Source organism: Micavibrio sp. TMED2 (assembly GCA_002168225.1).
GTDB lineage: Bacteria > Pseudomonadota > Alphaproteobacteria > TMED2 > TMED2 > TMED2.
Window position 1 is genome coordinate 1 of the sequence record NHBH01000008.1, and the last position, 57,671, is coordinate 57,671.

Below are 57,671 nucleotides of genomic sequence, written 5' to 3' on the forward strand. Positions count from 1 at the left end.
TCTGGTTTCTCCAGCAACCCGGGCAGCCTTATAATCCGCCCAAAACACCGGTAAATCAAGGCCCGAATCATGACATCTTAATGATCGGTAAAGTATCTGCACCAATAATCAGGACAGGTTAACACTACGCTATTATGCAGCATCCCGTATTTACAAAGGCTTAACGGTTATCAAATGGTAAACCATATTGGCGCTCAACATTTTTTGGCTTACTTAACAGAATGTGTACAACAAATTAAAAGTAACCGAATGTTCCGATATTCATAACCAGACAAGACCGAATGATGATGCATATGCGATGTAACACCGCCTTCAAACAGGACGAGCAAAACAAGGCGCTCAAACTGTGAGGGTCAGCCCACCAATGCCATTGGCAAACCTCGCCCCGTCAACGAATTGATCAGTGAATGCAGGCAATGCGGGATCGATATGCTGGAAAAGCATATCAACACAACTTTTAATATTCGCTAGATGCTGCGACTGGTATAATCGGATGCAAAGGAATTGCTGATGAGCGCAGGAAACAAAGAGAAAGATACTGGTCGCTTTGTTCTCAAAACCAGCGGTGGCTGGGTTGTTAAAGGCCCGGTCGAGCTGACAGATGGCTACCAACCGATTATCAAGGTTGCAGAACAGATGCGTGAACAGCGCATGAGCTTTCGCAAGCGACCAGATAATTCCTGATTTGGTCAAGCCTCAGGGGAGACCAGCCGACACTCCGACCGTAGTAATTTTCAGTGTCTGCATGTGCCCCTCCATCTTATATAATGATCATTATGTAACCTGTGCGGGCGCAGGTTCATCTCTGTGAATAGGCACTTGTATAAGACAATTAAGCATAAGACAGGGAGAGCCGGAGACTACTCGGCTAATATCGCTATTATCTGCTGCCATTTGGTTGCCAGCTCGCCATTGTTAAACCAGATGAGCGAGGCCCCAGTCAGGAACACCATGAGACAGATAAAAGTGAACGGAATGATTGACCACCATGCGTTGATCTTCATGTCTTCAGCCTTGACCAGTACTGCTTGACTGGCCATGAGCACTTCCTCGTTCTTGGCTTCGAGCTCCATATTTTTCATATCAATTTCCTCGGTCAGCCGCGCAATCAGACTTTCAAGTTTGCCATCATAATCCAACCCGAGCATTGCCTCACCCACGCCGCTACTGATTGCCTCGTGGATGATACTCCTGAGAAAGAACTCATAATCTGCCTGGTTGTCCTGCTCGTTGCGATCAGGTTTGTCGCGACCAAGTAAAGTATCCAACCGGGCAATCACAAAGCGCAACCGCTCTTGCGTCTCATTATGGCTGGCACGAAGCAGCTCCAACTCTTGCTGCAACATATCTGTTTTATCGCCGAGCCTATCAAAATGAGCGATAAGCACTGCCGACGGCTGGGCCTCCAAACCGGTTTTATATTTATCTGCGCCCATACTCATCTCCTTAATTCGAGAGGCGGCTTCTATGTAACTGTAAGTGTATTTTTTGAGCCAAGCAGCCTCAATCAAAATCTATACTGATCCCCCTTCTCGGGCCCTTTACATGCACAGCGCGTTCTTCTGTATTTGTACTGCTGCTGTTTAATCCTTGAGCAAGGTTCAATTTCTCATCCTGAGAGTTGTGAACTTGCCTTATCTGCTCGAGACTTGAGTACCAGTCATTAGGTTTGCTGGCATATGCCTCTTGCATGGCCTCTCGGGCCTCAATACGCTCGTCCCGGCTCATATCTTTACAGTCAACAATTGGTGCCGCACGACCATACAAATCAACATAGTGGTGCTGTGCTTCGATGATGGCGGCAATCCGGCTGCGTTCGGCATTGCGATCTTCACGCTCCTTATCCAGTTGTGCCAGTTCTGATACCTGTCGCAGCTCCTGATCCAACAAGTCTTCATCTTCGCTCAAAGACTGCTGGTTTTCTTTGAAGCGTTCTTCGGCACGCTCGATGCCACTGCGGATATTATCGACCTTCAGGCTGTCTCCCTCGGCCGCCGCTTCTGCGAGACCAGCGCGGCGGGCCTCCTGCTTTACCTGAAAGGCTTCGATCAGCTCATGCTGGTTCCGTGCGCCATACGCCTGCATACAGTGCTCACGGTGACGGTCGAGAAGATCAATCCGGGTTTTTCGCGCAGTATCCTCAATCTTGTCCTGTTCAGCCGTGCATTCACGCTCGAATTGATCAAGCCGCTGCTCAAGCGCTGCATCAATCTGGCCCTGCTCGAACCTGATTTCGTCCGGCGTCACCACTTTCTCGGCCTCAGCAATCAGACCATAGCCAAGCTTGCGGCGGTTCTGTTCGGAGAACTGTGCCAGAGCGCTCGGCTTGTTCCGGCTGGCCGACAGCTGCTTGACCAGCGCCTTGCGGCTTGGCGTCTGCGACCGGTCAACAAACATCTGCATCGTATCGGTGTGTCGGGTCATCGCCACATAGGCCGCTTCCGATTGCATATGATCCGAATGCATGACCAGCGCATGTTTCGACGTATGCCCCTGGGCCGCATGAATGGTCGAGGCGTAGCCAAGCTTCCATTCCTGATAATGCGCCGTGTCAAAGCTGACAGTTGAGCGGTCCCGATCCAGCATTGCAGTAATCGTGGTGCCTTCAATGCCGGTGATCAGAGCCTTGTCGTTATTTCGCAAACCGCGGGTGTTATCGTTTTTGCCGAAGATGATCCGATCTCCGACATTGGCGTTGATGATGCCATGCGCGGTTTCAAACTGCTGGCCACGGTCAAGATCACCACGCTCGATGCGTGCCTCACGGATACGGGTATTCAATCGCTCAAGCACCTTATGGCGGAACGACATGGTGGTAATATCACGCATCGCCTGTTCCTGCTGTTCCGCCCGCTTGACTGGCTCCAGCTTCACATCAGGCTTGGTAAGCTGCATATAGCGCTCAACCAGCTTGGTTTCTGCCGCTCCGGCATCCTTCGCAAACTTGATCGCCCGATGCTCACCATAAGCATCAATCGCACGCTCAACATTACCCTGCCCAAGATCCTTTGATGCGTCGCGCATCCAACCAGCCTTCTGGCGCTGGATCGCCGTCAGCCTATGAACTCCGAAGGTATCGGCCATATACCCGGCCATACCAGCCGGGCTGCCGACTGGATCAAGCTGTTTGCGGTCGAACATGAAGATCGCCTTGGCACCCGATGCCTTTACATGGGCCATAAGACGCTTCATTTCCCGCGCGCCTATCATTGACGCCTCATCGATGAACAAGACAGTATTTGCGGTCCACGCACCCTTTCGGTGCCCACGCTCTTGCTGTTTAAATGCCGAATGAATAGTACGGGCATCAATCCCGTTCTCGGACATATCCCCGGCAACGGCAGAAGTCGGCGCCAAGCCCCGAACGTCATAACCCGAGTTACGATACATTTTTTGCCCAACGCTGATCACCTTACCCTTACCAGTACCGGCAGGGCCTTCGACAAAAGAGATTGCACCATCACGCGCCAACCCACGGATCACAGCATACTGCTCGGGATTTAAGCCCGCACGAAGCCACCGTTCCTCTTCTGGCGTCAGAACAATCTGATGCCGGCTATTCTGGTTCATGGCCTGTGCCATGGTCATGATCTCGTGCTCGGTCTTGAGCTGATCATGATTGGTAAGCCGCCCGGCATCGGTCATGAGCATGCCCGGCTGTTTCTCGATCTCACGGGCAAGATCATCCAGTACGGCACTATGCGGACGTGCCGCTGCATCCCATTCTGCGCTGTAGACGGCGTTACTAACGGTACGCTTCAGCTCGGCGCGTGAGAAAGTACCCTGCCTGTTGAGCAATTCATCACGGGCAAGCGCCGCGAACTCGCGCAACTCCTGCTTAAATGGGGTTGTTTCAATACGCGGGTATTCATTGCGGAACCGGGTAAGATCTTCTGCCTGTTTCAGACGATCCAGCGCCGTGCCTTCATGCTCTTCAATCGCAAGCTGCTCTGACAGCATCATGCCGTCGCCGCGCTTTGTCGCATAGAACGTCACGCCCTTTGGAGCCGTGTGCCGGCTGGCAGCGACATAAGCGGCATAGCCACGCCATTGCTGCGTTACCACGGCACGGCTGGTATCGACGGAGACACCCTGAGTCTGAATATCTGATAGCGCATAACCCAGCCGCAATGTCGGCGTATCATTGCCGTTGATAACCACGTCCCGGCCATCATCAGTGCGAATGATGATATTGGCCACATCGCGCGCACTCCGGACAAAGCCCATATCGCCTTTGAAAATACCTCGCTCACGGTCATGGTGCCCGAACCGGATACGATCACCTTCATAAAGCTTCAGCTCCACCCGCTTCTGCTCAACCGTGTCATATTCCGGCAGCCCTGGCGGCAGCACTTCGGTCATGTCCTCGCCATAGACCATATCGGTCTTGAGCGTAACGGCATGGCCCAGCTCACCGTCCTCATGGCGGCGTGCCTGCACCGCCATGTTCATCCGCCAGACGGTTTCACCGCCCAGCCCGACCAGTATATTACGTTTATAGAACTCCGGACCTGCACCATCAGCCTTGCGGTGCGCATGATGATCCTGCACCGCTGCCACAATCCGGTTGTCCAGATAGACTTCACGGCCAAGCACTTCATCGAAGACGCTGACACCGCTGCCCTTGACCGCACGCAACTGGTCACGCTCGTACATCGTTCTGAGCGCGGTATTGTATTGCCGGTCAGACAAGGCCCGCGTGATCGCCTGATCCTGTGGATCTGACTGGCGCACCACATCATTGAGCCGGGCAGGCTCAACCTGCTCCGCAACCCGCCGCCACAAGCCATGGGTCTGCTTCACTGGCGGGAACTGCCCGTCATCCCCAACCATGATCAGCTTGGCACCGGCCTTATCGGCAACACGTTGCAGCTCTTCCAGACGGCGCGTGCCCAGCATCGCCGCCTCTTCCAGCAAAACAACCGTCTTGCTGTTCCACGTTTCGGTTTCCCGGATTGGCCCTGCCTGTTGGGCTAATGCCGAATGAACCGTCCGCGCGCCCTCGAACCCGAGAGACTTCAAGTCATTCACAACCGAATGCATCGGGCCAAGCCCGACAACCTCATAACCCTCCTGATCGAATGCCTCCCGCACACCTGACAGCAACCGGCTCTTGCCCGCGCCGGCAATGCCCTCAAGCATAACAAATCGCCCGCCGTTCAGAATGTCCTTGAACGCATCCGCCTGATGCTCTGACAGGCGCGCTTTCTTGATGATGCTGTCTGCCGTTTCAGTCGACACACGGAAGCCGTCACGGTCCCGGTTCAGCTCTACCGCGCGCTCGATATATTTGGCCTCGATCGCCAGCAACTCATTCGGCGTATAGGAACCGTCTCCTAGCTGAACGCTGAAGCGGGAAGACACTAGTTCGAGAACCGCCTTATCAAGTTGCGAACGCTCATACTGCTGATTGGCTGGGATCGCATTGTTGTATCGCTCGATCAGGCTCTTTGCCTCGAACGGCGTGAAACTTGCCTTCTCCTGGGTCAGCACCCGCAACAGATAATGCGGATCTTTGATCCGCTTTGCCGCCGCGCGTGCTTGCTCTGCCGCCCGCCGCTCACGGGCTACCGGGTTGGCACTGTCCTTGCGCTGGTGACGGATATAAGCACCCCCTTCTCGCTTCGCCGCATTCTCGATGCGCGCCCAGCAATGCACCCCATGCTCATATTCATAGAGGGTTGCCCAATCCTGCAATTTGAGCCGGTCGAACGACACCTTGGCTTTAAGCCCGGTTACAGGGTGGATTGAGTTGATCAGCAGATGCACATGGGCCTGTGGCTCGTCCTTGTGAGCCACCATCAAGACCTGATGATCACCCATCCCGATCTGCCCGATTGCCTCCCTCGCGGCCTGGATCATTTCTGCCTTTGTCGGCGCTTCTGATGGATGCCACATAAGCATAAGGTGGTATGCTGGGTATTCGGTTTTCCGCCCCCCGACACGCACCCCGTTTTCCGCCTTGATATAGTCTTGCAGCTTGACGGTTCTGGCCATCATGCGCCACGCGGTATCAGGGTCGCTGGTCGCCATATTCATGGTGTGGGTCCAGTCAACACGGTCCTGCGTTTTGAACACTCCCTTGTCATAGAGAATGTACTGAGCGACGGCCTTGATCGACTTACGTTGGAGCGCATTAGGAATCATCTTTGCCCTCCAACTGCCATGCCTGCCGAGCCAGCTTGTCAAGCTGCTCACGGATCTCCTCGAACAGCGTTTCAAAGTCTTCATGGCCCTGCCCACGCTCTCGCAACAGCGTGCCGATGTTGTGGACACTGACACCCAACTTGTTCAGTGCCACGCAACAATCCTGAAGCTTTTCAAGTGGCGTTTCCTTGCGCTGACGCACCCCAAGGCCGCGCTTCTTGAGATAGGCCGACACGCTCTTGCCGCGCTCGCGGGCAAGCTGCTCGATGCGTGCAGCTTCGTCCAGCGTGACGACAACACCAAGCATCTTCTGGTTCCGCCGCTTGCCATTTTTGGCAGCGCTGCCAGCACCAGAACGACCGCCCTTGGCAGCAGCAGAACCATGACCAGCCGAAGACGCCTTAGCGTCCTTGGCTGGCTGGTTTTGACTGTCTGATGCCTTGGTATCGGCGGTCATGATCGAAAACTCCGTTTGAAGATCGTCCGAAGGACCGTGCGTTTTGTTTTAAACAAAACATAGCTCGCTTTAAACTTATTTTCTTAAAGTTACGTCGAGAATACACCATAATACGTATGACAGCTAACATGAACTTAGGATCGATATGATCCGGACCGTTCGGATGGTTTTCAGTGCAGATTCTTTCCCTCGATAGACCGGTCTATCGAGGGAAAGAACAAGGAATTATCGCTTAACCGTATAAAAACAGATTATACGAAATACCGTATAGATATTGATTATACGGCAATCCGTATGATATACTCGGAGCAGATCAACTGATTGGATACAGTGCTGATGAATGCGGTGCGACGTGATGGCGGCAAGGCGGGTAGCGGTGATGCCCCTGCCCTGATGATCCGTGACCAGCGGCAGCTGGGGGCGGCGATACGGCGGTTGCGACGTGATGCCGGGATGAGCCAGCAGGCGCTCGCCGATCGGGCCGGGATCCGGCAACCCACCCTGTCCGAACTCGAGAGCGGCAAGATGGCCGGGCGGCTCGACACCATCCTGCGGGTGCTGGCGGCCCTTGATCTCGACATGACCCTGCAGCCCCGCCGCCGGAACAGCCCTGACAGCGATATCGGGAACATTTTCTGATCATGGCCCGCAGGCATACCCATACCCCGCTAGCCGTGCTGATGAACAACCGCCGGGTTGGCACCCTACAGCGTGCCCCTGATGGCGCTGTGAGCTTCTCCTATGCCCCTGAATGGCTGGTATGGGCCCATGCCATGCCGATATCGCTGTCCCTGCCTCTGACGGACGAGACACAGCGTGGCAGCCAGGTGCTGGCGATGTTCGACAACCTGCTGCCCGACCATGACGGCATCCGTCGACGACTGGCCGCGCGGGTCGGAGCCGATGGTACGGATACCTACAGCCTGCTGGCACGGATCGGGCGGGATTGCGTCGGCGCGCTGCAACTGCTGCCGGAAGAGGCGCTGGACGACGACAGCATGACGGCTGAGACCGGCTTGAGCGGGCGGGAACTGAGCGAGGTAGAGATTGCGGCGATGCTGTCCGCCCTCGGTGCCCTGCCGCTCGGCATGGACCGGGACCGGGATTTCCGCATCTCGGTTGCCGGCGCGCAGGAGAAAACCGCCCTCACCCGCCTTGACGGTCCCGATGGCCCGCAATGGCTGGAGCCGCACGGCACCACACCGACCACCCATATCCTGAAACCCGCGATCGGCCAGCTGCCCAATGGTATGGATCTCAGTGACAGCGTCGCCAATGAGTATTTCTGCCTGCGCCTGCTGGCAGAGGCCGGACTGCCAGTCGCCCATGCCGAGATGGCCCGGTTCGGTGAAGTGGACACGCTGGTGGTCGAGCGCTTCGACCGGCAGTGGCTGGAGGACGGACGACTGATTCGCCTGCCGCAGGAGGATTGCTGTCAGGCCCTCGGCATCCCCCCTGCCCTGAAATACCAGAGCGACGGCGGACCAGGCATTGTCGAGATCATGCGCTTGCTGCAGGCAAGCGACGATCCAGTCACCGACCGAGAACGGTTCTTCACCGCCCAGATCATTTTCTGGCTGATCGGCGCCACCGATGGTCATGGCAAGAATTTCAGCCTGAAGCTCTATCCCGGCGGCGGCTTCCGCCTCGCCCCGCTCTATGACGTCATGACAGTGGAGCCGAGCCTGCAGGCAGGGCAGCTGCAGAAAAAGGACATGAAACTGGCCATGAGCTTTGGTCGGAACCGGCATTACCGGGTACAGGAAATAACCGGTCGACATGTGGTCCAGACCGGTCGGGACAGCGACCTGTCCCTGCCCGCGATACGAGCCATCGCAGAACAGATCGCCGACACCCTGCCCGACGCCCTAACCCGCACCCGCGAGATCATGCAAACCAACGGACCAACCGCCGTGCCGGACCACATCGGCGACAGCCTCACCAAGGCCCTGCGCACCCGGCTGGATGCACTCATGACGGGCTTCGCTCAGCCCTGAATTTCAGAATATATAAAATCCAGATCATTCATCTTTCTGCTGCCGTTATATGATTAATAAATATTATTGGTTGTTACAGTTAGTTAAAGGCACCGGAAAAACTCGTGTTTTCAGGCAGGTAAGGGAATATTCCGTTCCCGTTGTACCGATGTTTGCGTTCCCGTTGTACCGTGCGATTTGTTCCTGATATACCGACGGAATGTTCCCGTTGTACCGTGCATTTGTTCCCGATGTACCGAAACGGCCCTGTGCGTATGTGGATAAGCCGGCACGCTATTGGTAAGCCCCCTGCCCTGTTGGTTGCCCTGCCGCATGGTGCTTAGTCCGGCAGCGGGTTCTTGCGCACATAGGTTTCGCAGAAGGACAGGAATGCCCTGTCCGGCGCTCTTACCTCGAGGTTCTTCTTGCGGCTCCAGGTCAGCCAGCGCTCATGCAGATAGTCGATATTGTAGTCCGGGAAGCGCAGATGGGCTTCGTGCCGGGCATCGCCTGAGGCCTTGAGTGGTTGATTCGGTACAACGGGAACAGTCGAGTCGTGAAATTCCTGCGTCCCCTGCCCTATTTCCGGTGCCGGATTGCTGAACCGGACCATGACCGTATTGGGCTTCACATTGAACGGAACCCGGTCCGTGCCCTTCTCCAGCAGCTCGATATTGTAGTCCGGTATGCCCGGCCCTTCGATGATTTTGGACAGCCGGTATTTGAACTTGCGGGTGGTGTCGCGCACGCCGCATTTCTCATATAGCCGGTCGAGCGAGATCCACCATTCCGGCTGTCGGCCCACATGCTTGCGGGCCAGCTCATACAGTCGGCGCTGCAGACCCTGTGTCAGGCGGAAATATTCGCGGTTGATGGTCAGGACCCGGCGGTCCTGCACGATCGAGCGGAACATCCAGTCATTCAGCGTAACCTCGACCGCGGCCATCACCTTCTCGCCATTGGCATTGGTGCGCTCGACCACACGCCAGGTCTCGATCCAGCCGAACCCGCGCCGCTCCTTGTGCCCGCCTGATTCAATGGTTGTGGTGATCGTGGTGCTGCGCAGCCGGAACAGGCTGTCGAGAAACAGCTCATAGGCCCGTTTGCCGGTGCCGCGCCCGGTAACCTTCAGGAAGTCATAGGCCGGAAAGGCGATCGTGCGGTTGACCGGCTGCCCGCTTTCCAGCCGCTCGTTCAGCAGCGAGGCGAGATAGATCAGGATATCCTTGTCCCAGATCGTGGCGATGCCCTTGGCACCCGGATTGATCTCGATCTTGACCCGCCCGTCATCATAGACGAACTGTTCCTCGCGCGGTCGCTTCTGCAGCGAGAAGAACGGGAACTCCATCAACCGCTGCTCGTCCTTGATCGGGGCATCAACCAGCTGGTCGAGGAATAGATCAACCTGTTTGCCGGTCATGCTGCCTCCGTCTGCGTCTTGCGGTGATGTCGGGAACGTCCTCATAATGCCAGCTTGCCGCCCCGATTGCCATCACGAATCGTTCCCGATGTACCGAATCACGAGTCGTTGGCCCCCTCACCGGCTTTCCCGCTGTTTCTGCACCTTTTGCAACGGTTTCCGGCGCTGCCGATTCCATCTCTCATCTGGCCATACCCATTGTGGATAGCTTGTTGGTACCAATCAGGTAGCTATCGACATGCTACTGGATAGCTATATAGTAGCTACTAGATAGCTATTGGCTGGTGACGGGCTTTGAAATGTGTTGAAATAGCCATTGTTTTCGGCGCTTTTTCAGCATGCTGCCAGGCTTTGCTGCGTAAATGCCGGTTATCGGATAGCTATATGGTAGCTACCAGTTAACCGGAATGGCTATCCGGTTGGTTGTTCTTGCAGATCGGTGTGATCGGTTCGGGCAGCTGCAGCTGGTGAGAGACAGTAAGTGACACGTGCGATGCCGCCGTCTGCTGGCGGGCAGGGCAGGGGGCAAAGGCTCCGGTGGCTTCAACGGTATCGCCCAGGCAACAAGGGAAGGCAGGAGAAACATGCCGGTAATTTCATTTGTTCAACCGAAGGGTGGCGCCGGAAAATCGACGGCGGCACTGGTTCTGGCAACCGAGCTTGCCAAGGGCAGCAAGGTTACGCTGATCGATGCCGATCCGAACCGGCCCATGGTCAAGTGGCAGAAGCGGGGAGGGGAGGCCGCCAATCTTACCATCGTCGAGAATGACGACGAGGTGGCCCTGCTCGATGACATCAGGGCGGCAGCCCAGACCACGCCGTTCGTGCTGGTTGACCTCGAGGGCACGCGCAACCTCGCCAATGCCTATGCGATCTCCATGTCGGATTTTGTGGTGATCCCGTGTCAGGGCTCCACCCTCGACAGTGACGAGGCAAGCCGTGCCGTGCGCCTGATCCGGAATGAGGAAACCCGCCTTGGCCGCAGCATTCCCCATGCCATCATGCTGACCAAGATCAGCCCGGCGATCCGCACCCGGACGCTTAAGCATATCGAGGATGATTTCATTGCCGGTGAGGTCGATGTCATGACCGCCTGCCTGTTCGAGCGGGATGCCTTCCGCGCCCTGTTCAGCTTTGCCGCGACACTCGACCAGCTGGATCCGTCGGAGGTCAGCGGCCTTGACAAGGCGCGCGCCAATGCCCGTGCCTTTGCCCTCGAGGTGGTGACAAGGCTGCAGGCGGGTGAGAAGGCGAAGAAGAAGGGAGCGGCGGCATGACGGACAAATCATCCGGCGGTCCGCCAGCACGACGACGGGTCAGCTCCTTTGCCGATGATCTGGCCGAGGACACGAAAGGGCAGGGGGGTGACGATCTCGACCAGCCGTTGAACCTCAGCGGCTTTGCCCCCAAGACGGCTGATGAGCTGAACACGCCGCTCGATGCCGACGCCATTCGCGCCGCCGCCGAGGCCGCCAGCTTCGCCAGCCGCCAACCGGTAAAGCCGGCGGCAACAGCGCCTGCATCGCTCGCCGTGCCTGAGGCGGCGAAAGGGCAGGGGGCAGAACCAGCCCAGGCAGTTGCGACACCGCAACCGGCCCCACCGCGCCAGCCCCGCCGCCGCACAACCGGCCGCAACCAGCAGTTCAACATCAAGGCCACGGCAGAAACCATCGACCGCTTCATCGCCCTCGCCGACAAACACGGCTGGGTCTACGGCGAAGCCTTCGAACACGCCGTCGCCGCACTGGAGATGCAGGATCGTTGAATGAGCCCCTCTTAACCGAAGTCGTCGTCACCTGTCAGACGCCGGATTGAATGCGAGCTGTTATTCGCCTTCATGCCAGTGACGGATGAATGTTTCGGAATGTTCCATTACCTTCTGCCATTCGGGCATGTAGCCGAAAATTGATGCCTCATATCGTATGTGATTGCCTGCTTTATCCAGTGCAAGGTTGCTATGGCCAATGCATGCGTAAGTATCCAGCTCATTGGTTCCACGTTTGCGCGGGCAGCAAAAATGATATCGTTCCCGTAACTTGGGGTCGATGGGCAACAGAATTCCAAAGAGCCTTCTTGCCCAGCCTTTTTGTGCTTCCGGGCTATCCAAGTCCGGGAGGAAAGCCAGCAGCCCCGGGATAAGCTCTCCTTTTGACTTGTGAAGACCGTTCAGAAAGCAACCGAGGCGGCGGCTGTTATGGGGCCTGTTTTTTGCAAAATAGTAGGAGAGATCGAGTCTGACTCCGGAAAAGATGTATGAGCCATGCGTTGGTACATCAAGTTCTGCTGGTTGTGTCTTCTTCAACCGGTCTCTCAGGCAACCGGGGCGAAAGTCCGGCAACAGGAAATTGATCTCGGGCAGTTTGTTGGCTTTGAACTCTGATCTCGTCCATATCGAGCGATAATTGCTGTTGATAAGGTAGGCATCCGGGATCCGGAATGTTGCTGTATGTCCACTGCTGTCTTTCAGGGTAACACGTGTTTCACTGAGTGAGTTTGTGCAGGTACCGCTTCCGTGATGCTGATTATAAAAGGGCTGGTTTGCCCGGGGCAGGGAATACAGATAGTCCTCGTCACCGATCAGTTCAGGTTGCATCGGCGGTAGCTCGAACCCGTCGGCCATGGCTTCTTCCATGGTAAAGGATCGGTCCTCGGTGAAAACTGTTTTACCGGTCAGTCGCCAGTTGCAGCTCGAATATCCGAGCCAGAGCACGCTCGTCAGAATGATCGCACGGATAATGAGGGTTTTATTCATCCTGCGCGGCAATCGGCTGGTGATATTCATCTTCATTTATGCAGAACCCATGTGGCCAGATGAGGGTTGTCTTCAGGCGAATACCACCTGTTCAAGGCTGGCTATGCCCACAAGCAGCAGGCTGCTGCCATCGCCTGCCGACAACAGCAATCCCTCGTCTATGATGGCAAATGCGCTCTGTCTGGAATACAGCCCCCCGCTAACTGCATCCCCTTCCGCCGCATTATAGTCAGTGACAATATCTTGCCCGGAGGGGCCGGAAAAACTGAACCTGTCGGCCCCGGCACTACCTGTCAGCATGTCATTGCCGAGGTTGCCCACGAGCTCATCATCCCCGAGATTTCCAAGCAGGCGGTCGTCTCCCTGCCCACCAAAAAGGGTATCCTGCGCTTGCCCGCCAAACAGGGTATCGGCTCCGGAATTGCCGAAGATGACGTCATTGCCGAAGTTGCCATAAATGACATCATTGTCCCGGTTTCCGAACAGCACATCGCTGTCCTGTCCGCCATAGAGCCGATCATCACCCTGTCCACCGAACACCTGATCATTGGCCTGATTGCCATATATGACGTCGTTGTCCAGATTGCCGTAGACCAGATCATTGCCATCGCCCGCCTGTGCGGTATCGGCACCCGCACCCAGTATCAGGGATTGGGCATCGGCATCCCCCCATACGCGACCGGCCACGGCGCCACCCTGGAATATCGTCTCGCCCAGTATGACGACATCTGTTGCCCCCTCGGCCTGAAGTGACACATCGGTGTTTCGCCCGTCATAGACATATATCTGGCTGGAGACCCGGCTGTTGACCACAAGGGTGGTGCCAAAATAATGGGTTGGTGATGTGGACAGGACCAATATGTGAAACGCACTGTCAGCCCCGTAAAATTCCAGTGCATCATGAACCATGCCGATCTGGTCTTCATTCAGCCCCTGAAGCCAGGGCAGAAGATTGACCATGGTTATTGCTTCGGCATGATCAACCATGTTGGCCGGGCTGTAGCTTTTGAATGCAGTGCTTACCGGCAGGTCCATCATGACGGAACCTTCCGGGTCAAGCGGGATATCTTCAAAACCAGAGACCGAGGCTTCAATATCCCTCATCTCAATTCCAGGAGTAGTGCTCGTTGTCGTGATGGTCAGCGTTGCCGTGTCATCTCCGATTATCTGTTCCGTGATTGAGGCGATAGGCAGGTCATCATTGGTCTGTGTCGGTCTGACCGTGATGCTGTCGGGCAAAACCTCCAGCTCTTCTGCGCTGTATGAAGCGTTGAGCAGCGTAACAGTCTCTGTGCCATTGATGGTAAGGACGGTGTTGTTACCGGAAATGGCGGTGGTGATGCCGATTATGGGGCCGCTGGCCAGCTCTATAAGATCATAGGCATCAAAGTCTTCAATGACATCGCCGGCACCAACAGCAAATGTGTCTTCTCCCATACCACCGGCAAGTGTATCCGAACCTGCATTGCCGTCGAGGTAGTCATTGCCATTGCTGCCCTCAATGCGGTTGGCACCTGTATTGCCAACCAGTATGTCATCAAACCGGCTGCCACGAAGGTTTTCGAAGTTCTCGAGGCTCGATACCTCTGACTGGTAAATGGCTATCCCATCAGCCAGATATGCGCTGGCACCACCATTTTCCAGATACTCAAGTGTCAGCCAGTCGCCACTGGATTGTTCATCTGTTCCATCGGCATTCAGACTGTCGGCACCACCGCTGAGGCCGATGGTATCCGCGCTTTCACCGCCTGACAGGGTTTCGGCAAATCCACTGCCGACAATCAGAACCGAGCCGTTTCTGCTGTATTGGACAACCTCGATACCGGTCATGTATGCGTCACCCTGTTGCCGGTTCAGGAAGATTTCCGTGTAGGGGTATGAATCGAATGTATCCAAAATGAAAAAATCGATGCCATCCCCGCCATCAAGGTATGCACCCTTTTCATTCGCATATATCGTATCCGAACCGGCACCTGCGTAGACGGACGTGTTGATGCCGAAATTATCAGGGCTGGGGGTATACACCGCGATGCTGTCATCGCCTGCGCCACCCAGGACAGTGGAATGATTGGTCCAATCGACATCACTGTTGCTGGAAAAAATGGTGTCATTGCCATCGCCGCCATCAAGCAGATTTGAACCCCGGAAATCAGTTAGAAAATCATCACCACGGCCGCCGTATATACGATCATCTCCATGGCTGCCGCTGATGTTGTCTTCACCATCACCACCATAGATTGTTGCCGCGCCCTGACTTTGTGCTGATGTCCTCAGGCTTGATGCTGCAATGGTATCGGCCCCTTGGGAGCCTGTCACAATAGCTGTGCTGTTGCCGAGATAAGTCTCGAAGCCGGGTGTTGTGATATTGACGGTCAGATCATCGCCGACAATCTCGACCCAGCGAATGAAATCAAAATAAACGGTATATGCATCCGCAGTGATGTTTGTATCGGTCAGGGTTACGGAGGCGTTTTCCCTGACATCAATGGACAGTATGTCAGTGACGTAGGTGAAGGTATTCAGGGGAGATGTGATAGACGTGCCGGATTGATAATCGCCATTGATGTAGAAGATCTCAAAGGCATCGGCTGTTCCAATAAAGGTGTCGAGCCCGCCATTGCCGAGATACACGGCGGTATCGCCTGACGGGCCAAGCGTATCTGCTGAATAGGTGCCCTCAACAACGCTGTAATTCTGACCTGCAAGAAGTGGATCAAATAAAGGCATGTTATGTCCCGTTCGGTAGATGGGGCATATGAATTCAGGTTGAGGCTAACATGGAAATAAAGTCCCGGCTTTTATTATTTGGCATGTTGTGGAGCACTGCATACATGGATGTGCCGGATATTGTCAGTTTCGGATATTATTGCAGCAGGCGAAGCATATTGGCCGTCATGTACTGATCGCCAGCTTACCTCTGCCAATGTTCAATAAGCCTCTCGATGCCGTACAGGACGGTTGGCCATTCGTGCATGTATCCGTTGATCGTGAATGAATATTCCAGTCTGCCCTCTATCAGACCCGTACCCCGGCAACTGTAGTCACGAATGGCAAGGGTTGCCGGATCGTAATCGCAGCGGAAGCTGTATCTCGTGCTGAGTTCAGGATCGATGGGGAGCAGCAGTGCCGGTTCAACGTATTTGCTCTGCTCACGCTCGGTACGGGGTGGAATATAGGCAGCAAGGCCCGGAATAACTTCGCCCAAGGCTGTTGTGAACCGCTCCCGATACTGTTGCGTCAGCCGGTCCATGGTTCTCGGCAAACCATCATTGAATGGCAGTGAGAGCTTGAAATAGACGCCTGAATAGCGAAGCGGTTCGTCTCCGATGATCCTGTCTTCAACTGACCGGGTGCCCCTGTATTGCCGCATACAGCCGGGCCGAAAATCTGGCAGCATCACGCTGATCGAGGGAATGTAGTCTCCCCGATAGTCTTTCCGCGTCGACGAGGACCGGTAGTTGATATCCCTGATATAGGCCAGCGGGATATCGAAGGACGCTTCAGCACCGGCGGAATTTTCCAGATTGATGCGGGTGATCTTGAGGGAGTTGGTGCAGCCGCCCCGATTGTTGGGATTGCTGAATATCTTCAGTTTTGCGATCGGCAGGGAATAGAGATAATCCCTGTCGCCAGCCAGCTCAGGCCGCAGCACCGGTTTTTCAAACCGGGGGCTTTCCATCAGGGGCTGATCAAAGGACATATCCACGGTTTTCACCGTACTCCCGCCAATCCGCCAGTTATAGCTCGCACTCAGCCAGTAAACGGCACCAATGGCTATCAATACCATGATCAGGGCAATTTTATTCATCTCGGCTTACCGTGCAAATTCATCAGGGATTTCGAACATCGAGCCAATGTCCGGTATGGACCGCTAGACTCCGCCCGTGTTGCTAGCAATTTTGATGGCTTGCCCAAGTGATCCCAAATTTCCCTGATAGAAAGCATCATGCTCTTCGCCATCCTTGAAGATTGGTTCTCCACCCAATGCATCCCAATCCCCGCTTACAACGTGACTTGCTTGAAACTCGCCTTCACTTCCAAGCAGTTCAACACCCGCAAAGCCGTCATCGTGTTGAACGACAATCATGCCTCCGTTTCGCGATACAAATACGACTTGCCCTTGGGTCATGACTATTCTCCGACACTTTGCATTCCACTAACGGTCGTGGCTCGCAGACACTAAAAGGCAACCTTGTGAACGAGGCAAGTTAAGCTTGGACCTGGGCCACTCCCGTGGGACAAACAGTGGACAGTGGCGTAGAAGCGGCGAACGGCGGGTCTAAGAAAGGCAACACGGCAGTCATCGCAGCGCCAGCGTCAGGAGACCGATCGGTGATCTCAAGTCTCCTAGCCTAGCATATCCCGGTCGGCTCAAACCCTTCTGTGTGATGACTGGAGGCTGCCATTCGATACGGGCTCATCAATAGCCAAAAGGGCAATAATCCGTAATTCGCTGCACACGCATGAAAGCCCTTGGACATTCAAGGGCGCTGCGTTCTGAAGGGCGGAAAGCGGTCGTTCGCTGCCGGTGCAACTGAACTCGATTATACGCAAAGCGCAGACACCGACGTCCAGCACATAATCGCTCTCAAGAAGCCCTGGTGCTGTGAGGCGGGCTATCAGCACACCAGTGAACGTTTCCCTTTTTCACCCAGAAGTGCGCTCGGCATCCTGCAGTCTGGCGGATTGATGGCGTAACAGAGGGACGACCAAACCAATCTAATTCGGCGGTCCATAAACGGGACGATGTCGCCTCGCCCCCAATAGGTTTCATCGACGCACAAGATGCAGTGCGGGTCTTGCTTGGCGCCCTGAAACCGGTCGACTCCGAGATCAAACCGACGGCCACGTTGTGCCACCCATCCTTCTTCGCCCCGGAACCCGATCAAGCCTTGCAACATCTCGTTGACGGCCATGGTCGCGGTCTCGGTCGTAAACGTGACTACGGCTGGTGCTGGGTTGTCGCCACCTCGGACATAAGCCTCGCGCTTTTGGCGCTCAAACTCTTCTGGCGCAGCGCGCCGAAGTTCTTCACTCGCCGCAATCTGCGGATCAGTGATTTTCCGGCACAACAGACACGCCGCCCCAGGTCGCAGCACGGTCACGCGGCCGACCATCGAGCCGGCCGCTTCGCCAGCGATCCTTGGGCTGATCGCCAGACCAAGATCAATCACCGGCCGCAGGTAGAAATACGCGAAACGGTTCAAGAAGAGACGCCCGGCATGGTCATCCGTGCAACCGAAGACGATGTCACATGATAGTAAGGCATCTCGGGCTTCGTCTGAATCCGCCCAATGCGGCACGGCCACCGGTCGCACGCCCAGGCCGAGGCGGGTCAACTCGCGAGCTACAACCTCGACCTTTGCACGCATAGCGTCAGCGTCTTCACGCATAGCGCCATGAAGCCGATTCAGATTGGTGGCTTCAACGATGTCTGCGTCGAACAAAGCGATTTGGCCAACGCCCAACCGGCCAAGAAGCATAGCAACAGCGCTTCCAGTACCACCGCAGCCCACAATGCCGATCTTCAGTCGCCGAAGGATCGCGTTAATTGATGGGCCAAAGGCCAGGGCCTGCCGCGCGAACACGTCAGACTGGAAGCCACCTACTGTGTCGAGGATCTCGAAACGCTGCCCAACAGTTTGCAGACCGGTCGCCGGTACAGGTTCCGTCTCGTCGAACCACACCCGCCCGATGAACTCATAGTCACCGATCAGAACGAGACTGGCTAGCATGGCTTTATCACCGTTGCGATTGCGGGCCAGGCGTATGAGCTCTCTTTCGTTCCGATCATCCTGTTGAGAGAAACTCGGAAAACCGGACGGATGGCTATGGGCAATACCCACCACCAGCCCCTCTTCCTTTGCGCGTCGGCACGCGTCCACGAATGAACGGGTGGACCACGTCACATGTTTGCCACTTGCCGAGATTAGGTCGCGATCAGGGATCGCTTCGACACGGTAGCTAGTGAGGCGGCATCGAGCACGACGATCCCAAGGGTCCATGGCAATGTGAGACACGCCATAGAACACATAGGCCGCTGCCTCATCGCCGTTTTCCGGACGCAAGGTGGATCGGAGCGCCGTTGCATGGCGCTCCTGAAGGGTGACATCAATCAAGGTCATGCCGCAATCTCCAGCGCGGTTTCAACCCGCTTGAGAATGGTCCAAATACCGTCCACGCCAGGCCGCCATGTGTTGTTGTGGCGTGACCATCGCTGCCATCGCTGGCCTTCAAATTGCAGGGGTTGGTCAGCCTGACGTGGGTAACGCTGTGAAGTCGCTAAGGTCAGCCAGGGAACCGCGTAAAACATATCCGGTGCCGCGTCGGGATAACCCCTCGGTAGTAAAATCAGAATGTCCGCTCGACCAACTTGATACTTGTCTGCCGGTAAGCTGTAGCCATGGATCACGACCGCGTTCTGAGCACCTTCTTGATGCTCAGTGAACGCGAGCCCACGGTCGTTGAGGTAGCGACGATCCCGTGTCGGCAAGACCGAGGCTTCAGCGCCTTCCGTCGACGTGGTGGCACCGGTGAAGAACCGCTCCAGACCTTTGCTATCGAGTTGGACCATCTCATGATCGTCGATCGGTCGGTCTTCAGCCCCACGGACCTCCATCCAAACGCCGTAACCGGGCTTGTTGGCCCCAGCGAGTACCTTGAGGACGTAGCCACTGATGACGCAGGCGCCCCATTCCTTGACCTGACTGTCCAGCTCAATCCGATAAGATGCTGCACTCTTGAACACAATAAATCGCTCGACTCCGGCGTCGAGTAGGTCAACGGTGTCATCCAAGGCGAGCTCTTTCAGATCGCCATTGCGAAACAGCTGAAAAACCAGATGTTCTTCGGCTGGGCGCGCATCAACTGCCTCCAAGACCTGGCGGCCAGTGGGCACCGGATCGTCCAACCGATAGCTGCCAAACTGCAGCTCGGCATCTCCGATCTGAATGCTATAGGGACCTGCGTCACGCGGGCGACGGCCCTCCGACACGCAGCGGGTGATATCCTCAATATTCAACGTCTCTGCCGTCATGGCTCTCGATCCTCTTGTGATGTCGCCGACCTGCATCGGCGTGATGTTCATCATATAGTAGCCATTTTTTAGCCAGTCAATAGCCAATTTAAGGCTATATTGTAATTGACACATGGCTTCAGATCGGCTATGTACTGTGGACCTAAGGAGATCTGAGACATGAGACACACATGACCAAACGCACGATGACCCTGAATCTCAACGAGGCTGAGATGGGCGCTCTTGAAGCGTTGTCGGCCAAGAAAGAGTTGAGCAAAATCGGCGTAATTCGACAGGCTCTACGCTTGTATCAAATGGTTGATGCTCGTCTGGAGCGCGGCGACAAGCTGTTTTTTGAGGACGACAAAACCAAAGATAAATCGGAAGTCATGATGCTATGACCGTCGAGGTCACCCCGATTGTTTTGCTGGACGTTCAGAAGCAACAGCCGGTTGTGGCTGAGCTTCGCCACGGCATCGAAGAAGCGCAGCTTGCCGATTGGGAAGGCGAATGGCTTCCCGAGCTCTTCAAAGCATTGCAGCGCTTGAAGCGGGCTGGCGTCGAACGTGCTCAATGGCCCCAAAGTCGCCATTGGGACTGGCGGCGCAAGACCAAGGCTGTCGAGGGGTTCTTGGGCGCACCTGCGTTCTGCATCACCTGTGATGGCCTTACTCAAGGTATGATGATCGTCGATTTGGACCGCCACCAGGCGCGGATCGATGGGCAGGCCGGAAAGCCGCTAGTCTACGTTGACTTCGTGGAAAACGCGCCTTGGAATCGTCCTGAACTGAACAATCCACCGCGCTTTCGCGGCGTCGGCAGTGTGCTAATTCGTGCCGCGATCGCGCTAAGTCACCACTATGAATACAAAGGCCGGATCGGCCTACATTCACTTCCACAGGCACATAACTTCTATGCAAACACCTGTGGCATGACCGATCTCGGTCAAGACGAACACTATGACCGTCTCCGCTACTTCGAGATGACATCCGAACAAGCGGACGCCTTTATAACGAAAGGAGGGAAATCATGATGCTGACAATCTCAGAAGACTGGTGCCTCCGAATGGCGGAGCTGGAAGGCAACGCCGAAATCGGAGCTGGTCGCCTTGCCCTAGACCCAACCTTCGACGGTGAACAATCCACCGCCGACGACTTAGTAGCCGCCGCCCAAGACGACCAAATGATGCCGTTTGGCCGATTGGTTCAACTGCTTCGCTATGACCGCAGCCTATCGATAGAGAAGCTCGCCGAGGATGCGGATGTGGAACTTGCCGATCTGATCGAAACTGAGGCCGATCCGCACCATAAGCCAGAGCCGCGGACGGTTTATATGCTCGCGGGCTTTTTCGACCTGCCCTCGGAGAACCTGGAGCAGATTGCTGGCCTGACGCCGGTGAAAGACGTGCGACTAGTCGAAGAGGGCGTTCGCTTTGCGGCAAGATCAGAGTCTATCGCCACCCTCAGTGACGAGCAGCGTGCTGCGCTTGAGGCCTATGTGGCTGTGCTGAGCGAGAAACCCACGTAAGGAGTAACCTTTGGCCCGTAATCGCTTTCTCTCTGCTAAAACCGCAGCTGACATCGATCAACGGGTCGAACGCGTCCTGCGGGGGCTCGGAAACCCTGAGCCCCCACTTAAACTTGAGGAGGTCCGCGAACTCCTGAAACTCGATGTGGGCTTCTACACCGCTGACGATCCGAGCATCGCGCGCCAAACGATTAGCCGCATCCGCGTTGCAACCATCCAAGTCTTCAAGCGCCCTTCTCTCCTCAAAGAGGCAATCGAAGCGCTTTCGCTCAAAGCCCTCTACATACCGGATCAGAAGCGCATCTTGCTCGATGCAGCCCTCCCGATCCTTAAGCACCGGTGGAACGAAGCGCATGAGGTCGGTCATTCGCTCCTCCCATGGCACGCCGGGATGATGTTCGGCGATAACAGCACGACCCTGTCGCAGCATTGTCATGAACATATTGAAGCCGAAGCAAACTTTGCAGCCGGACGTATGCTGTTCCTTCGAGACCGATTTGATATCGAGGCGCGGGATTCCGCCCTTTGCATTGATACCATTCGCAGCATGAAAGGTTATTTTGGGAACACCCTTTCCACCACTCTCTACCGGTTTGTCGAAACGGCGGGCCAAGATACGCCACTGGTCGGCATGATGTCCTGCCATCCACATCCGGAGCGTCGCCCATCCGATATCCAGTCAAAAGAAGCCGTTCGCCATTTCATTCGGTCGCCAGCGTTTGGCCAGCAATTTAGCGCCATCACGGAGACGGATTTATTCACGGCGATCCAATCATACTGTGGTGCACAACGAGGCGGGCCCCTTGGCCAAGGCGCCTTGATCTTGGAGGACGATAACGGCGACCGCCATCGCTTTGTCTTCGAGACGTTCTTTAATCGCTATGAGGCGCTTACCCTTGGCGTGTATGACGCGGCACAGCCCGCCTTACATCAAGTCAGCACCTTCTAGCGGTTCCTGTCACCTTGCAGATACCAATATGGTGTCATCTTGATATCAGCAATGCCACCGTTCGATAGTAGGACAGCACCTCACCGCGAAAAGCGGACCCAAGCTTCTGCTTGCGCGCCTGAACTTATGCGGTAGATGCCCCTGCATCAGTTCAGGTAACCCTGATGGAGATCCGGCTTGTACACGCGGGTGAGATCGAACCGAAAAGTGCAGACGAGCCGTGCGGTCGAACTCTACTACTCACACGCCGACAATAGATCGTTCTTGCAATATGGAGCTCCTGGCGGTCCTCATCTAGATTCTTGCATGAAGCTGCTTCGCAGCATCCGCCGCCAAGCGGATGTCCGCTACGGGCCGACAGTGACGCCGCCGCATGGGCGATCAGGCGCTTGGCCCGGCGGCGCAGCGAAGGTCGGGAAGGAGCCCATAGTTCCAGATGCTGCGCAGAATACGAATGACAGCTTTCCTGGTCTGCTTAGTTCGCCAGCAATCGGGCGAGGCGCGCAGCATTTGCTGGATTTTCGCCCAATCTACGCGCGGCATGCGGCCACCAGTCTCGGCCAAATGGAACATACAAACGCACACGTTCCCCTTTTTCGGAAACGCGCTTGGCTACATCTTCACGAACACCCAACAGCATCTCAAATTCGTATGATCCAGGCTCCCAGCCATTGCGCCGCGCTTGCGCGATCGCAAAGTCATGAAGGCGCGTATCATGGGTTGCAATGATGGGGTAGAAACCGGCCTCCTTCGCCGTTTGTGACAACATCATCTCAATCAGTTTTCGGGAGTTACCCTTGATTTCTTCGGTGCTTTGAAACGCAAGTTCTGCACCCGCAGCAAACGCCCCTTTTACCAGTCGCACCCGGCTCCCCCGCGCGATCTGCGCCGCAAGATCGCCCTTCGTGCGGTAAAGATAGGCTTGCAGCGTTAGGGCAACAGGAAACCCTTCATCCTGAAGCTGGTTGTGAATGGCAATGGTTGGGTCGTTGAGCGAGGCATCTTCCATATCAAACATAAGGCAGTTCACGCCTACAGTTTTGTTGCCGATGGCATCCTTGATTGTCTGCGCAATCCGGTGGGCACGATCTTCAACAAGCGCAGGGTCGATATGGTGTCCAATTTGCGTCGGGTCGACAGATACATGAATATCGAGCGCGCTATCTCGAAGCGCTTCGGCGACCTTGATTTTACTCTCGACATTCAGCTCAACCAAATCGAGCGTATCAACATACTCACCCATGTAAAACAGAGAGCTTCGGACGCCGTGGTCTTGGAGCAATGAGAGGGCGCGCTCTACGCCGTGGGCTTCGTGCTCACCGGCAACATACTTGCCTCGCAAAAACGACCGTTTTTCGGATACCTTGAGAAGCCCGCTTAAAGCGGGCTTCTCTATCTATAGATATGTCCTAAAACTATATCTTGAAACAAAACGCCCCAAAAGCTAAGATCGCATCAAGTTTCGAGACACTTCGGTCCGCTCATGCCATCTTTCTCACCCGATTTCCTGAACCACCTGTCCGTGCCGCCGCATCTCGTGCGGACCATCCGCGCGATCGGGGAGCACAAGGGGCGGCAAGACCTCTATCGACTGCAAGCACCTGAAAAGCTCGAGAACCTTCGGCAGGTTGCCGTCATCCAGAGCGTGGAATCTTCGAACCGCATCGAGGGCGTCACCGCGCCGCCGGAACGGCTGAAAGCGTTGCTGGCCGAGAAGACCACCCCCCAGGATCGATCCGAGGGAGAGATTGCCGGTTACCGCGACGTGCTGGCGACCATCCATGGTGCGGCAATGGACATCCCGTTCACGGATGCCGTCGTGCTGCAGCTGCATCGCGATCTGATGAAGTACAGCACTCAGCCGGGCGGCGCCTGGAAGGCCGCGCCGAATGAAATCGAGGAAGTGCGTCCGGACGGAACGCGGTTCATCCGCTTCGACCCTACGGCACCGCATCTGACGCCGACCGCCATGGCCGATCTGCACCGGGAATTCGCCGCGGCACTCAAGTCGGGGGAGCATGATCCGCTGATCCTGGTCCCGCTCTATGTGCTGGACTTCCTGTGCATTCACCCGTTTACGGACGGCAACGGTCGAATGGCGCGGCTCCTGTCCGCGCTCGCTCTGTACCAGCAAGGCTATGACGTCGCCCGATACATCAGCCTCGAACGCCTGATCGAGACGACCAAAGAAGGCTATTACGACACGCTCTATCGTGCTTCGCAGGGCTGGCACGAGGACGGCCACGATCCGATGCCATGGATCGACTACTGGCTCGGTATCCTGCTTGGCGCCTATCGGGAAATGGAGAGCCGGGTCGGGGAACTGACCACGGATCAGGGCACCAAGGCCGACATCGTGGTTGCGGCTGTGGACCGGATGCTCGGTGACTTCAGTATCTCCGAGCTGCAGGCGGCCTGTCCCTCGGTCAGTCGCATCTGGATCAAGAACGTTCTGGACGAACTCAAGCGTGACGGCCGACTTGAAGTGGTTGGCAGGGGCAGGGGATCGAAGTGGCGCAAAGTCTTGGAACAGCATAGCGAGCGTCATAATGGCATATAATTACCGACATCATATACCAATAAATGCTGGGCTATGCCATTCCGCAGCCGAGGGCGGGTCATGCTGATCGGTTACGCCCGTGTCTCAACCCAGGACCAGAAGCCCGAGCTTCAGCTTGATGCGCTGACCGCTACTGGCTGTGAGAAGGTGTTCGAGGAGAAGGCCTCCGGTGCACAGCGCGATCGGCCCCAGCTGCAGGCGGCGCTGGACTACATGCGCGATGGCGACACGCTGGTGGTCTGGAAGCTGGACCGCCTGGCGCGCTCGATCAAACAGTTGATCGAGACCGTCGAGATGCTTGAGGGCAGGGGGATCGGATTCCGCTCGATCACCGAGGCAATCGACACCACCACCTCCGGCGGACGTCTCGTCTTTCACATCTTTGCAGCCTTGGCCGAGTTCGAACGATCGATCATCCGGGAGCGCACCATGGCCGGTCTGGCATCGGCCCGCGCGCGTGGACGGCTGGGCGGACGACCGGCAGCCTTGTCCAATGAGGATCTGGCACATGCACGGGCCTTGCTGGCCGATCCGGAGATCACGGTGCATCAGGTTGCGAAGCGGCTTGGCGTGGCGCCGTCCACGCTCTACCGGCATCTGCCGGGCGGGCGCAGCCAGGTTGCAGGAGACCCGTGATGCTGTTCGCCTGTTCCCTTGAAGCCCGATTGCCGACAGCGAACCTCGCGCGGGCCTATCGTATCGTCGTCTCGGAAGACCTATTCGGGCAATACACGGTCGATGTCACCTTCGGGCGGATCGGGACCAATGGCACTGCGAAGCGGTACACGGTCACCGAGATCGCGGCGGTGCGGGCCAAGCTGCGTCAGCTGCTGAACGCCGCGCTGTCTGGGCGTAGCCCTGCGAGGTAGCAGCCGTGGCATGAGCCGGGAGAGTACGTCCCGGCCCAATAATGATTGACAGACAAGCGCCCAAAAAGAGAAAGCCCCGCGTCTGCGGGGCTTTCTAAGAATGCAACCAGTTCCCAAAACCGACTGAGGCCGATCTTATTTATGCGGTTTGGCATTTTGCGATGCGCTGTAAGCACCGGCTCTGTGGCTTCGCATATAATTACCAAATTCCGCTAACCCTGTAGCTTCAGGTTCAGGTTTCGCGTTCCCTCTGATAGCCCAGCCGCCTTCAGTGCGGATCACTCGACCCCGCCCATCTAAAAAAGTAACCTTCTTTTTGTTTATATCCATAATTCTCCCCTTTGATACGAATATACCAAATCTGCTTCTTAATGTATCCCCATCGATGATATAGACTTCAGCGACCGCAATAGGCTTCTGGATAAAACAGAACAGCGGCCTCAACAGGGCAAAGGCAAGCACCTTTGTAAAATCCATCACCAAATTCCCTCAGCACTTTCCATAAGATAAGTTATCAAGATTTTGTTCTGCATCCTTTAAACATGGTTTTTCGGAGCATTTTTAAAAATCGTTATTTCGGTTATGGGGGTCACTGCATAAAAGTGACAGTATTGTCCGGCTCGTGCGAACGAACGGAGAACTTATGCGGCGTCCTGTAAATCTTGTTTCCGAAGTGGCCTGAGGCGATCTGGGCTGAGTGGTGGGTTCATGTTCCACAGGTAGTCGCCAGTCAATCCGACATGGGCCCAGCCAAGCGGCGCGATGTGTTTGATGATTTCATTTGGGACGACGACGCCGTTTTTCTTCAGATCACGGATTGAGGCTTCCAGATATTTGGTGTTCCACAGGATGATTGCGGCAACCAGGAAGTTGAGGCCCGACGCCTTGTGGATCTGATGCTCGTAGCTGCGATCGCGCATTTCACCGAGTTGGTTGAAGAAGACCCCGCGAGCAAGAGCGTTTCGAGCTTCCCCTCTGGCCAGACTTGCGCTGGTTCTTTTCCGCAATTCCAGGCTGCGCATCCATTCCAGTGCAAAGAGGGTCCGCTCCAATCGCCGCAATTCGCGCAAGGCAATTGCGAGTCCGTTTTGCCTGGGATATGCGGACAAGCTTTTCAAGATCGCCGAAGCGGTGGTGGTTCCGGCCTTGATGGAGGTCGCGAGCCTGAGGAATTCGGGCCAGTTGTCAACAATGTGACCTGCTTTGATGGAACGGTGTCATGATGGCCGGGGGTTCCATGCCGGGCAGGAGATACAATTTGCGATTCTTGAAGTTTCGCAAGCGTGGCGCGAAGCGGAACCCCAAGAGGTAGCACAGGGCAAAGACGTGATCCGTCGCGCCGCCAGTATCCACATGATGCTCCTCGATTGCGACGCCTGATTGGTGGCGAAGCAGACCATCCAATACGAAAGGCGCTTCGCTTTCGGTGGCGGTGATGACCGTCGAGTGGAACGGGCTGAACTGATCGGAGATATGGGTGTAGAACTTGAGACCCGGGGTGCGCCCGTATTTTGCGTTGATATCTGCAGAGGCCTCACCGCGGCCACCGGCCCGGAAGAACTGCCCATCTGAGGATGACGTCACGCCATCCCCCCAGAGTTTGGCCAGCGGGAGCTCGCGTTGCATGTCGACCAGACTGGCCAAGGCCTCCGCATATGTTTCCTCGCGCAAATGCCAGTCGTGCGCCCACGCGATCTGCCGAGCGGACAGATTATGGGTTGCAGCGGCCATACGGGACACACTCAGATTGACCCCATCGGCCAGGACATCGGCGAACAGCGCCTTTTGATCTTCCGCCGGTCTGCCGGAGCGATAATGGGTGAAGCACTTCGCAAATCCGGTCCAGGCGTTCACCTCAATCAGCAGGTCGGGGATCTTGATTTGTGGCAATTGCCCATAAACCAGTCGGCTCATGGTAGTGGCGGCGTCGGGTGTTTCGTCCTTGACCGGGGTGATGCTCAAATTCCCATCACGAATGGCGACATCCGGCAGCGTTCCCGCTTCGGCCCGAGCCGCGACAATGGCCATGGCCTCCTCGATCTGCTGTTGCCGCTCTGCGAGATAGGTTTCTGCATCCGCCGCGGCGGCGATCGGCAACGATCCCTCGGTACGCAAGATCTCGAAGGTGGCCTTGGGGATGAGCCGATCATCGAAGTTACGGCGCTGCCGGCTTCCTTCGACCCAGACATCCCCTGCCCGAAGCCGATCGCGCAATTCGAAGTAGACGCAGAGCTCGTATGCGCGCCGGTTGACCTCCCCCGGTGCCGGAAAGACAAATGGCCGCCACACCTTTCGAATGAACCCGGTCGGCGGGTTGTCCGGCAGGCTGCGCTTGTTCGCCTCATACATAACGCGCAAAAGATCCACCGCGCGCAGGAGGCTGGCAGCGCTGGCCGCCCCTTTGAAGCTGAAACCTCTTAATATCATGGGCGCAAACTGGCGAGCGGTCTGATATTTTCCGATGAGCTCCGAGTATTTATCGGGCTTCCCGTCTCCCAGGGCGGTTTCAATTGCGGCTGTCGCACTCTCGATCTCATCCCAATTGGCCGTGTCCAGCATTCCGTTGAGATCGCCGGTTTGCAGGCGCGCCGTCAGTGCCTCACGGCAGAAGGCTTTGAGAGACTGCAAGGGGCGGATGATGTCCATCAGGAGCTGGGACGCCTTGTCAGAGCTTTGTTGTTCCGCCTTTCGAAAGCTGCGGCCCAGCAATTTATCGAACATATCCAGTGCAAGGTCGGTGAGCTGTTCTTCCAGCCGCAAACAGGCGGCCGACAAAACCGCCCATAGCCGGGGCAAGGTCATACGCCGCAGGTTTTGCACCGTGATCCGCAAGCCTTCCCCGGCCAGACCATCGAGCGCCGATGTCGAGATGTTCTGACGCAAACTGGTGGGTAGACCAATTGCTCGAACCACCATCAGGCGCTCCAGTACGGCCTTGATGGATTTGGCGGACGCCGATTTGGGCGCCGCTTTCAACCAGCTGAGCGTCGACACCTCGCCCGTTTCAGGTGGCGCAATCAATGCACGCAGGGCGTCGTGGTGATCCGGCTGCAGGTCCCGGGTCAGAGCGGAAATCCTGACATTTTCCGCACGCCGGATCGCGTGCCTGACAATCAGTTCAACGGTACGTCGCGCCGGGACCAGGATACGCCGGCGCCTCAGTTCTTCAATCAACGAGATCGCCAAAGGCTCGGCCCGCGGGTCTTCTCCGGCAGATGGTGTCAGCCAATGAACAAGTTCCCGCACGAGGGATATTGTGAAGGCCTGATATCCGAACCGGACCGTGATTTGCGCGATATGTTCGCGTCGCGTCTGCGGGCACCGATCATAGACCGCCAGATCGGAAGCGCTGGCATCAACCTGATCTGCAAGAAAGGCCAGCATCACGTCGTTGGGTTGTTCTCCAACCTCACGAACCCGTCCGGGATGGCGCATGTAAGTCAATGATACGGCATAGCCCAGACGGGCGGCAGCGGTTCGTTTTCTGGCGACCGCCTCGATCTCATCCGGCGTGAGCGTACAGTACATTGCAACCTCTCGATCCTCCGAGGGCGGCGCCATCAATCGAGACCAAAAACTTGCCGTCAATATTTGTCGCCGTGCCATGAAATACCCTTCTCACATGCATGTCCGTGAAACGCTGTATTTCAAGAGGGACGCGACACTCGGGGCCGGTAATCACCCTCAGCGCGAAGCTTCGCATAGTGTAGCATCTCGCGGATTGGCATTCCGGTCGTTTTTCGGAGACGGGGGGATTGCCCTCGGCCGACAACCAGGTTGTAGGGAACGGACAGCTAGAGAGGCCCCGACCGCACTCTCGCTGTATGCTGCGCCAATATCGAAACCAGATTGTGGACGCTTTCGTGCAATTTCTCGATTCCCTCCGGCTGGTAGCCATTGGAAATCGTTCCAGGCACATGCGCAGCCTTTTCGCGCATGGCCTTGCTCGGTCAGGCCGATCAGGACCCGCCTCTCGTCGCTGGGATCGCGCGTGCGGGTTACGATGCCGGATGCCTCCATTCGTTTCAGAAGGGGCGCCAAGGTTCCACTGTCGAGATAGAGGGGTCTGGTCCGGTAGGGGCAGGATAGTACGTTAAGCACTCATCAGTGACGATTTCAGCTTCTAGAGTTGGAATGTAGCGTCAAACTCTCTCTGTCCTGCCTTCGTGAAACGCACAATCCGGTTTTCTGGAATACGTTTTGCCCAGCTCAGGTTTTCCATCTGAGTGAGCAGCGCACGACCAAGGCTACCTGCAAGGTGTGATCGGCGCTCACTCCAATCCAGGCACTCCCGGCAAAGGGGAGATTTCTTCGCCGTGAGCGCATTCAGATCAATTCCAAAATCGCGGACAAAGCTCGCTCCCGTTTTCGTCAAAGTAAGGCCATCAGCGCTGATGTCGAGGAAACCCTGGCGCAGAAAGCTGTCATACATCTGTATGCCCATATGGCCTGCGAGGTGGTTGTAGCACACGCGCGCCTTCCGAAGTTCTTCATCACGTGGCCCTGTTCGGGTGCGCAAATGTCCTGATCCGGCAGCCAGCCCCATCAGGGCTTCGAGAACATAGGCCACCTCATCATCCGCTAGAGAAAAGTATTTATGGCGTCCTTGTTTGCGCGGCATCAGCAGGCCGCCTTCGTCTAGCTTTGCCAGATGCGAGCTGGCGGTTTGTAGGGTAATGCCCGCTTCCTGAGACAATTCTGTTGCCGTCAGGGCTTTACCGCTCATCAACGCTGTCAGCATGTTCGCACGGGCGGGATCACCGATCAGCGCGGCGATGCGGGCTATATCTGGGCCATCTTTCATAGTTCGACCGTAGTCGAAGCATTTCAGACAGGCAATGCGTTAGATTTGAGGCAAATCATAAATGAGGACCACCATGCTGACCTGTGTCATCCGTTATCACATTGATCCAACGAAAAAAGAGCAGTTTGAACAATATGCCCGCAACTGGGGCCAAGCTATCCCGGGGTGTGGCGCAGATCTGGTTGGGTATTACGCACCGCACGAAGGGTCGAGCACGCTGGCTTATGGGATCTACAACATCCCATCACTGGCCGAATACGAAGCCTACCGCACACGGTTAGCAGATGATCCACTTGGCAAGGAAAACTATGAATTTGCTCAGAAAGAGAAATTTCTGCTGCGCGAAGACAGGACGTTTCTTAAATTGGCGTCTGCCCCGCATGGGGCGCAGAAATGATCGCCGTCATATTCGAAGTGGAACCAGCACCAGGACAGCGGCAAAGGTATCTTGATATTGCGGCTGAGCTGCGCCCGCTTCTGGACGAAATCGACGGCTTTATCTCTATCGAACGGTTCCAGTCCCTGACCCATGCAGGGCGCATTTTATCGCTGTCCTTTTGGCGCGACGAGGAGGCGATTGCCGAGTGGCGAAGGCTGGAACAGCATCGCTTTGCACAATCAGAGGGGCGCTCAGGGGTGTTTCAGAACTATCGACTGCGGGTGGCTAAAGTTGCGCGTGACTACGGCCTTTTAGAGCGCGATCAGGCTCCTACGGATTCCGTTCAGCATCATACTATTGAAAGGGTGGCAAAATGAATGAAGCCATGTTCACGATCTTTGCGGCCTGGGCCGCACTCGCCGCCGCCGCAATTTCTCCCGGTCCCAATATGGTCGCCGTTGCCTCACGCGGTCTTGGTTCGGGGAGAGGGTCGGCCTTGCTGGTTGCCTTTGGCATCGCGCTTGGAGGGTTTGGCTGGGCGATGCTGACCGCATTGGGATTTGGAACTCTGTTCGAAAAGTTTCCTGTATTAATTAGAGTTCTAGGAGTGGTTGGTGGACTGTATCTGGGCTGGCTTGGCTACAAGGGATGGCGTGCGGCTGTAACAGGCGCTCCCGGTGAAATTACCCCTCAGAAAGGGGAAGGCACTTGGCGAGATGTTCGGTACGGGCTTGTGGTAACAGCGACAAATCCAAAAGTTGCCCTGCTATGGGCATCACTTTCCACTTTCGTCGGCAGTCAAACGACTTCCTTGCCATTGCTGATTTTGTTCGCCTGTGGTTCATCGGTCATCCTCTTCGCAATTTACGGCGGATATGGGCTGCTGTTTTCCGTGAGCGGCATCAGGCAACTGTATGCGCGTTTCCAGAAAGCCAGCGAAGCCGTATTTGGCACAATATTCGGCATGATTGGCATTGGGATGATCTTGCGCTCTGTCAGGGGAAGTTTGTGATGCCGCGATGAACGGTCGGACATGCACTAAGTTTGGTTTCTATTCAGAGTTCTGTAAACGGTTGGCCGTGACACGGAGAATACTTCAGCCAGATCGCTGATGGAGTAATCCCCGGTTGCGTGCATGCGGCAAAGTTCGCGCTGTTGCTTCTCAGATAGCTTGGGTTGTTTGCCGCGCAGTTTACCTTTGGCGCGCGCGATAGCCATGCCTTCACGAGTCCGCATGCGGATCAGATCGGCCTCGAACTCGGCAAAGGTGGCCAGGATATTGAAGAACATTTTGCCCATCGGATCGGACGGATCATAGACGGACGCACCGAGAGCCAGCTTCACTCCTTTGTTCTGGAGCTGGTCGGCTATGGCACGGGCATCTGGCACAGATCGGGCCAACCGGTCGAGCTTGGGTACGAGATGTTCTCGGGTCAAGGCGTACGCGATCTGAAAACATGGTTGGCACAGGAAGCGGAAACAGCGCGGTCCAGCTTGGATCTCGCTCGGCGGCTTGTAGAGCAATGCCGCCAGACTCAGATAATCCTGCCAGGTGTCTCTGTTGTCGAACGGCTTTGCGCAGATGCCCTAGTTGCCGCAGAACGGAAGATCGACAGCCGTATTGCGGAGCGGGTCAGTGAACCCATGCAAGCCCAACTGGATTCATTGCTGACGGAATTGGTCGATGAGCGGATCAGCCGGTTTGTCTGGCTGCGTCAGTTTGAGGTCGGACAGAATTCGGCCGGGGCCAGCCGCCTTCTGGATCGGCTGGAATTCTTGCAGGCGCTCGGAATTCCGACCGAAACTCTGGACAAGGTGCCCCCACATCGAATTGCCCAATTGCGCAAACAGGGTGAACGGTATTTTGCGGATGGGTTGCGGGACATGTCCAGTGATCGGCGGCTCGCCATTCTGGCGGTTTGTGTCGTGGAATGGCAGGCGGCCATCGCTGATGCCGTGGTCGAAACCCATGATCGGATCGTTGGGAAGACATGGCGCAATGCCAAGAGGTTGTGTGATACCCGCGTTGACGATGCAAAGGCTGCTGTCCAACAGACGTTGCGATCCTTCAGCGAGTTGGGAACCGCCTTACTCGCCGCACATAGCGATGGTGTATCCCTCGAAACCGCTGTTTCGGACACACCTGGATGGTCGGTCCTGGAGGAGCTGGTTGCAACGTCGGCGCAATTGACCAACACCATGGCAGCGGACCCACTTACTCATGTCGTGCAAGGACATCGCCGTTTCCGGCGCTATGCCCCACGCATGCTGAAAGCGCTAGACATAAAGGCCGCCCCGGTCGCTATTCCCTTGGTAAATGCCGTTGAGGCAATTGGTGGAAAAACAGACCAGGCAAAACCGACAGATTTTCTGCGCAAAAACTCGAAATGGCATCGACACCTTAAAGCTCAGCCGGAGGATGACCATCGCTTCTGGGAAGTTGCAGTGCTGTTTCATCTACGCGATGCTTTCCGTTCCGGAGACATCTGGCTGGGGCATTCAAAACGCTACGCTGATTTGAAGCAGGCCCTTGTGCCAATCTCAGCCGTTCCCGCCATCCCCAGATTAACAATGCCTCTTGATCCGGCTATTTGGCTTTCAGATCGAAAGGTGCGGATCACCGATGGCCTAAACCGTTTAGCGCGCGCTGCCAGGCACGGAGCCATCCCCGGCGGGTCTATCGAGAATGGCGCGCTCAAGATCGAGCGACTGACAACCGCCGTACCTGATGAGGCGGAAGAGCACGTCCTTGATCTCTATCGCCAACTTCCAGATATCCGCATCACCGATCTGCTTCTGGAAGTGGATGAGGTCACAGGATTCACAGACGCCTTCACCCATCTGCGGACAGGTGGGCCCTGCAAGGACAGGATTGGACTGCTGAATGTTCTGCTGGCGGAAGGGCTGAATCTCGGCCTGAGCAAGATGGACGAAGCCAGCAACACCCATGATTACCTCCAACTGTCACGCTTGTCTCGTTGGCACATCGAAAGTGATGCCATCAACCGGGCACTGGCGGCAGTCATTGATGCGCAATCCAGATTGCCGATGGCAAAGTTCTGGGGTGCAGGTGTCACCGCGTCCAGTGATGGTCAGTTCTTCCCGGCGGCTCGACAGGGCGAGGCGATGAACCTGATCAATGCAAAATACGGTAATGAGCCGGGGTTAAAAGCCTATACCCACGTATCCGACCAGTTCGGCCCATTCGCCACCCAGAACATTCCGGCTACGGTGAGCGAAGCGCCCTACATCCTCGACGGTTTGCTCATGAGTGAAACCGGCAAGCGGATCAAAGAGCAATATGCCGACACCGGTGGATTCACTGATCATGTCTTTGCCGTTTCTGTCCTGCTGGGCTATCGGTTCATCCCGCGTATCCGGGATCTGCCATCCAAGCGCTTGTATGTGTCCGATCCGTCAGCAACCCCCAACGAGCTGCGGGGCCTGATTGGCGGAAAAGTCCGCGAAAACCTGATTGCCCAGAATTGGCCAGACATTCTGCGTGCCGTCGCGACAATGGCGGCAGGGGTCATGCCTCCCAGCCAACTGCTGAAGAAGTTCGCATCGTACCCACGTCAGCATGAACTGGCGGTTGCTCTGCGGGAGATCGATCGCATCGAGCGCACCCTGTTTATTATCGAATGGTTGCTGGATACCGACATGCAGCGCCGCGCCCAGATCGGCCTGAACAAGGGGGAAGCCCATCACGCATTAAAGAAAGCTCTGCGCATTGGAAGGCAAGGTGAAATCCGGGACCGTACCGCTGAAGGTCAGCACTACAGGATGGCTGGCCTGAACCTACTGGCCGCGATCATCATTTACTGGAACACGGATCATCTCGGACACGCAGTTACTCATAGATTACAAGGCAGTTTAGATTGTCCACCAGAGCTTCTATCGCATATCTCGCCACTCGGATGGGCGCATATTCTTTTGACCGGCGAATACAGGTGGCCAAAGCGATAGCCCACCCAGCTTAACGTACTATCCTGCCCCCTACCGGATCAGACCCCTTTGTAGCGGCGCTTGTCATACTTGATGGGATAGGCGCGAGATTTGCGGCCTGGGATGCAAGGCTTGATGCCCTTTTCCTGCAGGGCGTCCCGGAACCAATCAGGCATCATAACCACGGTCGGCAAGCAGCCATTGCGCTCTGGGCAATTCGTCAAGCAGTGCCGCTGCGCCGATGTAGTCTGTGGTCATGAAGAAGCTGATCGGTCGGCCATTCGCATCCGTCACGGCATGAAGCTTGGTATTCATCCCGCCTTTGGTGCGGCCAATCAGGCGCCCAAGACCCTTTTTAACCCGCAGGCTTGATGCCGTACGGTGGGCCTTGAGATAGGTTGCGTCGATCATCACTGTCTTGCGATCCGCGCCCGCAGAAGCCAGGCCTTCCATCATCCGAACGAAAACACCCCGCTCGCTCCATCGCTTCCACCTGTTGTACAGCGTCTTATGCGGGCCATCTGTTCGTCGGTCAGCCAATATAAGTCACTCATAGTCAGTCTTCTTGAAGAGACTGAATCACACGAAGAATGCCACACCTGCATTCCAAATTTCGTCACATATGACGCCCCACGATGCGGAGATAGGGTAAAAGCGCTGTCTCGTTGATCTGAATCAATGCCCGCAACTTACAGTTGTATTTTTATGGGGTTGTTGACTAGTGTAATTCGGTCTGACGGCATAGCAACGGGAAGGATAATGTGATGAGCAAAACCAGAAAAACAACAACTAGCCCCCAGTCATTTACAGGCTTTTTTCCCCTGTTTGATATGGAGGCAGCCATTTGTGCCAATGAGCGATCACTGAAATCCGCCGTTGATATGCAAGAGCATTTTTTCAAACAGATCATCTCAATGAACCGTGAATACTACAAATTCATTGAGCGCCGTCTGGAGAAGGATCGTCAGGTGCTGAAGAGCCTTGGCAACTGCAACTGTCCCGGTGATGTCATGAAAGTATATGGGCAGTTCTTCGAGACGGCGGCCAAAAACTACTCTGATGAATTCAGCCGGATTGCCAGCCTGTACGAAAAACAGGTCGAGGAAGCCGTGGAGGACGTCAAACAGCAGGTTGACCAGACTACGATGGCGGCACTTTAATCTACCGGTGCTGCCTTCTAACATGCCTTAACAGTTTCCCATATCCACTAGCGGCGGCGCATTGATTAATGATGAAAAACCAATCGCGAAATGCGCCGGTCAGTCAGGTGCACCATCATCACAGCTTGCCACCGGTTACCGGTGACGAGGCTGTTGACGACATCGGTGATGCCTCATCCCTGACCGAGGTATCAGATCGCGCTCTGCGCGCGCTGATTGCACGCTATACCCTTGGCCTGTCTCCGGCGGCGATGCTTGATGCCTGGAGTGACTGGGCACTGCATCTGGCGGCAGCACCGGGCAAGCGTACCCGTCTGGTTGAAAAAGCGACCCGCAAGCTGGTCCGTTATCAGCAATATGCCCTGCATTGCGCACTGGCCGGGGCGGATGCCGGAAAATGTATTGAACCACTGGCACAGGATCGCCGGTTCGGCGCCGAGGCATGGCAACAGCGACCGTTCAACCTGATCTATCAGGCGTTTTTATTGCAACAGCAATGGTGGTGGAATGCCACCACCGGCGTGCGCGGCGTTTCCGCCGAGCATGAGCGTATGGTTGAATTCGGCGCGCGCCAGATGCTCGATGTTATCTCGCCCGCCAATTATATGCTGACCAATCCCGAGGTCTTGCAGCGCACCATGGAAACCGGCGGGCTCAATCTCTGGCAAGGGGCTCTCAACTGGTGGGAGGATGCCGCGCGTCTGGCAGCTGGGGAGAAGGCTGCTGCCCCGCAGGACAAGTATGTCGTCGGCCAGACACTGGCTGTAACGCCCGGCAAAGTGGTCTATCGTAACCACCTTATTGAACTGATCCAGTACAAGCCGACAACCGACAAGGTGCGACCGGAGCCGGTGCTGATTACCCCGGCCTGGATCATGAAGTACTACATTCTCGACCTCAGCCCGGAAAATTCGCTGGTTCGCTATCTGACCGCACAGGGTTTTACCGTCTTCATGATCTCCTGGCGCAATCCGGGCGCGGCGGAACGCGATCTCGGTATGGATGATTATCTCGCCATGGGGCCGATGGCGGCGCTGGATGCGGTGCAGGCCATTACCGGGTCGGATCGGGTACATGGTTGCGGCTATTGCATTGGTGGTACCCTGATGACGATTGCCGCTGCTGCCATGGCGCGGGACGGCGATGAGCGTCTGACCAGCCTGACCCTGTTTGCCGCCCAGTCGGATTTTACCGAGGCTGGCGAGTTGATGCTGTTCGTTTCGGAAAGCCAACTGAGCTTCCTCGAGGATATGATGTGGGAGCAGGGTTATCTCGATACCCAGCAGATGGCCGGGGCCTTCCAGATGCTGCGCTCCGCTGACCTGATCTGGTCCCGCAATACCCGCGAATACCTGATGGGCGAACGGGCGCAGCCGAATGATCTCATGGTCTGGAATGCGGATGCCACCCGTATGCCCTATCGGATGCATTCGGAATATCTGCGGCAGCTGTTTCTTGAGAACAGTCTCGCCGGTGGTCGTTTTCATGTTGGCGATGCCGCCATTGCCCTGTCGGATATCCGATTGCCGGTCTTCGCCGTCGGTACCGAGACCGATCACGTCGCCCCATGGCACTCGGTGTTCAAGGCTCACCTGCTGTTTGATGCCGATGTAACCTTTGTCCTGACCAGTGGCGGGCATAATGCTGGCATCGTCTCCGAGCCGGGCCACCCCCGACGCCATTACCGGATGCAGACGACAGGAGCGCATGAACCCTATCAGGACCATGATGAATGGCTGGAAACAGCGCCCTCATATGAGGGGTCATGGTGGCCCGCCTGGGCAGAATGGCTGGGCGATCATTCGGAAGTGCCAGCTGCGCCACCTGCCATGGGCGCGCCGGACAGGGGCTACCCGGTATTGCAGGATGCCCCGGGTAGCTACGTATTCCAGAAATAGCATTCGACAGGTGATGGGCTGGCGGGGCTAACAGTTCAAGCCATCAGATGCTGGCCGCTATCGACCGGGATCACGGTACCGGTAATGCGGCGTGCGGCATCGCTGACCAGAAATGCCGCCAATGCCCCGACATCGGCGATGTCCACCAGTTGCCGCTCCGGCACTGAAGCGGCGGCGCGTTCGAGCAACTGATCGAACCGGTCGATACCGCTTGCCGCCCGCGTCGCGATCGGGCCGGGTGAGATGGCATGGGCGCGGATACCCTTCGGCCCCAGCTCGGCGGCGATGTAACGGGTGGCACTTTCCAGCGCCGCCTTCACCGGTCCCATCAGATTGTAATGCTCGACCACCCGTTCGGAGCCATAGAAGGTGATGGTCAGCAGGCAGCCACCATTCGCCATCAGCGGTTCGGCCCGGCGCGCCATCTCGATAAAGGAGTGGCAGGAGACATCCATCGCCATACCGAAACCCTCCGCCGAACTGTCGACCACCCGGCCATGCAGATCATCCTTCGGTGCGAAAGCGATGGAGTGCAGCAGGAAGTCGAGCCCGCCCCATTCCTGTTCGATCCGGGCAAACAGGGCCTCGGTCTGCCCCGGTTCCCGCACATCGCAAGGGGCCATCCACTCGAAGCCGAGCCGTTCGGTCACCGGGTCGACAAACGGTTTTGCCTTCTCATTCAAATAGGTGCCNGCGAGGCGCGCGCCGCTGTCGCGGAATGCCTCGGCGCAGCCGGTGGCAATGCTATGCTCATTGGCGATGCCGATAACGAGGCCGCGCTTGCCGGTGAGGTCCATCAGGTTCTTCATGACTTGTTTTATTCCTGTTGCCGGAGGTGTTCGAGGGTGTGTAGTGCGATCATCCGTTCCTCATCGGTTGGCATGACGCGGATGGTCACCGGGCTGCCTTTGGTACTGATGATCTCCGCGCCTTGCCGGTTGGCCTCCGCATCCATCTGGAGGCCGAGCCAGCCCATGCGCGCGCAGGCCAGTCGCCGGATTTCAGGCGCATTCTCGCCAATCCCGGCAGTAAAGATCAGCCCGTCGATGCCACCGAGTGAAGCGACCAGTGCACCAGTCTCCCGCGCGATGCGGTAGCAGAACAGCTCAACCGCCTCGGCAGCGTTGGGATCACTGCTATCCAGCAGGCTGCGCATATCGCTGGAAATGCCGGAGACGCCGAGCAGNCCCGACTGCTTGTACAGCAGTTCCTCAATCTCCTGCGGTGTCATCTGCTTGTGTTCGGCNAGATACAGCACCACGCCGGGATCGATGCTGCCGCAGCGCGTGCCCATCATCAATCCGTCCAGAGCGGTGAANCCCATGGTGGTATCAATACTGCGTCCATTCTGCATGGCGCACAGGCTGGCACCATTGCCGAGATGCGCGACGATTACCCGTCCGGCCGCCAGAGCCGGATCGACCTGTTGCAGGCGACGGTAGATATATTCGTATGAAATGCCGTGAAAGCCATAGCGTTGGATCCCCTCTGCCTGCAGTGCGCGCGGCAGGGCGAAGCGGGTNGCCACAGCGGGNTGNTGCCGGTGGAAGGCGGTATCGAAACAGGCGATCTGGCGCAGGTTCGGTCTGACCGCGGCCACGGCATTGATGGCCGCAATATTATGCGGCTGATGCAACGGAGCCAGAGGATTGAGAGCCGCCAGCTTCTCAACCACAGCAGGCATGATGGTTACCGGCATGGTGTAGATCGTGCCGCCATGCACGACCCGGTGACCGACACCGATCAGCAGGTCACCACCCAGATGATCCTCGACCCAGTCAAGCAGATCGCCGAGAAAATCCTCATGGGTGAGATCGGCATCGCCGTCCCAGTGTTTTTCAGTCACCTGATGACCGTCGCCATCCGTGGCAATCAGATGCGGTGCGGTGCCGATACCCTCGATCTTGCCATGGAACTGGCAGTCCAGTTCCTGGCCAGCCAGCTCGTACAGGGCGAATTTGATGCTGGAGGAACCGGCATTAAGGGTCAGGATCGCCTGNGGCACGGTTATGATACTCCGGGGGCNGCCTTGGTGTTGGCACGGCTCANCAGGGTGGCAAGGGCGGCGGAGGCAAGACGGGTCTCGACACTGTCGGCCCGGCTGGTCAGCACGATCGGCACCCGTGCGCCCAGCACCACCCCGGCGGCATCGGCATCGGCGAGGAAGGTGAGCTGCTTGGCGACCATATTGCCGGCTTCCAGATCAGGTACCAGCAGGATATCCGCCCTGCCCGCTACCTCGGATGTAATCCCCTTCTCTTTTGCCGCCTTCTCGCTGACCGCATTGTCGAAGGCGAGCGGACCATCGAGCAAAGCACCGCTGATCTGGCCGCGATCCGCCATTTTGCACAGCGCGGCGGCGTCGAGCGTCGAGCGCATTTTGGGATTGACCGTCTCCACCGCGGCAAGGATGGCAACGCGCGGTGTCTCAATGCCGATCACATGGGCGACATCGATGGCGTTGCGGATGATGTCGGCCTTTTCCTCAAGCGTTGGATTGATGTTGATCGCGGCATCGGTGATCAACAGCGGGCGGTCGTAACCGGGTACGTCCATCAGATAACAATGGCTGAGCCGCCGTTCCGTGCGCAGTCCGGTATCACCGGCCAGCACCGCCGACATAAGCTCATCGGTATGCAACGAGCCTTTTATCAGCATCCTTNCCTCACCCGCNGCGGCCATTGCTGCGGCACGCTCNGCNGCGGCATGGCTGTGGGGNGTGTCNATCAGNCGGTAGGGCGAAATNTCGATGCCGGCAGTATCGGCNGCNGCNTTTATCNTGCTNTCCGGGCCGATCAGAATGGGCGCGATGAACCCGGCCTCGGCGGCTTGCACCGCAGCTGACAGGGCGGTTGCATCACATGGATGGGCAATGGCGGCAGGGGCAGGATCGCCGCCTTTGGCCTGTACCAGCAGGGCGCGGTAGCGCGCATGGCTTGCCAACCGCACCTCGGGCAGGGCCATGCGCTGGCGCTTCACCTTCTCCGTGGGGGCGATCACCTTTGCCTCGCCGGTAATGACATCCTCGCCATGTTGGTTGGTGCAGCGACAGTCGAAGGTCAGGCAATGGCGCCTGTCATCCTTGGCAGTCACGGTGACAGAGGCGGTGATGGTGTCGCCGGGAACGACCGGTTTGCGGAAGCGTAGCCCCTGCTCCAGATAGATAGTACCGGGACCGGGCAATTCGGTACCGAACACAGCAGAAATCAGCCCGCTCCCCCACATGCCATGGGCAATAACCTTGTGAAAAATGTCCGTGGCAGCATATTCGGGATCAACATGCGCCGGATTGACGTCGCCAGTGACTACGGCAAAGAGCAGGATATCTTCCGGCGTCAGGGTGCGGGTCAAACAGGCGGTGTCGCCGATACCGATCTCGTCATAGGTCCGGTTTTCGATCATGGCTTTGGAATTCATGTGCGGCCTGCATAACGGAGCATATTCAATGTCTGTCTTAATTTCGGAGGATATTAGAAATAGAATTCAGAAGTCGTATAAACCAGAGGCTGGGGCCTACCTAATCTCAGAATGTTAAAGCTTCTGGGGGCGGGGTATCCTGAACGTGGCGATGAAATATAGTGCGGTGAGGGAATGGAATCTCAATACCTAATTCATCGAACCGGTTTTTGATGCGCCGCAACATTTCCCGCTTGATCATCCATTGCTTAAGCGGACGGGTCTTGATCAGCATCCGAATAACTACGGCTGAGTCCTCAAAGGAATTGACGCCCAGCATCTCCGGCTCACCGATGATCCATATGCCAAAGCGTGGCTCATGGCGCAATTCATCAGCTATTTGCATAAGTGCTGCGATAACAATGTCGACCTTCTCTTTATAGGCCACCCCTATATCCAACACAATGCATGACCAGCCATGAGTGAGGTTGCTAACGGTATTGATCTGGCCGTGGGGGATGAAGTGTGCTGTGCCCGCGAGATCGCGCAAGACAGTTATACGGAGGTTAACATCCTCGACAGTGCCGGAAATATCATTGATGCGGACAACGTTACCCACACGATACTGGTTTTCCGTCAAGATCATAAAACCAGAGAAATAGTCCTTGATCAGACTCTGGGCGCCAAAAGCTATGGCGATGGAAAAGACGGCCGCACTGCCCAGCAACACTCTCAGATCAACGCCGAATGATGAGAGCAGCATCAAACCCGCTAATAGTATCACGACGAGGGTAACACTGCTTTGCAGCACCCTGCTGACGGTTTCAATACGCTCTTCGCGTTCTTCACTGGAGCCATAACGATGCTTACCAATAAGGCCATTTAGCAGGCGCTTGGCAAAGTGCCGGGTCAAAATCCAAGCCAGAAGCAACACCATTCCTGCCAAGAGCAAACGGGGAGCATAATATATGAGCCATCGCTTTATATTGTAGGGTGCAACTGGACTATTGAGAAATTCCATGCGTTGCCTGGCATCAATGAGCCGCTCCTGGGCCTTGATAACTATCTGTTGCAAAGGGATGTGCAGGGGCTTATCCGTTTGCAATCGCTGTTCTAAAGTTTGCTGTATGGCCTGCTGTTCTGCCAAGTAGCTCTCTGTAGTGGTAACGAGTTGCTTTAATATGGGTAAATAAGCCTGAAACTCAGATTGCAGACCCTGATCCGTCGATTCAACAACCAACGCTTCTAATTGGCTGAATTGCTCCCGGAAACCTTCCAGAAACAACTGAGACTGAGTCACAGCATTACGAGTGATAAGCAGATCTCTTGCCATAAGTGAGGCAATAGTCTCCGCCAGTCGAAATTGCTCCTCAGCAGTTGCGAGTTCGTGCTCACGTTGGCTGACGCTGCGGACCGCCTCAGCTAATGCATGATCGAGAATAGGAGGCGCTGTGGTAACTGTTTCCGGAGCTTGTGGTTTGACCGGGGGAGCTGCCTGAGCCGGTTTGTCGGTGTGGATGGTTGAGGATATCGGGAGACTTCGTCCGAAGCTGATAAAGTCCAATGCCTGCTGCTCTGCAATGATGCGATCCTTGAGTAGAGTACTCTGCTGAGATGCATTCTGACGTCGGGCGAGCAGCATATCCAACCAGTCACGATAAAGCTTCCAGCCGAATAGGGTTGGGTTGTTGATCTCGGTTGCAGTTACGTGTCCGCGAGTTGTCGCAGCCTGATCCTGACGATTGAAGGCATTGGTAGTCTTCTCGATTATTTGTCCCAGTTCTTCGACCTGCTTCTGCAGATTGCGCAACCTGAAATTATCTTCATTAATGAGCTGCTGCAGCCGCAGCATGATTTCTGCATCTGTCTGTTGAAGTTGAATATGACTCTCTTTGGGGAACGTGTCGGCCTCCAGAGAGACTTGAGCATTTGCTTCTGTACCATCCAGTTGCGGCAATATCAGTGCGATGCAGAAATAAACAGCACGTAATAACATTCGGGAATATATGGCGGACATGTTCTTTCCAGTCCTTGATTTCATTAGAGAGCAATCTTCCCTACTCTGAGACAGCACCAAGGCAGAACTCCAGCATTCTGGTGGTCAACGCTTCCAGAGTATTATGGTGAGCACAGCCGAGGGCTTCCAGCTCAATAACGTCTCGCAGAATCCGGATGCCAAGCAGGAGTGCTGCTATCATGCTCGCCCGCACTTCCCCGTCGGTGTCAATCTGTCCGGCCAGTGGACCAATAACTTCTTCCAGAATAAATTGCCGTTGTACCGACAGCGCTGTAGCACTGGAAAGGGAATGGACCACTATGCGTAGTGGATCAATACTATCATTATTTGTATTTGCGGGTCGGAACACATCTTTTGTGAATTTTGTCACAAGATCGGAGGCGGAAGCCTGCGCTGTACGATCCAACGCAAAGGACAGGCGGAGTACTTCGGTGAAGAGCTTCTCTTTCGATCCAAAAGTGCGATGAACATAAGCAACATCAACGCCGACATCCTCGGCAATGTTGCGCAACCCAACCTGCTCGTATGATGCACTGGAAAAACACCTTTGGGCGGATTCAAGGATACGGTCGCGAGTGGTGAGTTTGTCACTTGCTTTTAATTCGGCCCGTGCCATTCAGATCCCCTCACCGCCGATTGCCTGATGCAGGGATTAAGACTAGGCTCCGCATAAAAGTCAACGACTGTTGACTTGGATCAAGGTACCGTGCGTATCTATGGCTACATTAGCGAAAGCAATATTTTATAACGGATGTTCATCGTGCTGGATAACAGATTGAAACGACCGATTATTATGGGGCTGTTACTGGCCCTGCTGCTGGGTGCGGCAATCTGGTATGGCGTGAAGCCCGCAACGCTCCCGCAGGGTTTCGCCAAGGGTAATGGCCGGATTGAAGCCGTCGAGATTGATGTGGCAACCAAAACCCCGGGACGTGTGCTCGAGATACTGGTCGATGAGGGCAGCTTCATCAGTGCAGGCCAAATTCTGGCACGGATGGATACAGCCGTTCTGACAGCCCAGCTACGGGAAGCAGAGGCCCAGTTCGAACAGGCAAAAATCGGCGTTGATACAGCCCAGAGCATGGTTGCCCAGCGGCTGGCCGAGAAAGAGGCTGCCAAGGCAGTTGTTGCCCAGCGTCAGGCGGAAGTGGATGCGGCATCCAAACGATTGGCGCGGACCGAACAGCTGACCGCCAAGGGAAATGCCTCCGTACAGCAGCTTGATGATGACCGGGCAGATACAGCCGGTCGGAAAGCGGCGTTCAGTGCTGCCATTGCCCAGGTCTCTGCTGTCGAGGCGGCGCTGGGCGCTGCCCGTGCGCAGGTAATTGCCGCCCGGTCAGCCGTTGCGGCAAGCAAGGCAACAATGGAGCGTATTCAGGCTGATATCGATGACAGCGCGTTGCGCTCCCCGCGTGATGGCCGCGTCCAGTATCGGGTCGCACAACCGGGCGAGGTGCTGAGCGCTGGCGGCGCAGTTCTCAACCTTGTCGACCTTTCGGATGTCTATATGACCTTCTTCCTGCCGACAGCAGAAGCAGGCAGGGTCGCCATCGGTGCCGAGGCGCATATTGTTCTGGATGCAGCGCCTGACTATGTCATTCCGGCCGAGATATCCCTAGTCTCCGATGTCGCACAGTTCACACCCAAGACGGTGGAAACAGCCGAGGAACGCCAGAAGCTCATGTTCCGCCTGAAGGCCCGGATCGACAAGACATTGCTGCAGCAATATCTCGAGCAGGTCAAAACCGGGCTGCCCGGCATGGTCTATGTCAAACTGGACCCGGATGCCGAATGGCCGGATGAACTGCAAATCAGGCTGCCGAAATGACTGCGGACCGGCCTGTGCAGGACCCTGTCATTCATCTGGATCGGCTGACACTGCGTTACGGTCAGACGCTGGCGCTTGATGATGTGTCGCTGGCGGTCAGTGCCGGTGGCATCCTCGGCCTGATCGGCCCGGATGGTGTTGGCAAATCAAGCCTGCTGGCGCTGATTGCCGGGGCCAGAAAACTGCAGGAGGGCAACCTCTCTGTCCTCGGCGGCGATATGCGCAGGCAGCAGCATCGTCAGGCCGTTTGTCCGCGCATTGCCTATATGCCGCAAGGATTGGGCAAGAACCTCTATCCGACCCTTTCGGTTTTCGAGAATATCGACTTCTTCGGACGCCTGTTCGGTCATGGCCGTGCCGAACGCGAGCGGCGGATAGCGGAACTGACCCGCAGCACCGGTCTGGAACGGTTTCTCGACCGCCCGGCGGGCAAGCTGTCCGGCGGCATGAAACAGAAACTGGGCTTGTGCTGTGCTTTGATTCACGACCCCGATCTGCTACTTCTGGATGAACCGACAACCGGGGTCGATCCGTTGTCGAGGAGGCAATTCTGGTCACTTGTCGACCAGATACGTGCCGACCGTCCGGGTATGACCGTGATTGTTGCCACCGCCTATATGGAGGAGGCCGCGGGATTTGATCGGCTTGTGGCCATGGATGCGGGGCGCATTCTGGCAAGCGGCACACCGGGCGAATTGCTGGCCCAGACCGGTGCGGAAAATCTTGAAGGAGCTTTTGTTGCACTGTTGCCGGCAGCAAAGCGTGCAGAGCATCGGGCCGTCGAAAAGCAGGCTTTTGTCAGTGCGGACGGTGCGGAACAGATTGCAATCGAAGCACAGGATCTGACGATAAGGTTTGGTGACTTTACCGCTGTCGATCATGTCAGTTTCCAGATCCGTCGGGGCGAGATATTCGGTTTTCTCGGCTCCAATGGCTGTGGCAAGACCACGACCATGAAAATGCTTACCGGCCTGTTGCAACCGAGCGAGGGCAAGGCCTGGCTGTTCGGTTCGGCGCTGGAGGCCAATGACATCGCGACCCGACGCCGTGTCGGTTACATGTCACAGGGCTTCTCGCTGTATAATGAACTGACCGTTCGCCAGAACCTCGAGCTTCATGCCCAGTTGTTCAAGGTGCCGGATCGGGAAATCGGGCCGCGCGTGATCGAGATGGCGCGCCGGTTTGATCTGGCAGCGGTCATGGAAAGCCTGCCAGCCTCACTGCCGCTCGGTATGCGTCAGCGCCTGTCTTTGGCCGTTGCCATGATCCATCGGCCGGAAATGCTGATTCTGGATGAGCCGACATCAGGGGTGGACCCTGTCGCACGCGACAACTTCTGGCGCATCCTGTTCGATCTGGCCCGCAATGACGGGGTCACCATCTTTATCTCGACCCATTTCATGAACGAGGCAGCGCGTTGCGACAGGATATCGCTGATGCACGCCGGACGCGTTCTGATTACCGGCGCACCCGATGACATTGCCGCTGATCGTGGCGAGGGCAATCTTGAGGAAGCCTTCATTGCATATCTTCAGGCGGCGCAATCCGTTATTGATGCGCCGCCCGATGACATACGCCGGACAACGCAGGATCACGATGAACCGGTAATTGATGCGCAAGCTGTCAACACCGACACCCGCTCTGGCTTCGAGTTCCCGAACATGCGGCGCCTGCTCAGCTATGCCCGGCGCGAAGGCCTCGAACTGCGCCGTGATCCGATCCGGCTGACGCTTGCACTGCTTGGCAGCGCTATCCTGATGCTGGTTATGGGCTATGGGTTGACCATGGATGTTGATGACTTGACCTTTGCCGTACTGGATCATGACCAGACCTCGGCAAGTCGGGACTATGCCCTGAATATTACGGGGTCGAGCTATTTCATCGAGAAAGCCCCGCTCACAAATTATGCCGATATCGACAGGCGGATGAAATCCGGGGAGCTGGGGCTGGCGATCGAGATACCGCCAGGATTTGCCCGGGATGTTGCCCGCGGTCGGCAGGTGGAAATCGGTGCCTGGATTGATGGCGCCATGCCACAGCGGGCTGAGACGATACGCGGCTATGTAGAGGGCATGCACCAGCAATGGCTGACGGCCAAGGCGCGGGAAGCTGGCTATGGCGATGCCCTTGGTGGTCTGGTGCGGATAGAGACCCGATACCGCTACAACCCCGATGTCAAAAGCCTGATTGCCATGGTTCCCGCGGTAATCCCGCTGTTGTTGCTGATGATACCAGCCATGTTGGCGGCACTCAGTGTGGTACGGGAAAAAGAACTCGGCTCGATCACCAACCTGTATGTGACACCGACCACCCGCCTCGAGTTCCTGCTCGGCAAACAGGCCCCGTATATCCTGCTCTCAATGGTCAGTTATCTGTTGTTGACGCTCATGGCCGTGACCCTGTTTGCGGTACCGCTCAAGGGTAGCTTCCTGACCTTGTCATTGGGGGCGCTGCTCTATGTGACGGCAGCGACATCCATGGGGTTGCTGATCTCGACATTCATGAAAAGCCAGATTGCTGCGATTTTCGGTACCGCCGTCCTGTCCCTACTGCCCGCCATCAGCTTTTCCGGCATGATCCACCCGGTTGCCTCATTGGATGGCTTTGGCCGTATTGTCGGCGAAGTCTACCCGACATCCTATTTTCTGATCATTGCCCGCGGTACCTTCTCAAAGGCGCTTGGTTTCTGGGATTTGCAGCTATCGCTTCTGGCGATTGCCGCGGCTGTGCCGGTGCTCCTCGGACTGGCGGCAATATTGTTGCAGAAACAGGAGGGATAAGCCGTGGCAATCAGCAATATCCTGCATCTTGGCATAAAGGAATTACGCAGCCTTATTCGCGATCCTGTCCTGCTGTTGCTAATCGTTTATGCGTTCAGCCTGTCAATCTATGCCGCCGCGAAAGCCATGCCGGACAGTCTGAATATGGCACCCATCGCCATTGTCGATGAGGATCGCTCCCCCTTGTCGGGGCGGATTGCGGCGGCCTTCTACCCGCCTTATTTTGCGCCACCGCCGATGATCTCACAGCGTGAGATGGACACACGGATGGATGCCGGTACCGATACTTTTGCGCTCAATATCCCACCCGATTTCCAGAGCGACATGCTGGCCGGACGGCAACCGGCAATCCTGCTCAACATTGATGCAACCCGCATGAGCCAGGCATTCACCGGCAATGGCTATATTCAGCAGATTGTCGCCGGTGAGGTGCTGGCATTTGCCAACCGTTATCGTGATATCCAGCAACTGCCGGTTGAGCTGACACTGCGCGTCCGTTTCAACCCGCAACTGGATCAAGCTTGGTTCGGGGCGATTATGGAAGTGATCAACAACGTCACAATGCTGGCGATTGTGCTGACCGGTGCTGCCCTGATCAGGGAGAAGGAGCATGGCACGGTCGAGCATCTGCTGGTGATGCCGGTGACACCGTTTGAGATCATGATCAGCAAGGTCTGGTCGATGGGACTGGTGGTTTTGATTGCCGCCGCATTCTCCTTGTTGTTTGTCGTCGGCGGGGCATTGTCGGTACCGATCCAAGGGTCGGTCATGCTGTTCCTGATCGGCACGGCCCTGCATCTTTTCGCCACGACTTCAATGGGCATTTTTCTCGGGACGGCGGCACGTTCAATGCCTCAATTCGGACTTCTGCTCATGCTGATCCTGTTGCCATTGCAGATGCTGTCCGGGGGCACCACACCGCGGGAAAGCATGCCGGGTTTTGTGCAGGACATAATGCTTGTTGCCCCGACCACGCATTTTGTTTCCCTGGCACAGGCCATACTATACCGAGGCGCGGGATTGGAGGTGGTCTGGCCCGAATTTCTGGCTTTGCTGATTATCGGTGGCGGGCTGTTTGCCCTGTCGCTCAATCGATTCCGCAAGGCTATTATTACCATGGCCTGATGTCAGTTAGTTAATTGCGCTCCCATCGACCACGTCTGACGTTGATTGTTCTGTCCAGACATTTGGCAAGCCTTTTGATAAGGAAACAACATTTGAGACACAGATCCTTTGTTAGTAATCTTGTCTGGCAATGATTTTGAAGTTATTCTGCAGTGGAAAGCATAATGCGTACTATGATTAATTTAAATTATCTCATGGCTGGAATAGTTATATGAAAAAGCTATACTACATTATGGTGTTTTGGGCAATTTTATGGAGCTTTCCCGTCTATGCTAATCAAGAAAATAAAAATCTCGAAAACAACATTCCAAAGGAAATAATTGAAGATAAAATGAAATTTTTTACCTTAACAGTTGAAAATGATTTATTTGGTGCCGGAACTGATCAAAACTATACAAGCGGAGTTCGCTTTAATTATTTTGACACATCATCCATTACACCGCTTTCTGCTCAAAAATTAGATTATATGTTGCCTTTTTTTCAGATAAATAATACCACGTCAGTGTATTATGCACTGGGACAGAATCTTTATACGCCGGATGATATCAAGGCACGAGTGCCAGATCCAAGTGACCGTCCATATGCCGGTTTTTTGTACGGGGCTCTTGGCATGACCACCTTGTCGGGTGATCATATTGATGATCTGGAAATAACCGTTGGTGTGATTGGTCCTTGGGCGCTTGGTGAAGAAACTCAAGAATTTGTTCATGATTTAGGAAATTTTGACGATCCTTCCGGCTGGAGCTATCAGTTGGAGAATGAGCCAGCCCTTAATCTGGCCTGGCAGCGGCAATGGCCGGAAGCCTATGCCAGTCATTTTGGCTCACTGTACTTTCGGGCCAGCCCACATGTAGGCGTCTCAATAGGCAATATATACACATATGCATCCAGTGGTCTCAGTTTACAGTTCACGCCTTTTGAAACGCGTTGGCAATCCAAGCCCTTGCGGGTACGACCAGCAATACCGGGCAATGGACTTTTTGCAGTGCCTGAAAATCACCTGTCCTGGTCAATTTTTGCTGGTGTAGAGGGACGGGCTGTAGCACGAAATATATTTCTGGATGGCAACACGTGGGAAGATGGCCCCTCAGTTAATAAAAAGCCGTTTGTTGCAGATGCCAATGTTGGAGTAAGCCTCTCCTATGGGAAAACGCAGGTTTCTTATACACTTAATTGGCGTTCTAAAGAATTTGACGGACAAGATGACCCATCTATATTCGGCGCTATTTCTGTCGGTTATAGATTCTAGGCATTGAGTTCTGGCATTTGATGATGTGGATTGAGTGTAAAACGTTTGGGTTCGGCTAACCATTTTTGCAGATGTATTCGCATGGCGTAAAGCCGATGATGTCTTGTGCCTGCGCGCGAAATTATAAGCGGTTATGAAACTGGCGAGGTACGTGCGCAGCTGATTATGGCTATCGTAATGATATCGCTCAGACCATCCCTCGAACATCGGCGCTTGCTGTACCGCAAGCTCGCCGCTTAACATCAGATCCCTATCACTATCTGATCCCGCTACGGCACATCGCCAACGCCTCCCATGTCTGCGGCACCACCTTCAATGTGGATGGCGGTTTCCTGACCGCTGGCCTGATGGGGTCTGATGCCGGGGAGTACAGAATCCTACGCTAAGCGCTGAGCACTCTTTTCCCATAGTCGCGTAGATTGCCGTTGGGATCGACATACCGGATCACGAAGCAGCACAGGGCCGAGCCGGTCCCCTGCCCCGTCTGCCGGTGCCGGTCGATCCGATCGATCAGCCGCGGCAGCGCCTGTTGTTCCTGCAAGGCGATGCGCTCCAGCATGAACCAGAACTCGGGCTCGAGCCGAAATCGACCGCTATTTTTAAGGCATAGACACTCGCGCCCGCCTTCAAATGGGCAACACCAGCGATATGGTGCAGCAGGGCGTTACTCCGCAGCCAGATCGAATGCTTTTGGGCAAAGGGCTTTCCAGGCGTCGTATTGGGACAGGAAGACCTTGCCGTTCAGGTGGCAGATCAGATGCGAAGTCTGCAGCTTGTCCATGACCGGCCCCTTCACCTCCGAGAGATGCAATCCGACATCGAGGTCTTTCAGGCGCTCATTGATCGCCTCAAGGCTTTCGAGGGCGGAGAAATCGATCTCGTTCACCGCCGAACACATCAGAATGACATGCTCGACCTCACAGCCCTCGGCGGTACGGTTCTGGATGATATCCTCAAGGAACCGGGCATTGACGAAATACAGGCTCTCATCCACGCGCAGCATCAGCAGGCGCGGATCGGTCTCGACCCGGTGCCGTTTGATATTGCGGAAATGCTGGGTGCCCGGCACCAGCCCGACCTCTGCCACATGGGGCCGTGAGGTCTTGTAGAGATGCAGCATGATCGACAGCAGGACACCGGCGGAGACCCCGATCTCGACCCCGAGGCACAGTGTCAGCAGGATCGTTGCCACCACGGCGGCGAAATCGGATTTGGAATAAACCCAGGTCTTTTTCAGGATCGAGAAATCCACGAGGCTGAGCACGGCCACGATGATGGTTGCCGCCAGCGTTGCCTTGGGCAGGAAATATACCAGCGGCGTCAGTGCCACGGCGGCGATGGCTAGCCCGACTGCCGTATAGGCACCGGCAGCCGGGGTTTCGGCACCGGCATCGAAATTGACCACCGAGCGGGCAAACCCGCCGGTCACCGGATAACCGCCGGTGAAGGCCGCGCCGATATTGGCGGCACCCAGGCCGATCAGCTCCTGATCCGGGTTGATGCGCTGGCGCTTCTTCGCCGCCAGCGTCTGGGCGACGGACACGGATTCCACAAAGCCGATAATCGAGATCAGGATCGCGGGCATGGCCAGTTGTTGAATGAGGTCATAGGACAGGCCCGGCATGGTGAAGGGCGGCAGGCTCTGCGGTACCTCGCCGACAATGGCAACACCCTTGTCGCCCAGCCCCCATTGCCACGCTGCTACGGTGGTGGCAACCACCGCCAGCACCGGCCCGGCCTTGGTGCACAAATCGGCCAGCTTCGGCCCGAGGCCGAGCTTGCGCAGCAATGGCTTCAGCCCCTTGCGTACCCAGAACAGGAATGCGGTCGCCAGCACACCGACCACGAGCGTCGTGGTGTTGATCTGGCCCAGATGGCTGAACAGGCTGCCCAGCATCTCGACGAGGTTATGGCCGTGCGCCTGTACCCCGAGGATGTGTTTCAGCTGGCTGGTCGCGATCAGGATACCGGAAGCCGTGATAAACCCGGCGATGACCGGATGGCTCAGGAAATTGGCGAGAAAGCCGAGCCGCAATATGCCGAGCGCCAGCAGAAAGCCACCGGAGAGCAGCGCCAGGGTCAGGGCGGCAATGGCATAGCCTGCCGTTCCCTGCTCCGCCACCTGCCCGACCGCTGATGCGGTCAGCAGCGAGACCACAGCCACCGGCCCGACGGCAAGGGCGCGCGAGGTACCGAAAATCGAATACAGAATGATCGGTACGATGGAGGCATAAATCCCGGCCTCGGGCGGCAACCCGGCCAGCAGGGCATAGGCCAGCGATTGCGGGATCAGCATGATGGTCACGATAACCGCGGCCACCATATCGTTGGAAAACGCTTCCCGGTTATAGCGACGGCTCCAGTCAAGAACCGGAATGTAACGCCCAAGATTGCTCAACATGAATTTCTTGCTTTCAGATAAGGAAGGATGGGCGAAAGCGATCTGTCGCCCATCCCGTGATATGCGTTGGAAAATCCAGAGCCGGTTATTCTGCTGCCGGGGCGGGTCGCGTCACGGCAATCGGCTCCGGCTTGGCCAGCCATTCCTTGCCCCGCAACATGGCTTTCCAGTAGATCGGTGGCAGCATCTTTTCCTTCAGGAACCAGGCGGCGCGTGACGGTCTGGTGCCATCGAGTATGGCCTTCGGGAAACTCGGCTTGAGCACACCGCCATAGCCGAACTCCGCCAGCACGATCTTGCCCCGCTCGACGGTCAGCGGGCATGAGCCATAACCGTCATATTGCGCAACAGCCGAGCCACCGCGAATATCGGCGATGATGTTCTCCGCCACCGTCGGTGCCTGTTTGCGCGCTGCCGCCGCGGTCTTGGCATTCGGCGCATTCATGACATCGCCGAGGCTCCAGATATTGGCATAGGTCTTGTGGCGCAGGGTTGCCTGATCCACATCGACCCAGCCCGCCGCATCGGCCAGCGGTGACACCCGGATGAAGTCGGGCGCGGTCTGTGGCGGGCAGACATGGATCATGTCAAAATCCATGGTCACCGTAGTTGGCTCGGTATCCGGCTTTGCCACCTTGAAGGTCGCTTTCTTTGCCACCCCATCAATCGAGATCAGGTTGTGGAAAAAGTTGAGCGTCGCATCGTATTTCGCCACATACTCCATCAGTGCCGGGACGTAATCCTTCACCCCGAACAGCACGCCGCCGGCATTGTTGAACTGGATATCGATATTGTGCAGCACGCCGCGGCGGAACCAGGCATCACCGGAGAGATACATGGCCTTCTGCGGTGCCCCGGCACATTTGATCGGCATTGGCGGCTGAGTGAAGATCGCCCGCCCTTCCCGCATCTCGCTGACCAGCTCCCAGGTATAGGGCGCAAGGTCATAGCGGTAATTGGAGGTAACGCCGTTACGGCCGAGGGTTTCCTCGAGTCCCTCGATCGCGCCCCAATCGAGCTTGAGGCCCGGTGCCACGACCAAACGGTTGTATTTCACCACCCGGCAGCCATCGAGGATCACCGCATCATTATCGGGCTCAAAGGCCGCCACGGCTGCCTTGATCCATTTAACCCCGGTCGGGATCAGTGAGCCCATGGTCTTGGCCGTTTGCTGCGGCTCGAAGATACCGCCGCCAACCATGGTCCAGCCGGGCTGGTAATAATGAATATCCGCCGGATCAATGATGGCGATCTCGAGATCGGGGCTTCGCACCCGCAGGCTGGAGGCAACGGCAATACCACCGGCCCCGCCGCCGACAATCACGATGTCGTATTTCGCATCACCCACATCGGTCGGCGTCTTGCCGCCATTGGCAATCCGTCGGGCGACCCCGTTCATGTCGTAGCCAGCCCCTTTGGTCACCGCCAAAATATGAGCGATCGGCAGCTTGCGTGCCTGGCTCAGTGACCACAGGGTTGCCGAACGGGTACCGCTTCGGCAATAGGCGAGTGTCGGTGCCGGAAGCTCATCCAGCGCCTTGCCGAAATCCTCGGCATCCTCGTCGCGCACCATGCCGGATTTGATCGGAATGTAGCGGGTCTCGATGCCCGCAGCCTTGGCCGCTGCCTCGATCTCGTCAAATGTCGGCTGATCAGCACCCTCACCATCTGGTCGGTTACAGATGATCGAGCGAAAACCGCCTGCCTTTAACGCGGCAATGTCAGAGACACTGATTTGCGGGCTGACCGTAAGGTTGCCCGATATTTTCTTCAATTCCACGATGTTATTCCCTCTGTTTTTATTGCCCTTCTGACAATCAAAGCTGGTTGACCGGCACCTTCAGCATCGGGCGGCCATCATGATCCTTGGGCACCTGACCCGCGCGCATGTTCACCTGCAGTGACGGAATGATCAGTTTCGGCATGTCGAGCTGGGCATCGCGCTCGGTGCGGAACTTGACGAACTCTTCCTTGGTCTTGCCACCGCCCACATGGATGTTGTGGGCCTTCTCCTCACCGACCGTGGTTTCCCATTGGATGTCGCGACCATTCGGGCCGTAGTCGTGGCACATGAACAGGCGTGTTTCTTCCGGCAGGCTCAGAACCTTCTGAATGGAATCGTAGAGGGTGGCCGCATCACCGCCGGGGAAATCAGCACGGGCCGAACCGCCATCGGGCATGAACAGCGTATCGCCAACAAAGGCGGCATCGCCCATGACATGCACCATGCAGGCCGGGGTATGGCCGGGGGTATAGATGGCAAAGGCCTGCAGATTGCCGATCTTGTAGGTATCGCCATCCTCGAACAGCGCATCGAACTGGCTGCCATCACGCTGGAACTCGGTGCCCTCGTTGAACACCTTGCCGAAGGTGTCCTGCACAATCATGATTTTCGAGCCGATACCGATCTTGCCGCCGAGCTTTTGCTGGATATAGGGCGCAGCGCTCAGATGATCGGCATGAACATGGGTTTCGATAATCCATTCGAGCTTGAGACCACGGCTCTTGACCGCCTCGATCATGGCATCGGCATGGGTATAGGTAATGCGCCCCGCCGCATAGTTGATATCCATGACGCTGTCGACAATCGCACAGGCATCTGAGGTCGGGTCCTTGACGATATAGCTGATGGTATTCGTAGCCTCGTCAAAGAAGGCCTGAACATCGGGTTTTACAGAAGTATCAACTGGATAGGTTGTCATTGGACGTTTCCTCACGGTTTGTTTTTGGACAGGATTTTAGTCGTTGAAAGCTTGAGAACCGAGTGCCGGATAACCCGTGCCAGCAGCATCCCGGCGATCAGGGCAGCAACAAAAACCAGCACCTCGCTACGCCCGGTCCCAAGGGTCGGGAGCGCACCACCGGGACAGAACCCGGCAATGCCCCAGCCGATGCCAAAGACCAGCGAGCCAATAACCAGTGATGCAGTGATTCCGGTTGCCGAGGGCAGGTCGAATGAGTTGTCGAGCAGCGGTTTCGGGCGGCGCCAGGCCAGCCGGTAACCGATCACGGTAACAAGCAGTGCACCGGCCATGACCAAGGCCAGCGACGGGTCCCATGCCCCGGCAAGATCAAAGAAAGCCAGAACCTTGGCCGGGTTCGCCATGCCGGACACGGTGATGCCGAGACCAAACACCAGACCGATGAGATATGAGGCGACAAGCTTCACGGGAGACTTCATGACCCACCTCCCAGCACATGCCGGATGATGAAGACCGTCACCACCGCGCTTGCCATGAAACAGAGGGTAGCCACCAGCGAGCGTTTCGAAAACCGGGCGAGACCACAGACGCCGTGACCGGATGTGCAGCCGCTGCCATAGGTGACACCAAGCCCGACCAGCACGCCACCGATAACCAGCATCGGGGTACTGACCGGTACCTCGACCACCGGCATCTGGCCGGTCAGCAGGTAATAGACCGCAGGCGCGGAAACCATGCCCGCGAGCATGGCGGCCCGCCAGCAGAACTCGGCTCGTGATGTCGGCAAAATCGCATTACGCAAAATCCCGGTGGCGCCCAGAATGCGGCCCTGTACCAGCATCAGCAGCACAGCCGCCGCACCGATCAGCAGACCACCGGCAAATGATGCGATTGGTGTAAAATCAGTCCCCATAAACTCAGCACTCGCGACAGGTGCGCAGCCCAAGCAGGGAATAGATGGGGCAGATGCGGACACTGGCGACGATAATCATCACCAGCCCGACAGCCGCGGCACCATATTTGACCAATGGCTCTTCCACCACCGGCAGGCCGCTCAGAAACGCGAGCCAGAACAGGGCAAGGCCGAGTGCAAAGCGCAATGACCGATCAATCGTTCCGACATTGGTTTTCATGACTTTTCTCCCAAACAGGCATTTGAGCAGCAGATTACCGTCAGCCCCCTTGCCTGTCGGTGACCTTGTCACATACAGCGCAAAAAAAGCGTTTAGAGAAAAATCGTGTTTATTTTCAGCTAATTAAATAACGCCAAACGATCAGGCAGCGGCGGCGAGATTATCCAGCGCATCCCGATCAACCAGCGTGATCTGGCCTCGCGCCTGACGGATCCATTCCCGGCGCTGAAACTCGTTCAACTGTCTGGAGATAACCTCGCGGGCGGTACCGAGCTCGGTTGCCAGTTGCTGATGGGTGACCCGCAACTCATCCTGCCCGCATGACAGCGCCATAAGCCGGGCGGCGAGGCGCACATCGATACGACCGAAGGCCACCTCATCGATCACCCGGAACAGATTGGTGATCCGACCGGCATAGGCAGCGAAGACGAAGTCCCGAAATGCCGGTGCCGCAGAGACCAGATCGTTGAATACCTGCCGGGGAATGGCGACGGCCTTCACATCGGTTTCTGCAACCCCTTCGGCGGAATAGGCTTCCTGCGCCAACAGGCAGGCCGTGGTGAGCACGCAGCTCTCCCCCGCCTCGACCCGGTACAGAACGATTTCCCGCCCCCCTTCCGATGTCTGGGAAACCCGCACCGTGCCTTCGAGCAGCAGCAGCAGGTTATCGGGTATATTGCCGGGACCAAAAATCACCGTACCGGCGGGCACCGCCACCACCTGACTGCGACTGACCAGTATTCGCTGGATATCCTCCGGCAGGGATTGCAGCCCCTGAAAACGGTTGATCCAGACTGTTGTCTCACTCATGTCGCTGTTCCTGAATAGCCCGGTTCCGGCATGCCCGGCTGATGGTCGATGTGTCTGTTGCACATCTTGTGATTGCGCACATGACTATCGGTTTTTTTGATCTCTCACCAGCCCAATGTGACTTGGTTACAGACAGTCCGGCCCTGCCCGCTTTATCTGGCTCCATACCTCAACCAATGGAGATAATCATGAGCCTTCTGATTGGCAGCATTGTTCCGAATTTCGACGCCGACACCACAACCGGCAAGCTGAGTTTTCACGACTGGATCGGCGACAGCTGGGTCTTTTTCTTCAGCCACCCCGCCGATTTCACCCCGGTCTGCACCACCGAGATGGGCCGCACCGCCCAGCTCGCGGCAGAGTTTGCCG

At 56.3% G+C, this 57,671-nt stretch carries 50 protein-coding genes and 2 pseudogenes (1 of these 52 running past the window's edge); 22 read left to right on the forward strand and 30 right to left on the reverse strand.

What is annotated here, in order from left to right; translation table 11 throughout:
- Positions 1 to 860: 860 nt before the first annotated feature.
- From CBB62_11365 to CBB62_11375, 3 genes are read right to left on the reverse strand one after another with little or no spacing between them, the layout of a single operon-like run.
- Positions 861 to 1,511, reverse strand: a complete 651-nt coding sequence (locus tag CBB62_11365; GenBank protein ID OUT39920.1) for a hypothetical protein — start codon at positions 1,509 to 1,511, stop codon at positions 861 to 863.
- A complete protein-coding gene (locus CBB62_11370) occupies positions 1,504 to 6,231 on the reverse strand; it encodes a hypothetical protein (protein ID OUT39921.1) in 4,728 nt (1,575 codons plus the stop codon). The genes CBB62_11365 and CBB62_11370 overlap by 8 nt, the downstream gene beginning before the upstream one ends.
- Entirely contained in the window at positions 6,137 to 6,604 is a 468-nt protein-coding gene (locus tag CBB62_11375; protein ID OUT39922.1) for a hypothetical protein, read from the reverse strand. The genes CBB62_11370 and CBB62_11375 overlap by 95 nt, the downstream gene beginning before the upstream one ends.
- A gap of 336 nt (positions 6,605 to 6,940) precedes the next feature.
- On the opposite strand from CBB62_11375, the gene CBB62_11380 reads away from it, so the two are divergent.
- Both CBB62_11380 and CBB62_11385 read left to right on the forward strand, forming a co-directional pair.
- Positions 6,941 to 7,243, forward strand: coding sequence for a hypothetical protein (locus tag CBB62_11380; protein OUT39923.1), 303 nt, complete (start codon positions 6,941 to 6,943; stop codon positions 7,241 to 7,243).
- A gap of 2 nt (positions 7,244 to 7,245) precedes the next feature.
- Entirely contained in the window at positions 7,246 to 8,601 is a 1,356-nt protein-coding gene (locus CBB62_11385; protein ID OUT39924.1) for a toxin HipA, read from the forward strand.
- A gap of 319 nt (positions 8,602 to 8,920) precedes the next feature.
- Here CBB62_11385 and CBB62_11390 read toward each other — a convergent pair whose 3' ends face one another.
- A complete protein-coding gene (locus CBB62_11390; protein OUT39925.1) occupies positions 8,921 to 10,000 on the reverse strand; it encodes a hypothetical protein in 1,080 nt (359 codons plus the stop codon).
- Positions 10,001 to 10,584: 584 nt separating this feature from the next.
- On the opposite strand from CBB62_11390, the gene CBB62_11395 reads away from it, so the two are divergent.
- Both CBB62_11395 and CBB62_11400 read left to right on the forward strand, forming a co-directional pair.
- Positions 10,585 to 11,277, forward strand: coding sequence for a chromosome partitioning protein ParA (locus CBB62_11395; GenBank protein ID OUT39926.1), 693 nt, complete (start codon positions 10,585 to 10,587; stop codon positions 11,275 to 11,277).
- A gap of 59 nt (positions 11,278 to 11,336) precedes the next feature.
- Positions 11,337 to 11,765: a hypothetical protein gene (locus CBB62_11400; protein OUT39977.1), complete on the forward strand. Its 429-nt coding sequence runs from the start codon at positions 11,337 to 11,339 to the stop codon at positions 11,763 to 11,765.
- A 60-nt stretch (positions 11,766 to 11,825) separates the two neighbouring features.
- Here CBB62_11400 and CBB62_11405 read toward each other — a convergent pair whose 3' ends face one another.
- From CBB62_11405 to CBB62_11430, 6 genes are all read right to left on the reverse strand, one after another.
- Positions 11,826 to 12,788, reverse strand: coding sequence for a hypothetical protein (locus CBB62_11405; protein ID OUT39927.1), 963 nt, complete (start codon positions 12,786 to 12,788; stop codon positions 11,826 to 11,828).
- A 36-nt stretch (positions 12,789 to 12,824) separates the two neighbouring features.
- On the reverse strand, positions 12,825 to 15,479 hold the full coding sequence (locus CBB62_11410; GenBank protein OUT39928.1) for a hypothetical protein: 2,655 nt from the start codon (positions 15,477 to 15,479) through the stop codon (positions 12,825 to 12,827).
- Between the two features lie 184 nt (positions 15,480 to 15,663).
- Positions 15,664 to 16,560, reverse strand: coding sequence for a hypothetical protein (locus CBB62_11415; GenBank protein OUT39929.1), 897 nt, complete (start codon positions 16,558 to 16,560; stop codon positions 15,664 to 15,666).
- Between the two features lie 63 nt (positions 16,561 to 16,623).
- Positions 16,624 to 16,839 (reverse strand): hypothetical protein, encoded by a 216-nt coding sequence (locus tag CBB62_11420; protein ID OUT39930.1) that lies wholly within the window; start codon positions 16,837 to 16,839, stop codon positions 16,624 to 16,626.
- 532 nt (positions 16,840 to 17,371) lie between these two features.
- Positions 17,372 to 18,877, reverse strand: a complete 1,506-nt coding sequence (locus tag CBB62_11425) for a thiamine biosynthesis protein ThiF (protein ID OUT39931.1) — start codon at positions 18,875 to 18,877, stop codon at positions 17,372 to 17,374.
- Positions 18,874 to 19,788: a hypothetical protein gene (locus CBB62_11430; protein OUT39978.1), complete on the reverse strand. Its 915-nt coding sequence runs from the start codon at positions 19,786 to 19,788 to the stop codon at positions 18,874 to 18,876. Before CBB62_11430 ends, CBB62_11425 begins: the two co-directional genes overlap by 4 nt.
- A 170-nt stretch (positions 19,789 to 19,958) precedes the next feature.
- Between CBB62_11430 and CBB62_11435 the strand changes: the two genes are divergently transcribed.
- The 4 genes from CBB62_11435 to CBB62_11450 are packed head-to-tail and all read left to right on the forward strand — an operon-like array spanning position 19,959 to position 22,243.
- A complete protein-coding gene (locus tag CBB62_11435; GenBank protein ID OUT39932.1) occupies positions 19,959 to 20,168 on the forward strand; it encodes a transcriptional regulator in 210 nt (69 codons plus the stop codon).
- Positions 20,165 to 20,800 (forward strand): GNAT family N-acetyltransferase, encoded by a 636-nt coding sequence (locus CBB62_11440; protein ID OUT39933.1) that lies wholly within the window; start codon positions 20,165 to 20,167, stop codon positions 20,798 to 20,800. Before CBB62_11435 ends, CBB62_11440 begins: the two co-directional genes overlap by 4 nt.
- On the forward strand, positions 20,797 to 21,294 hold the full coding sequence (locus CBB62_11445) for a hypothetical protein (GenBank protein ID OUT39934.1): 498 nt from the start codon (positions 20,797 to 20,799) through the stop codon (positions 21,292 to 21,294). Before CBB62_11440 ends, CBB62_11445 begins: the two co-directional genes overlap by 4 nt.
- 10 nt (positions 21,295 to 21,304) lie before the next feature.
- Positions 21,305 to 22,243, forward strand: a complete 939-nt coding sequence (locus CBB62_11450) for a DUF955 domain-containing protein (GenBank protein ID OUT39935.1) — start codon at positions 21,305 to 21,307, stop codon at positions 22,241 to 22,243.
- Positions 22,244 to 22,718: 475 nt separating this feature from the next.
- Here the strand turns inward: CBB62_11450 and CBB62_11455 are convergent, their stop codons facing one another.
- The gene (locus CBB62_11455; protein ID OUT39936.1) at positions 22,719 to 23,486 is read right to left on the reverse strand and encodes a hypothetical protein; all 768 of its coding nucleotides are present in this window, start codon (positions 23,484 to 23,486) and stop codon (positions 22,719 to 22,721) included.
- Between the two features lie 240 nt (positions 23,487 to 23,726).
- Between CBB62_11455 and CBB62_11460 the strand changes: the two genes are divergently transcribed.
- The 3 genes from CBB62_11460 to CBB62_11470 are packed head-to-tail and all read left to right on the forward strand — an operon-like array spanning position 23,727 to position 25,672.
- Positions 23,727 to 24,803 carry a cell filamentation protein Fic gene (locus CBB62_11460; GenBank protein ID OUT39937.1) on the forward strand — a complete coding sequence of 359 codons (1,077 nt, stop codon included), beginning with the start codon at positions 23,727 to 23,729 and terminating at the stop codon, positions 24,801 to 24,803.
- Positions 24,804 to 24,863: 60 nt separating this feature from the next.
- Complete coding sequence (locus CBB62_11465) at positions 24,864 to 25,439, forward strand: recombinase (GenBank protein OUT39938.1); 576 nt, start codon at positions 24,864 to 24,866, stop codon at positions 25,437 to 25,439.
- Positions 25,439 to 25,672 (forward strand): hypothetical protein, encoded by a 234-nt coding sequence (locus CBB62_11470; GenBank protein OUT39939.1) that lies wholly within the window; start codon positions 25,439 to 25,441, stop codon positions 25,670 to 25,672. The genes CBB62_11465 and CBB62_11470 overlap by 1 nt, the downstream gene beginning before the upstream one ends.
- Positions 25,673 to 25,807: 135 nt before the next feature.
- Here the strand turns inward: CBB62_11470 and CBB62_11475 are convergent, their stop codons facing one another.
- From CBB62_11475 to CBB62_11490, 4 genes and pseudogenes are all read right to left on the reverse strand, one after another.
- The gene (locus CBB62_11475; GenBank protein ID OUT39940.1) at positions 25,808 to 26,149 is read right to left on the reverse strand and encodes a hypothetical protein; all 342 of its coding nucleotides are present in this window, start codon (positions 26,147 to 26,149) and stop codon (positions 25,808 to 25,810) included.
- 164 nt (positions 26,150 to 26,313) lie between these two features.
- Positions 26,314 to 29,278, reverse strand: a pseudogene (locus CBB62_11480) (Tn3 family transposase).
- 78 nt (positions 29,279 to 29,356) lie between these two features.
- Positions 29,357 to 29,692: a hypothetical protein gene (locus CBB62_11485; protein ID OUT39979.1), complete on the reverse strand. Its 336-nt coding sequence runs from the start codon at positions 29,690 to 29,692 to the stop codon at positions 29,357 to 29,359.
- A 103-nt stretch (positions 29,693 to 29,795) separates the two neighbouring features.
- Positions 29,796 to 30,476, reverse strand: coding sequence for a transcriptional regulator (locus CBB62_11490; GenBank protein ID OUT39941.1), 681 nt, complete (start codon positions 30,474 to 30,476; stop codon positions 29,796 to 29,798).
- Positions 30,477 to 30,549: 73 nt separating this feature from the next.
- On the opposite strand from CBB62_11490, the gene CBB62_11495 reads away from it, so the two are divergent.
- From CBB62_11495 to CBB62_11505, 3 genes are read left to right on the forward strand one after another with little or no spacing between them, the layout of a single operon-like run.
- Complete coding sequence (locus CBB62_11495; GenBank protein OUT39980.1) at positions 30,550 to 30,873, forward strand: NIPSNAP family protein; 324 nt, start codon at positions 30,550 to 30,552, stop codon at positions 30,871 to 30,873.
- Positions 30,870 to 31,232 carry an antibiotic biosynthesis monooxygenase gene (locus CBB62_11500; GenBank protein ID OUT39942.1) on the forward strand — a complete coding sequence of 121 codons (363 nt, stop codon included), beginning with the start codon at positions 30,870 to 30,872 and terminating at the stop codon, positions 31,230 to 31,232. Before CBB62_11495 ends, CBB62_11500 begins: the two co-directional genes overlap by 4 nt.
- Positions 31,229 to 31,867, forward strand: coding sequence for a hypothetical protein (locus tag CBB62_11505; GenBank protein ID OUT39943.1), 639 nt, complete (start codon positions 31,229 to 31,231; stop codon positions 31,865 to 31,867). Before CBB62_11500 ends, CBB62_11505 begins: the two co-directional genes overlap by 4 nt.
- A gap of 26 nt (positions 31,868 to 31,893) precedes the next feature.
- Here CBB62_11505 and CBB62_11510 read toward each other — a convergent pair whose 3' ends face one another.
- Positions 31,894 to 32,325 (reverse strand): DNA invertase, encoded by a 432-nt coding sequence (locus CBB62_11510; protein ID OUT39982.1) that lies wholly within the window; start codon positions 32,323 to 32,325, stop codon positions 31,894 to 31,896.
- On the opposite strand from CBB62_11510, the gene CBB62_11515 reads away from it, so the two are divergent.
- Positions 32,278 to 34,821, forward strand: a complete 2,544-nt coding sequence (locus CBB62_11515) for a Tn3 family transposase (protein ID OUT39981.1) — start codon at positions 32,278 to 32,280, stop codon at positions 34,819 to 34,821. The two genes, CBB62_11510 and CBB62_11515, sit on opposite strands and share 48 nt — an antisense overlap.
- 47 nt (positions 34,822 to 34,868) lie before the next feature.
- Here CBB62_11515 and CBB62_11520 read toward each other — a convergent pair.
- A pseudogene (locus CBB62_11520) lies at positions 34,869 to 35,322 on the reverse strand (IS5/IS1182 family transposase).
- Positions 35,323 to 35,564: 242 nt separating this feature from the next.
- Here CBB62_11520 and CBB62_11525 point away from each other — a divergent pair.
- The gene (locus tag CBB62_11525; protein ID OUT39944.1) at positions 35,565 to 35,960 is read left to right on the forward strand and encodes a hypothetical protein; all 396 of its coding nucleotides are present in this window, start codon (positions 35,565 to 35,567) and stop codon (positions 35,958 to 35,960) included.
- Positions 35,961 to 36,028: 68 nt separating this feature from the next.
- Positions 36,029 to 37,858, forward strand: a complete 1,830-nt coding sequence (locus tag CBB62_11530; protein ID OUT39945.1) for a poly-beta-hydroxybutyrate polymerase — start codon at positions 36,029 to 36,031, stop codon at positions 37,856 to 37,858.
- A 35-nt stretch (positions 37,859 to 37,893) separates the two neighbouring features.
- On the opposite strand, the gene CBB62_11535 is transcribed toward CBB62_11530, so the two are convergent.
- The 5 genes from CBB62_11535 to CBB62_11555 form a co-directional block, all read right to left on the reverse strand.
- Positions 37,894 to 38,667 carry an enoyl-[acyl-carrier-protein] reductase gene (locus CBB62_11535; GenBank protein ID OUT39946.1) on the reverse strand — a complete coding sequence of 258 codons (774 nt, stop codon included), beginning with the start codon at positions 38,665 to 38,667 and terminating at the stop codon, positions 37,894 to 37,896.
- An 8-nt stretch (positions 38,668 to 38,675) separates the two neighbouring features.
- Complete coding sequence (locus tag CBB62_11540; GenBank protein ID OUT39947.1) at positions 38,676 to 39,863, reverse strand: acetate kinase; 1,188 nt, start codon at positions 39,861 to 39,863, stop codon at positions 38,676 to 38,678.
- A 2-nt stretch (positions 39,864 to 39,865) separates the two neighbouring features.
- Positions 39,866 to 41,275 (reverse strand): enoyl-CoA hydratase, encoded by a 1,410-nt coding sequence (locus tag CBB62_11545; protein OUT39948.1) that lies wholly within the window; start codon positions 41,273 to 41,275, stop codon positions 39,866 to 39,868.
- Positions 41,276 to 41,381: 106 nt separating this feature from the next.
- Positions 41,382 to 43,295 carry a hypothetical protein gene (locus CBB62_11550; GenBank protein ID OUT39949.1) on the reverse strand — a complete coding sequence of 638 codons (1,914 nt, stop codon included), beginning with the start codon at positions 43,293 to 43,295 and terminating at the stop codon, positions 41,382 to 41,384.
- A 16-nt stretch (positions 43,296 to 43,311) separates the two neighbouring features.
- Positions 43,312 to 43,887, reverse strand: coding sequence for a hypothetical protein (locus CBB62_11555; protein OUT39950.1), 576 nt, complete (start codon positions 43,885 to 43,887; stop codon positions 43,312 to 43,314).
- Positions 43,888 to 44,064: 177 nt separating this feature from the next.
- Here CBB62_11555 and CBB62_11560 point away from each other — a divergent pair, with 177 nt between their 5' ends.
- The 4 genes from CBB62_11560 to CBB62_11575 all read left to right on the forward strand — a co-directional run bounded on the left by CBB62_11560 (position 44,065) and on the right by CBB62_11575 (position 50,256).
- A complete protein-coding gene (locus tag CBB62_11560) occupies positions 44,065 to 45,102 on the forward strand; it encodes a glycoside hydrolase family 43 (protein OUT39951.1) in 1,038 nt (345 codons plus the stop codon).
- On the forward strand, positions 45,099 to 47,882 hold the full coding sequence (locus CBB62_11565; protein OUT39952.1) for a multidrug ABC transporter ATP-binding protein: 2,784 nt from the start codon (positions 45,099 to 45,101) through the stop codon (positions 47,880 to 47,882). Before CBB62_11560 ends, CBB62_11565 begins: the two co-directional genes overlap by 4 nt.
- Before the next feature lie 3 nt (positions 47,883 to 47,885).
- Positions 47,886 to 49,007, forward strand: coding sequence for a hypothetical protein (locus CBB62_11570; GenBank protein ID OUT39953.1), 1,122 nt, complete (start codon positions 47,886 to 47,888; stop codon positions 49,005 to 49,007).
- A gap of 211 nt (positions 49,008 to 49,218) precedes the next feature.
- Complete coding sequence (locus CBB62_11575; protein OUT39954.1) at positions 49,219 to 50,256, forward strand: hypothetical protein; 1,038 nt, start codon at positions 49,219 to 49,221, stop codon at positions 50,254 to 50,256.
- Positions 50,257 to 50,638: 382 nt separating this feature from the next.
- Here the strand turns inward: CBB62_11575 and CBB62_11580 are convergent, their stop codons facing one another.
- The 8 genes from CBB62_11580 to CBB62_11615 form a co-directional block, all read right to left on the reverse strand.
- Positions 50,639 to 50,815 carry a hypothetical protein gene (locus CBB62_11580; protein OUT39955.1) on the reverse strand — a complete coding sequence of 59 codons (177 nt, stop codon included), beginning with the start codon at positions 50,813 to 50,815 and terminating at the stop codon, positions 50,639 to 50,641.
- A 105-nt stretch (positions 50,816 to 50,920) separates the two neighbouring features.
- Positions 50,921 to 52,654: a sodium-independent anion transporter gene (locus CBB62_11585; GenBank protein OUT39983.1), complete on the reverse strand. Its 1,734-nt coding sequence runs from the start codon at positions 52,652 to 52,654 to the stop codon at positions 50,921 to 50,923.
- Positions 52,655 to 52,742: 88 nt separating this feature from the next.
- Positions 52,743 to 54,437 carry a TIGR01244 family protein gene (locus tag CBB62_11590; GenBank protein ID OUT39956.1) on the reverse strand — a complete coding sequence of 565 codons (1,695 nt, stop codon included), beginning with the start codon at positions 54,435 to 54,437 and terminating at the stop codon, positions 52,743 to 52,745.
- Between the two features lie 37 nt (positions 54,438 to 54,474).
- Positions 54,475 to 55,359: an MBL fold metallo-hydrolase gene (locus tag CBB62_11595; GenBank protein OUT39957.1), complete on the reverse strand. Its 885-nt coding sequence runs from the start codon at positions 55,357 to 55,359 to the stop codon at positions 54,475 to 54,477.
- 11 nt (positions 55,360 to 55,370) lie between these two features.
- Positions 55,371 to 55,826 carry a permease gene (locus CBB62_11600; GenBank protein ID OUT39984.1) on the reverse strand — a complete coding sequence of 152 codons (456 nt, stop codon included), beginning with the start codon at positions 55,824 to 55,826 and terminating at the stop codon, positions 55,371 to 55,373.
- 8 nt (positions 55,827 to 55,834) lie between these two features.
- A complete protein-coding gene (locus CBB62_11605) occupies positions 55,835 to 56,272 on the reverse strand; it encodes a hypothetical protein (GenBank protein ID OUT39958.1) in 438 nt (145 codons plus the stop codon).
- 4 nt (positions 56,273 to 56,276) lie between these two features.
- The gene (locus tag CBB62_11610; GenBank protein OUT39959.1) at positions 56,277 to 56,492 is read right to left on the reverse strand and encodes a hypothetical protein; all 216 of its coding nucleotides are present in this window, start codon (positions 56,490 to 56,492) and stop codon (positions 56,277 to 56,279) included.
- A 141-nt stretch (positions 56,493 to 56,633) separates the two neighbouring features.
- Complete coding sequence (locus tag CBB62_11615) at positions 56,634 to 57,302, reverse strand: Crp/Fnr family transcriptional regulator (GenBank protein OUT39960.1); 669 nt, start codon at positions 57,300 to 57,302, stop codon at positions 56,634 to 56,636.
- Positions 57,303 to 57,490: 188 nt separating this feature from the next.
- Between CBB62_11615 and CBB62_11620 the strand changes: the two genes are divergently transcribed.
- Positions 57,491 to 57,671, forward strand: partial view of a peroxidase gene (locus CBB62_11620; GenBank protein OUT39985.1) — the start only. The gene runs 449 nt beyond the window's last position; 181 of the gene's 630 nt are visible here — the first part of the coding sequence; it begins with the start codon at positions 57,491 to 57,493; its stop codon lies off the right edge, out of view.

Coding starts and splice junctions, on each gene's coding strand:
- CBB62_11380 (OUT39923.1), top strand. CDS start 6,941: ATGAATGCGGTGCGACGTGATGGCGGCAAGGCGGGTAGCGGTGATGCC.
- CBB62_11495 (OUT39980.1), top strand. CDS start 30,550: ATGCTGACCTGTGTCATCCGTTATCACATTGATCCAACGAAAAAAGAG.
- CBB62_11475 (OUT39940.1), bottom strand. CDS start 26,149: ATGGATTTTACAAAGGTGCTTGCCTTTGCCCTGTTGAGGCCGCTGTTC.
- CBB62_11415 (OUT39929.1), bottom strand. CDS start 16,560: ATGAATAAAATTGCCCTGATCATGGTATTGATAGCCATTGGTGCCGTT.
- CBB62_11490 (OUT39941.1), bottom strand. CDS start 30,476: ATGAAAGATGGCCCAGATATAGCCCGCATCGCCGCGCTGATCGGTGAT.
- CBB62_11505 (OUT39943.1), top strand. CDS start 31,229: ATGAATGAAGCCATGTTCACGATCTTTGCGGCCTGGGCCGCACTCGCC.
- CBB62_11615 (OUT39960.1), bottom strand. CDS start 57,302: ATGAGTGAGACAACAGTCTGGATCAACCGTTTTCAGGGGCTGCAATCC.
- CBB62_11560 (OUT39951.1), top strand. CDS start 44,065: ATGGGGCTGTTACTGGCCCTGCTGCTGGGTGCGGCAATCTGGTATGGC.
- CBB62_11530 (OUT39945.1), top strand. CDS start 36,029: ATGATGAAAAACCAATCGCGAAATGCGCCGGTCAGTCAGGTGCACCAT.
- CBB62_11595 (OUT39957.1), bottom strand. CDS start 55,359: ATGACAACCTATCCAGTTGATACTTCTGTAAAACCCGATGTTCAGGCC.
- CBB62_11370 (OUT39921.1), bottom strand. CDS start 6,231: ATGAAGACTTTGAAACGCTGTTCGAGGAGATCCGTGAGCAGCTTGACA.
- CBB62_11375 (OUT39922.1), bottom strand. CDS start 6,604: ATGACCGCCGATACCAAGGCATCAGACAGTCAAAACCAGCCAGCCAAG.
- CBB62_11435 (OUT39932.1), top strand. CDS start 19,959: ATGACCAAACGCACGATGACCCTGAATCTCAACGAGGCTGAGATGGGC.
- CBB62_11390 (OUT39925.1), bottom strand. CDS start 10,000: ATGACCGGCAAACAGGTTGATCTATTCCTCGACCAGCTGGTTGATGCC.
- CBB62_11555 (OUT39950.1), bottom strand. CDS start 43,887: ATGGCACGGGCCGAATTAAAAGCAAGTGACAAACTCACCACTCGCGAC.
- CBB62_11500 (OUT39942.1), top strand. CDS start 30,870: ATGATCGCCGTCATATTCGAAGTGGAACCAGCACCAGGACAGCGGCAA.
- CBB62_11395 (OUT39926.1), top strand. CDS start 10,585: ATGCCGGTAATTTCATTTGTTCAACCGAAGGGTGGCGCCGGAAAATCG.
- CBB62_11420 (OUT39930.1), bottom strand. CDS start 16,839: ATGATTGTCGTTCAACACGATGACGGCTTTGCGGGTGTTGAACTGCTT.
- CBB62_11440 (OUT39933.1), top strand. CDS start 20,165: ATGACCGTCGAGGTCACCCCGATTGTTTTGCTGGACGTTCAGAAGCAA.
- CBB62_11550 (OUT39949.1), bottom strand. CDS start 43,295: ATGAAATCAAGGACTGGAAAGAACATGTCCGCCATATATTCCCGAATG.
- CBB62_11460 (OUT39937.1), top strand. CDS start 23,727: ATGCCATCTTTCTCACCCGATTTCCTGAACCACCTGTCCGTGCCGCCG.
- CBB62_11455 (OUT39936.1), bottom strand. CDS start 23,486: ATGGGTGAGTATGTTGATACGCTCGATTTGGTTGAGCTGAATGTCGAG.
- CBB62_11445 (OUT39934.1), top strand. CDS start 20,797: ATGATGCTGACAATCTCAGAAGACTGGTGCCTCCGAATGGCGGAGCTG.
- CBB62_11580 (OUT39955.1), bottom strand. CDS start 50,815: ATGCTGGAGCGCATCGCCTTGCAGGAACAACAGGCGCTGCCGCGGCTG.
- CBB62_11515 (OUT39981.1), top strand. CDS start 32,278: ATGTTCTCGGGTCAAGGCGTACGCGATCTGAAAACATGGTTGGCACAG.
- CBB62_11575 (OUT39954.1), top strand. CDS start 49,219: ATGAAAAAGCTATACTACATTATGGTGTTTTGGGCAATTTTATGGAGC.
- CBB62_11525 (OUT39944.1), top strand. CDS start 35,565: ATGAGCAAAACCAGAAAAACAACAACTAGCCCCCAGTCATTTACAGGC.
- CBB62_11485 (OUT39979.1), bottom strand. CDS start 29,692: ATGGAGGCATCCGGCATCGTAACCCGCACGCGCGATCCCAGCGACGAG.
- CBB62_11430 (OUT39978.1), bottom strand. CDS start 19,788: ATGACGGCAGAGACGTTGAATATTGAGGATATCACCCGCTGCGTGTCG.
- CBB62_11425 (OUT39931.1), bottom strand. CDS start 18,877: ATGACCTTGATTGATGTCACCCTTCAGGAGCGCCATGCAACGGCGCTC.
- CBB62_11610 (OUT39959.1), bottom strand. CDS start 56,492: ATGAAAACCAATGTCGGAACGATTGATCGGTCATTGCGCTTTGCACTC.
- CBB62_11405 (OUT39927.1), bottom strand. CDS start 12,788: ATGAAGATGAATATCACCAGCCGATTGCCGCGCAGGATGAATAAAACC.
- CBB62_11465 (OUT39938.1), top strand. CDS start 24,864: ATGCTGATCGGTTACGCCCGTGTCTCAACCCAGGACCAGAAGCCCGAG.
- CBB62_11385 (OUT39924.1), top strand. CDS start 7,246: ATGGCCCGCAGGCATACCCATACCCCGCTAGCCGTGCTGATGAACAAC.
- CBB62_11605 (OUT39958.1), bottom strand. CDS start 56,272: ATGGGGACTGATTTTACACCAATCGCATCATTTGCCGGTGGTCTGCTG.
- CBB62_11410 (OUT39928.1), bottom strand. CDS start 15,479: ATGCCTTTATTTGATCCACTTCTTGCAGGTCAGAATTACAGCGTTGTT.
- CBB62_11470 (OUT39939.1), top strand. CDS start 25,439: ATGCTGTTCGCCTGTTCCCTTGAAGCCCGATTGCCGACAGCGAACCTC.
- CBB62_11565 (OUT39952.1), top strand. CDS start 45,099: ATGACTGCGGACCGGCCTGTGCAGGACCCTGTCATTCATCTGGATCGG.